45 protein-coding genes, 1 pseudogene and 1 riboswitch (1 of these 47 running past the window's edge) are annotated in these 57,671 nt (G+C 42.7%); of the genes and pseudogenes, 18 read left to right on the plus strand and 28 right to left on the minus strand.

The window, feature by feature from the left end; translation table 11 throughout:
• From N518_RS16685 to N518_RS0104075, 4 genes are all read left to right on the plus strand, one after another.
• A partial coding sequence (locus N518_RS16685) for an IS30 family transposase (RefSeq protein WP_000306469.1) occupies positions 1-323 on the plus strand: 323 nt, incomplete at its 5' end.
• A gap of 72 nt (positions 324-395) precedes the next feature.
• Positions 396-1,043 carry a hypothetical protein gene (locus N518_RS0104065; RefSeq protein ID WP_005024126.1) on the plus strand — a complete coding sequence of 216 codons (648 nt, stop codon included), beginning with the start codon at positions 396-398 and terminating at the stop codon, positions 1,041-1,043.
• 276 nt (positions 1,044-1,319) lie between these two features.
• Complete coding sequence (locus tag N518_RS0104070) at positions 1,320-1,646, plus strand: hypothetical protein (RefSeq protein WP_005024124.1); 327 nt, start codon at positions 1,320-1,322, stop codon at positions 1,644-1,646.
• A 75-nt stretch (positions 1,647-1,721) separates the two neighbouring features.
• A complete protein-coding gene (locus N518_RS0104075; protein WP_005024122.1) occupies positions 1,722-2,588 on the plus strand; it encodes an SDR family oxidoreductase in 867 nt (288 codons plus the stop codon).
• Positions 2,589-2,733: 145 nt separating this feature from the next.
• Here the strand turns inward: N518_RS0104075 and ssb are convergent, their stop codons facing one another.
• The 3 genes from ssb to N518_RS0104095 all read right to left on the minus strand — a co-directional run bounded on the left by ssb (position 2,734) and on the right by N518_RS0104095 (position 5,965).
• Positions 2,734-3,318 (minus strand): single-stranded DNA-binding protein, encoded by a 585-nt coding sequence (gene ssb, locus N518_RS0104080; protein WP_005024120.1) that lies wholly within the window; start codon positions 3,316-3,318, stop codon positions 2,734-2,736.
• A 51-nt stretch (positions 3,319-3,369) separates the two neighbouring features.
• Positions 3,370-4,734, minus strand: coding sequence for an MFS transporter (locus tag N518_RS0104085; protein WP_005024118.1), 1,365 nt, complete (start codon positions 4,732-4,734; stop codon positions 3,370-3,372).
• A 148-nt stretch (positions 4,735-4,882) separates the two neighbouring features.
• A complete protein-coding gene (locus N518_RS0104095; protein ID WP_005024117.1) occupies positions 4,883-5,965 on the minus strand; it encodes a DUF475 domain-containing protein in 1,083 nt (360 codons plus the stop codon).
• Between the two features lie 240 nt (positions 5,966-6,205).
• On the opposite strand from N518_RS0104095, the gene tenA reads away from it, so the two are divergent.
• Entirely contained in the window at positions 6,206-6,880 is a 675-nt protein-coding gene (gene tenA, locus N518_RS0104100) for a thiaminase II (protein WP_005017903.1), read from the plus strand.
• 107 nt (positions 6,881-6,987) lie between these two features.
• Entirely contained in the window at positions 6,988-9,819 is a 2,832-nt protein-coding gene (gene uvrA, locus N518_RS0104105) for an excinuclease ABC subunit UvrA (RefSeq protein ID WP_005024115.1), read from the plus strand.
• 270 nt (positions 9,820-10,089) lie between these two features.
• Here the strand turns inward: uvrA and N518_RS0104110 are convergent, their stop codons facing one another.
• Positions 10,090-11,787: a GGDEF domain-containing protein gene (locus N518_RS0104110; RefSeq protein WP_026444008.1), complete on the minus strand. Its 1,698-nt coding sequence runs from the start codon at positions 11,785-11,787 to the stop codon at positions 10,090-10,092.
• A 1,384-nt stretch (positions 11,788-13,171) separates the two neighbouring features.
• Between N518_RS0104110 and omp33-36 the strand changes: the two genes are divergently transcribed.
• Positions 13,172-14,101, plus strand: coding sequence for a porin Omp33-36 (omp33-36, locus tag N518_RS0104115; protein ID WP_262446913.1), 930 nt, complete (start codon positions 13,172-13,174; stop codon positions 14,099-14,101).
• A 60-nt stretch (positions 14,102-14,161) separates the two neighbouring features.
• Here omp33-36 and N518_RS0104120 read toward each other — a convergent pair whose 3' ends face one another.
• Together N518_RS0104120 and N518_RS0104125 are read right to left on the minus strand one after the other, a co-directional pair.
• Positions 14,162-16,129, minus strand: a complete 1,968-nt coding sequence (locus tag N518_RS0104120; protein ID WP_026444010.1) for a BCCT family transporter — start codon at positions 16,127-16,129, stop codon at positions 14,162-14,164.
• Positions 16,130-16,294: 165 nt separating this feature from the next.
• Positions 16,295-16,990 (minus strand): ion channel, encoded by a 696-nt coding sequence (locus N518_RS0104125; RefSeq protein WP_026056611.1) that lies wholly within the window; start codon positions 16,988-16,990, stop codon positions 16,295-16,297.
• A 346-nt stretch (positions 16,991-17,336) separates the two neighbouring features.
• Between N518_RS0104125 and N518_RS0104130 the strand changes: the two genes are divergently transcribed.
• Positions 17,337-18,377, plus strand: coding sequence for a hypothetical protein (locus tag N518_RS0104130; protein ID WP_005024105.1), 1,041 nt, complete (start codon positions 17,337-17,339; stop codon positions 18,375-18,377).
• Between the two features lie 48 nt (positions 18,378-18,425).
• On the opposite strand, the gene N518_RS0104135 is transcribed toward N518_RS0104130, so the two are convergent.
• Both N518_RS0104135 and N518_RS0104140 read right to left on the minus strand, forming a co-directional pair.
• Positions 18,426-20,141 (minus strand): cation acetate symporter, encoded by a 1,716-nt coding sequence (locus N518_RS0104135; protein ID WP_005017886.1) that lies wholly within the window; start codon positions 20,139-20,141, stop codon positions 18,426-18,428.
• 1 nt (position 20,142) lies between these two features.
• Positions 20,143-20,487, minus strand: a complete 345-nt coding sequence (locus N518_RS0104140; RefSeq protein WP_005017884.1) for a DUF485 domain-containing protein — start codon at positions 20,485-20,487, stop codon at positions 20,143-20,145.
• 192 nt (positions 20,488-20,679) lie between these two features.
• Here N518_RS0104140 and N518_RS0104145 point away from each other — a divergent pair, with 192 nt between their 5' ends.
• On the plus strand, positions 20,680-24,177 hold the full coding sequence (locus N518_RS0104145; protein WP_005024103.1) for a PAS domain-containing hybrid sensor histidine kinase/response regulator: 3,498 nt from the start codon (positions 20,680-20,682) through the stop codon (positions 24,175-24,177).
• Between the two features lie 396 nt (positions 24,178-24,573).
• On the plus strand, positions 24,574-25,341 hold the full coding sequence (locus tag N518_RS0104150; RefSeq protein WP_017400567.1) for a hypothetical protein: 768 nt from the start codon (positions 24,574-24,576) through the stop codon (positions 25,339-25,341).
• Between the two features lie 60 nt (positions 25,342-25,401).
• On the opposite strand, the gene N518_RS0104155 is transcribed toward N518_RS0104150, so the two are convergent.
• Entirely contained in the window at positions 25,402-26,052 is a 651-nt protein-coding gene (locus tag N518_RS0104155; RefSeq protein ID WP_005017881.1) for a response regulator, read from the minus strand.
• Positions 26,053-26,419: 367 nt separating this feature from the next.
• Between N518_RS0104155 and msuE the strand changes: the two genes are divergently transcribed.
• Positions 26,420-27,157: an FMN reductase gene (msuE, locus tag N518_RS0104160; RefSeq protein WP_017400568.1), complete on the plus strand. Its 738-nt coding sequence runs from the start codon at positions 26,420-26,422 to the stop codon at positions 27,155-27,157.
• A 20-nt stretch (positions 27,158-27,177) separates the two neighbouring features.
• Positions 27,178-28,287: pseudogene (gene sfnG, locus N518_RS16100) on the plus strand (dimethylsulfone monooxygenase SfnG).
• Positions 28,288-28,475: 188 nt separating this feature from the next.
• On the opposite strand, the gene N518_RS0104170 reads toward sfnG, so the two are convergent.
• Together N518_RS0104170 and acs are read right to left on the minus strand one after the other, a co-directional pair.
• The gene (locus N518_RS0104170; protein WP_017400571.1) at positions 28,476-29,660 is read right to left on the minus strand and encodes an acyl-CoA dehydrogenase family protein; all 1,185 of its coding nucleotides are present in this window, start codon (positions 29,658-29,660) and stop codon (positions 28,476-28,478) included.
• Positions 29,661-29,778: 118 nt separating this feature from the next.
• Positions 29,779-31,725, minus strand: coding sequence for an acetate--CoA ligase (gene acs / locus N518_RS0104175; protein ID WP_017400572.1), 1,947 nt, complete (start codon positions 31,723-31,725; stop codon positions 29,779-29,781).
• Positions 31,726-32,024: 299 nt separating this feature from the next.
• Here acs and N518_RS0104180 point away from each other — a divergent pair, with 299 nt between their 5' ends.
• Together N518_RS0104180 and N518_RS0104185 are read left to right on the plus strand one after the other, a co-directional pair.
• Positions 32,025-32,588 (plus strand): DUF805 domain-containing protein, encoded by a 564-nt coding sequence (locus N518_RS0104180; protein WP_005024080.1) that lies wholly within the window; start codon positions 32,025-32,027, stop codon positions 32,586-32,588.
• Between the two features lie 98 nt (positions 32,589-32,686).
• The gene (locus tag N518_RS0104185; RefSeq protein ID WP_005017875.1) at positions 32,687-33,679 is read left to right on the plus strand and encodes a mechanosensitive ion channel family protein; all 993 of its coding nucleotides are present in this window, start codon (positions 32,687-32,689) and stop codon (positions 33,677-33,679) included.
• On the opposite strand, the gene N518_RS0104190 is transcribed toward N518_RS0104185, so the two are convergent.
• From N518_RS0104190 to N518_RS0104205, 4 genes are all read right to left on the minus strand, one after another.
• Positions 33,653-34,366 (minus strand): 16S rRNA (uracil(1498)-N(3))-methyltransferase, encoded by a 714-nt coding sequence (locus tag N518_RS0104190; RefSeq protein ID WP_005024077.1) that lies wholly within the window; start codon positions 34,364-34,366, stop codon positions 33,653-33,655. The two genes, N518_RS0104185 and N518_RS0104190, sit on opposite strands and share 27 nt — an antisense overlap.
• A gap of 12 nt (positions 34,367-34,378) precedes the next feature.
• Complete coding sequence (locus N518_RS0104195; protein WP_005024075.1) at positions 34,379-35,656, minus strand: 3-deoxy-D-manno-octulosonic acid transferase; 1,278 nt, start codon at positions 35,654-35,656, stop codon at positions 34,379-34,381.
• 87 nt (positions 35,657-35,743) lie between these two features.
• Positions 35,744-36,799 (minus strand): alkene reductase, encoded by a 1,056-nt coding sequence (locus N518_RS0104200; RefSeq protein ID WP_005024073.1) that lies wholly within the window; start codon positions 36,797-36,799, stop codon positions 35,744-35,746.
• Between the two features lie 42 nt (positions 36,800-36,841).
• On the minus strand, positions 36,842-37,147 hold the full coding sequence (locus tag N518_RS0104205) for an ArsR/SmtB family transcription factor (protein WP_005024071.1): 306 nt from the start codon (positions 37,145-37,147) through the stop codon (positions 36,842-36,844).
• 289 nt (positions 37,148-37,436) lie between these two features.
• On the opposite strand from N518_RS0104205, the gene N518_RS0104210 reads away from it, so the two are divergent.
• Together N518_RS0104210 and N518_RS0104215 are read left to right on the plus strand one after the other, a co-directional pair.
• Positions 37,437-37,892: a GNAT family N-acetyltransferase gene (locus N518_RS0104210; protein WP_016801298.1), complete on the plus strand. Its 456-nt coding sequence runs from the start codon at positions 37,437-37,439 to the stop codon at positions 37,890-37,892.
• Between the two features lie 305 nt (positions 37,893-38,197).
• Entirely contained in the window at positions 38,198-38,743 is a 546-nt protein-coding gene (locus N518_RS0104215) for a VTT domain-containing protein (protein WP_017400573.1), read from the plus strand.
• A 72-nt stretch (positions 38,744-38,815) separates the two neighbouring features.
• Here N518_RS0104215 and prfB read toward each other — a convergent pair.
• Positions 38,816-39,911 (minus strand): peptide chain release factor 2 gene (prfB, locus tag N518_RS0104220; protein WP_100067877.1). Its coding sequence is split into 2 segments (ribosomal slippage): positions 38,816-39,838 and positions 39,840-39,911, totalling 1,095 coding nucleotides; the frame shifts between segments, so codons are not numbered across the junction.
• 561 nt (positions 39,912-40,472) lie between these two features.
• Between prfB and N518_RS0104230 the strand changes: the two genes are divergently transcribed.
• Entirely contained in the window at positions 40,473-41,258 is a 786-nt protein-coding gene (locus N518_RS0104230; RefSeq protein WP_005024063.1) for a putative porin, read from the plus strand.
• Positions 41,259-41,400: 142 nt separating this feature from the next.
• Here N518_RS0104230 and recJ read toward each other — a convergent pair whose 3' ends face one another.
• From recJ to N518_RS0104280, 10 genes are all read right to left on the minus strand, one after another.
• Complete coding sequence (gene recJ, locus N518_RS0104235; RefSeq protein ID WP_005024062.1) at positions 41,401-43,113, minus strand: single-stranded-DNA-specific exonuclease RecJ; 1,713 nt, start codon at positions 43,111-43,113, stop codon at positions 41,401-41,403.
• Entirely contained in the window at positions 43,114-43,767 is a 654-nt protein-coding gene (gene pdxH, locus N518_RS0104240) for a pyridoxamine 5'-phosphate oxidase (protein WP_005024060.1), read from the minus strand.
• Between the two features lie 3 nt (positions 43,768-43,770).
• Positions 43,771-45,117 (minus strand): phosphoglucosamine mutase, encoded by a 1,347-nt coding sequence (gene glmM / locus N518_RS0104245; RefSeq protein WP_026444011.1) that lies wholly within the window; start codon positions 45,115-45,117, stop codon positions 43,771-43,773.
• 140 nt (positions 45,118-45,257) lie between these two features.
• Positions 45,258-46,724, minus strand: a complete 1,467-nt coding sequence (gene guaB, locus N518_RS0104250; protein ID WP_026444012.1) for an IMP dehydrogenase — start codon at positions 46,722-46,724, stop codon at positions 45,258-45,260.
• Positions 46,725-46,897: 173 nt separating this feature from the next.
• Entirely contained in the window at positions 46,898-47,260 is a 363-nt protein-coding gene (locus N518_RS0104255; RefSeq protein WP_005405189.1) for a YkgJ family cysteine cluster protein, read from the minus strand.
• A 92-nt stretch (positions 47,261-47,352) separates the two neighbouring features.
• The gene (locus N518_RS0104260; protein ID WP_005405190.1) at positions 47,353-48,150 is read right to left on the minus strand and encodes an MBL fold metallo-hydrolase; all 798 of its coding nucleotides are present in this window, start codon (positions 48,148-48,150) and stop codon (positions 47,353-47,355) included.
• Positions 48,151-48,329: 179 nt separating this feature from the next.
• The gene (locus tag N518_RS0104265; protein ID WP_005405191.1) at positions 48,330-48,905 is read right to left on the minus strand and encodes a TMEM165/GDT1 family protein; all 576 of its coding nucleotides are present in this window, start codon (positions 48,903-48,905) and stop codon (positions 48,330-48,332) included.
• 90 nt (positions 48,906-48,995) lie between these two features.
• A riboswitch (yybP-ykoY riboswitch) is annotated at positions 48,996-49,153 on the minus strand.
• A gap of 128 nt (positions 49,154-49,281) precedes the next feature.
• Positions 49,282-51,321 (minus strand): 2-oxo acid dehydrogenase subunit E2, encoded by a 2,040-nt coding sequence (locus N518_RS0104270; RefSeq protein WP_026444013.1) that lies wholly within the window; start codon positions 51,319-51,321, stop codon positions 49,282-49,284.
• 5 nt (positions 51,322-51,326) lie between these two features.
• Positions 51,327-54,044 carry a pyruvate dehydrogenase (acetyl-transferring), homodimeric type gene (gene aceE, locus N518_RS0104275; protein WP_005024048.1) on the minus strand — a complete coding sequence of 906 codons (2,718 nt, stop codon included), beginning with the start codon at positions 54,042-54,044 and terminating at the stop codon, positions 51,327-51,329.
• A 207-nt stretch (positions 54,045-54,251) separates the two neighbouring features.
• Positions 54,252-54,938: a M23 family metallopeptidase gene (locus N518_RS0104280; RefSeq protein WP_026444014.1), complete on the minus strand. Its 687-nt coding sequence runs from the start codon at positions 54,936-54,938 to the stop codon at positions 54,252-54,254.
• Positions 54,939-55,044: 106 nt separating this feature from the next.
• On the opposite strand from N518_RS0104280, the gene N518_RS0104285 reads away from it, so the two are divergent.
• Positions 55,045-55,485, plus strand: a complete 441-nt coding sequence (locus N518_RS0104285) for a DciA family protein (protein WP_005017837.1) — start codon at positions 55,045-55,047, stop codon at positions 55,483-55,485.
• 98 nt (positions 55,486-55,583) lie between these two features.
• Here N518_RS0104285 and lpxC read toward each other — a convergent pair whose 3' ends face one another.
• Together lpxC and ftsZ are read right to left on the minus strand one after the other, a co-directional pair.
• Positions 55,584-56,486: a UDP-3-O-acyl-N-acetylglucosamine deacetylase gene (lpxC, locus tag N518_RS0104290; protein ID WP_005405195.1), complete on the minus strand. Its 903-nt coding sequence runs from the start codon at positions 56,484-56,486 to the stop codon at positions 55,584-55,586.
• Positions 56,487-56,616: 130 nt separating this feature from the next.
• Positions 56,617-57,671 carry the 3' portion of a cell division protein FtsZ gene (gene ftsZ, locus N518_RS0104295; protein WP_005404658.1) on the minus strand. 130 nt of this gene lie beyond the right edge of the window, so the window shows 1,055 of its 1,185 coding nt (coding positions 131-1,185); the start codon falls outside the window, past its right edge; the stop codon is at positions 56,617-56,619.

Here is a 57,671-nt window from a genome sequence, read left to right on the forward strand (position 1 = left end):
TGCGTAAAACGTTGACCTATGACCGTGGACGCGAGATGTCAGAACATAAAATACTCGAAGAAGATTTAGGCATAGATGTATATTTCTGTGACCCACATTCACCTTGGCAAAAAGGCACATGCGAAAATATGAATGGTTTAATTAGGCAATATTTACCTAAAGGGATTGATTTAAATCAGGCAGATCAGCATTATTTAAATCAAGTTGCCATGTCACTGAATACTCGTCCTAGAAAGGCGTTAGATTGGCTTACACCATTAGAGAAATTTGCTCAGCTTGTTGATTATCATATGGCTTTTGAAACTGTCGCACCTCATGTTTGAATTCGCCCCTAATTCTATGTTCTAATTATTTTCATGTGATGTATAGATTATTTTAAACACAAGAGGTGAGACATGAATAATATGAACAATCAAAATCAGGAAAATCAACAACATTTGCAAAACCAGCAAGGACAGACTGGCGAACAGAAACAACAGGAAAATAATACCCAGAGCAAACAGGATCAGGGTATTCACCACCAGAACCAACAACTTGGTGTCGGGCAGGAAGGCCAACAGAGTGTTGAGCAACAACAGCAGCAAAGCCAGCAACATACCCAGCAGTCAGACCAGAAAGGCCAAGGTTTAGGACAGCCAGATCAGCAGAATTATAACCCGCAGGGTCAACAGAATCAGTATAATCAACAAAGCCAGCAAGGTTCATCTCAGAGCCAGCAAGGTCAAAATATGGGCCAGCAGGGCATGAGCCAACAAGGCCAAAGTTTGAATCAGCAAGGTGGTGTTGATAATAACCAGCAAGGAACTAATCGTGGTCAGGAAGGCCAAGGGCTGACAGGTACAGGCATGGGTGCTACCAGTCAGCATAATCAGCAAAGTCATGGCGGCCAGCCACAGCAAGTTAGCCCTGAACAGCAACAGCAGCAACGCACCACTCAGTATGAACAGGGTCAGCAGCATCAGCAAAATAGTAATAATGCAATGCAGCATGAAACTGATGATCAATATCGCTCTCGTCAGGAAGGTCAAAATGAAGATTATTAATCTTAGAAAATTAAGATTATTTTCATCTTTGGCTATTTGTTAATATAGATAGATTTAAATATATTACTTCTTTCTTAAAAATAAAAAATTTAATATCGGATATTTATATAATATCCGATTTTTTATATTTAATTTATTAAATAATATTTCAATGTAAAATTAAAAAACATAAAGCAGCAATCCCTCTATGTTTTAATATATTTTCCCAACATCTTTTTTAGTAAATAACTTTTATATTTTAGCTATAGATTTTTACTATAAAGCAGGAGATGTACAATGGTTGACGTAAATGAAAACCTAACGGATACGACCAGCACTTATAAAGACGATACACATCGTCAATCTCAGGAATATTGGAAGGAAAATTATAATAAGACTCCATATTATAAAGATGCATTAACACACTATCCTGACTTGGAATATGATCGTGATTATTCAGGTGCTTATAACTTGGGTTATACCAGCCGCCGAGAAAATGAAGGCCGTCACTTTGATGAGATGGAAGGCAGCTTGCAGCAGAAATGGGAAGAAACTAAACGTGAATCACGTTTAAAGTGGGAACAGGCTAAACATGCTATTAAAGATGCCTGGGACCGTATGTAAGTATTTTAAGTCAAGGATTCAGAATTTCTCTGAATCCTTTTTATTTATTTTTTATAACAATCATCCGGAGATCTTATGAATCAGTACCCAGCTACACCACCTGCACAGATTCAAACCCATCAACCGGGTAAACAGACCAAAATGAATCCCGAGCCTGAAATTATCAAGGCTTCCCATAAAGGTAGTGATAAATTAAAAGATAAAGTTGCATTGATTACTGGTGGTGACAGTGGAATCGGTCGCTCAGTTGCGGTGTTATTTGCACGTGAAGGTGCAGATATTGTGATTGCTTATCTAGAAGAAAGTCAGGATGCTGAAGATACCAAAGCAATGGTTGAACAGGAAGGCCGGCGTTGCCTTCTGGTAAAATGTGATATCCAGAAAAAAGAAGACGTTGATCAGTTAGTTGAAAAAACTCTAAATGAATTCCAGAAAATTAATATTCTGGTGAATAATGCCGGGGTACAGTACCCACAGAAATATCTGACTGATATTCCTCAGCAGCAATTATTCAAGACTTTTGAAACCAATATTTTTTCAATGTTCTATCTGACCCAAGCAGTACTGCCTTATTTAAAAGAAGGGGACAGTATTATTAATACGACCAGCATCACCAGTTATCACGGACATGACCAGCTGATTGATTACTCCAGCACTAAGGGTGCCATTACCTCTTTTACACGTAGTTTATCGACCAATCTCCTTAAAAATAAAACAGGAATTCGTGTAAATGGTGTTGCGCCCGGACCAATCTGGACCCCGCTTATTCCAAGCAGCTTTGATGAAGAACAGGTTAAAGATTTTGGTAAGGAAACGCCAATGGAACGCATGGGCCAACCAAGCGAAGTGGCGCCTGCCTATCTATTTCTGGCTTCCGATGATGCCAGCTATATTTCAGGCCAGGTTATTCATGTAAACGGCGGTTCAATCGTTAATGGCTAATTAAAAATAGATTTGCAGTATTTTTACTTTTGATAGAACTTGCTCAACAACGACTCAGCTCTTTTTTTGAGTCGTTCTTTTTTATTTAAAAAATGAATGTAAAAAAGCAGACCCACAGGTCTGCTTTTTGTTTTATTGACACCTGTTAGAATGGCAGATCATCATCCAGGTCAGCCGGAACTTGAGAGGCTGGAGCTGACTGAGGAGCTTTAGGTGCGAAACCGCCCGGGTTATTATTGCCATAACCGCCACCTTGGTTGTTGTTATTATTAAAACCGCCACCCTGCTGGTTGCCATTACCATAACCGCCCTGGCTACCCTGATTATTATTGAAACGTGGTTGACCATAGCCTTGATCACCACCAAAACCTGCACCTGCCTGATCGCCCTGCTGTCGGCCTGAGTCTAGCATCTGCATCTGTTCACCACGAATCTCGGTAGTATAACGTTCCTGACCGTTCTGGTCGGTCCATTGACGGGTACGCAATGAACCTTCAATATAAACTTTTGAACCTTTACGTAAATATTGCTGGGCAATTTCACCTAGACGGTTGTGTAGCACAATACGGTGCCATTCTGTCTGTTCTTTACGTTCACCTGTGCTTTTATCTGTCCACGATTCACTCGTTGCGATAGAAAACTGTGTTAAAGAGCCGCCATTTGGGAAAGTTTTTGTCTCTGGATCGCGCCCTAAAGTCCCTACTAAAATAACCTTATTTACACCACGCATCAGCTGTTCTCTTCCTATTCATTTCTATGTTTTACTTTATAAGAGTTATGCTTAAATGGCTACCTCTTTACCCAACAACTGCGTCAAATTATGTCGAGCAGCTGCATCCACCTGCTGTTTATCGACTTTAATATAGGCCAGTTGCTGTTCAGGCATCACCACGACCTCTTCAATACCACGAATCGCCAATAACTTAGAAGTCCATTCATCTGTTTCCTGCATTTCTGGCAAGCTTAAAACCAGTGAAGTTAAATAGCGTGGCTGAGCCAGACCAAAACTGATGAATAACCAGATTATGGCAATTGCTGTCAGGATACTCCAGCCTAGAGAAGTATTATGCAAAGTCAGCAGGAAACCGCCCAGTGTTCCTCCGAAAAAGGCACCCAGAAACTGGCCACTGGCATTGACACCCATGGCGGTAGCCTTAGACTGCAAAGGTGCAGATTTGGACAGCCAGGACGGCAATAATGCTTCCATCACATTAAAAGCAATAAAGAAAAACCCGAGGCCGGTCAGCAGAATATATTTAGACTCAAAGCCAAAAATCATGATCAGCAGGCCTAAAATAACTCCAGTAATTGCCGTCAAAAAGATTCCACGCATTTTGCGATATTTTTCCGCCAGGATAATACTGGGAAAAGCAAAAAACAGGCTAACTACCAAAAGCGGTAAATAGACCATGCCATGACTGGCAAGCGGAATATGGGCAAACTCAATCAGCTGTGAAGGTATATATACAAACATTGCGGTAAGCAGCAAATGCAGACTGAATACTGAAAAATGCAGACGGTTCAGGTCACCCATTTTCAGGACCTGCTTAAGCTGTTGCAAATAGCCTTGGGAAAAATTCTTATGATGACGAGTGACCTTAGGCACCATGAATAACATCAGAATCGCCAGAAGGCCCATGACTGTGGTTACCCAGAACAGGCCGGAAATACCGACAATTCCTGTAAGCCAAGGACCCAGACTAAAAGCTACTACGAACGACAGGCCGATACTCATGCCCATCACAGCCATTGCTTTAGTACGCTGCTCTTCACGGGTTACATCGGCCAGTAAAGCCATCACCACTGCTGAAACTGCACCACCTCCAGCAATAGCACGGCCAATAATCACACCATAGATAGTCTCTGACATGGCAGCAATTGCACCGCCCAAAGCAAACAGCAACAAGCCAAACACTATAAGAGGTTTACGGCTAAATCGATCTGCCAGCAAGCTGAATGGAATTTGAAGAATCGCTTGGCTCAGACCATAAATACCCACAGCCAGACCCAACAATGCTGGTGTCGCATACTGATATGACTGCCCTGCTACAGAGAATACAGGAATAATCATGAACAGGCCCAACATGCGTAAAGCAAAGATACTGCTTAAGGCAAAAGTTGAACGGCGTTCTAAGGCATTCATCATAGCAACAGGCTTATTAGAAAATAAGATGAATTATAAGATAAAGCGGCTCAAAGCGCGTAGCTCTGTTATTCGAAATAACGATATTAATGACAATAAAAAAGGGTATATGACTATACCCTTCAACTTATTCTGAGTTTAAAAATATATTCTAACCAAGACGTTCTGTCCGTTTACGATACTGGATTGAAGCCAGTACTGCCCAGACAATAAATGCCACCCCGATCAGGCCGGTTACCACTTCAGGAATATGTACGCCTGTGCCACTTGCCAGCATGATGATGGCCAGTGCGCCAATTGCATAATGCGCACCATGTTCAAGATAGATGTAAGCATCCAGTGTGCCTTTTTCGACCAGATAAATAGTCATGGAACGGACGAAGATTGCACCAATTGCCAAGCCTAGCATAATAATAACTACATCACTGGTAATTGCGAAAGCTCCAATTACACCGTCAAAACTAAAAGATGCATCCAGCACTTCAAGATACAGGAAACCGCCGAAACCTGCTTTTACTACACCGGTTGCTGCGCCATTGCTGTCATGTGTAACAGCGTTGCCTTCTTCATCAATTTCCGGTTCGCCACCTAGCAGATGACTAAGTACCTGTACCCCGATATAAATTACAATTCCCCAGATACCGGCCATAGTTACGACCAGACGTTTTGTCTCGTCTACATTGGCAGCCACTACCAGCAAAGCAATCAGGGCAATAAATACAGACATGGCCGGTACGCTGGCCAAACTGGTTAAGCGTCGCTCCAGCCAGCGAAACCAGTGAGTATCTTTACCTTCATCCAGGAAGAAATTGAGAAAAACCAGAAGCAAGAAAGCTCCACCAAAAGCGGCAATTTCAGCATGATGGTCCATCAACCGCTGCGAATAGGTCGTTGGATCATTAAGTGCCAGTCTTACCACTTCCATTAATCCCATATCAGCAGTGACTGCAACAATCACCACAGGGAAAATCAGACGCATACCGAAAACCGCAATTAAGATACCAACTGTCAGGAAGATCATTTTCCAGAAGTGGTCCCAGTTACGCAGTACTGAGGCATTGACTACGGCATTGTCAAATGACAGGGATACCTCCATTACTGCCAGGATGGCTGTGATGGTCAGAGCCTTGAACATGGTTTCTATGCCTGCTTGAGGCCCATGGGTATAGCCCCAATAAGCTGACAGTGCAAGACACACCACCGTAAAAAAAATGGAAAATCGGAAATGCTTCATGGATAAACCTATTCGCAATGAATGTTTTAAAACCTGTTTGAACCGGAGAGATCTACGGCATCTTGTTCCAGTAATTATGACCTGTTTTTTTTGAAGCCGGTAAAAACTTTTTGATCAGTGAGCAACCTGATGTATTAAGAAGTTTAAGTTATATTCAAGAGCTCATGGTCTTATAGATAACATCCTATAGTGTTGGGATATTTTAAGTATTTTTTAACGCTTACCTTCAGGAGTATAAAATTGCATTTTTCACAATTACTGTGGCGGGATAATCTGGGTTTATATGAACGAATCCTCAAGATGCCTTTCAACCAGGAACTGATGCAGGGAACCTTATGCAAAAAAATCTTCACTCATTATATTATTCAGGATGCACATTATCTGCTTGCCTACGGCCGTGCCTTGGCAGTTTGTGCAGCCAAAGCTGCAAATGCCGAGGAAGTGATTCAGTTTTCTGAAGCTGCACGGGTAGCAATTGTATTTGAACGTAGCCTGCATAAGGATTTCATGCAGAAATTCGGTATTAGCCCAGCCCAATTTGCAGCTACACCATTGACTCAAGCCTGCCATCATTACACATCATTCCTGAGTGCAACTGCCTGGTCAGAAAGCTATCCGGTGGTTCTGGCTGCCCTGTTACCCTGTTTCTGGATATATGCTGAAGTCGGCAGATATATTGTTGAGCATTCAGCGCCCGACAATCCCTATCAGGCCTGGATTGATACCTATGCGGGTGAAGAGTTTCATCATGCGGTAAGGGAAGTGATCATGACATTGGACCAGGTGGCTCAGCAGTGTGATCACGAGACATTAAATAAAATGCAGCAAGTTTATAAACGTGGTGCTGAGCTGGAGTGGATTTTTTGGGACAGTGCCTACCGGCAGCGGGACTGGCCTGAAGGTTTAAGTGAATAGTAAAACAATGTGACATAAACTGACGCTTTAAAATCATAAAAACTACGCTTGAACATTTTTAAAGCGCTACCATATATAGAGTTTTAAACGCTTACTTAGGACGATTCATGAGTCAAAGTCATATCCGTATTCGAGGCGCACGTACCCATAACCTCAAAAATGTGTCACTCGATATTCCACGGGACAAGTTCGTGGTAATTACGGGACTTTCAGGCTCAGGTAAATCTTCTCTTGCTTTTGATACCCTGTATGCCGAAGGTCAGCGCCGTTATGTCGAGTCATTGTCGGCCTATGCGCGTCAGTTTTTATCCCAGATGGAAAAACCGGAAGTTGATGCAATTGAAGGCCTGTCTCCTGCAATCGCAATTGAACAGAAGTCAACCAGTCATAATCCACGTTCTACAGTGGGAACTATTACAGAAATTTATGACTATTTGCGACTGCTTTACGCACGTGTAGGTACACCGTACTGCCCGGAACATGACTTGCCAATGGTGGCGCAGACTGTGTCAGAAATGGTAGATGCTGTAAAAGCCCTGCCTGAAGGGACGGCCTTGATGCTGCTGGCACCGGTAGTACGTGAACGTAAAGGTGAATACTCTACCCTCTTTGAACAGTTGCAAAGTCAGGGTTTTGTCCGTGCACGTGTAGATGGCGAAATTATTGAAATTGATACGCCACCCGAACTGGACAAGAAAAAGAAACATACTATTGAAGTAATTGTGGACCGTTTCAAAGTACGTGATGACCTGGGTAATCGTATCGCTGAATCTTTTGAAACTGCACTACGGCTCGGCGGAGATCTGGCAGTTTTATCCTGGATGAAAGATGAACATCCAGACCGGGTATTTTCGGCCAAACATTCATGTCCGGACTGTGACCGTGCGGTAGGTGATCTGGAACCACGGTTATTTTCATTTAATAATCCGTTTGGTGCCTGTCCAGCTTGTGATGGTCTGGGTACCCGTAGCCACTTCAGTGCCGATAAACTGATCCATAACCCGGAGCTGAGTATTAGCCAAGGTGCAATCCGTGGCTGGGACCGTCAGCGCCCTTATTATTATTCAATGCTACAAAAAGTAGCTGCCCATTATGATTATTCTCTGGAAACCCCGTGGAAAGACTTGGGTAAAGATATTCAGAAGAAGTTTTTATATGGTACAGGGCGTGAGAAAATTGATCTCAGCTATGTGGACGAACGTGGCCGCCGTCATAACCGGGTTATGCCTTTTGAGGGTGTATTGCCACATCTAGAACGGCGCTACCGTGAGACTGAAAGTAATTATGTACGAGATGACCTGTCACAATACTTGTCGAATGCTGCTTGTGATGTTTGCGACGGTTCTCGGCTGAATGAGATTTCACGTAATGTAAAAATTCTGGACCATACCATCAGCCAGATTACCCGCATGTCGATCGGTGATGCCGCACATTATTATGAGCATCTGCATCTGGAAGGCGCCAAAGGTGAAATTGGTGACAAAATCTTCAAAGAGATTCGTGAGCGTCTTCACTTTCTGGTCAGTGTCGGGCTGAATTATCTGAGTCTTGCGCGTTCAGCAGAAACCTTGTCTGGTGGTGAAGCACAGCGTATTCGTCTGGCTTCACAAATTGGTGCCGGTCTGATGGGTGTAATGTATGTACTGGATGAGCCTTCGATTGGCTTGCACCAGCGTGATAACGACCGCCTACTGCAAACCCTGATTCGTCTGCGTGATCTGGGCAATACTGTACTGGTGGTTGAACATGATGAAGATGCTATTCGTGCTGCTGACCATATCATTGATATTGGCCCAGGTGCAGGAGTGCATGGTGGTTATGTAATTGCTGAGGGTACAGCCGATGAACTTTGCCAGCACAAAGATTCACTGACTGGCAAATATCTTTCTGGTGAGTTAAGAATCGTGGTACCACAGCAGCGTGTTCAGCCGCCAAAACCGGAAGAACAGATTAAGCTGTTAGGGGCGTCAGGACATAACCTGAAAAATGTTGACCTTACCATTCCCCTAGGTGTAATGACCTGTGTTACCGGCGTGTCTGGTTCTGGAAAATCCACCCTGATTAACCGGACCTTGTTACCTCTGGCAGCTACTCAGCTCAATGGAGCAACAACCTTAACACCAGAGAAATTTGACAGTATAGATGGTCTGCAATTTCTAGATAAAGTTGTAGATATTGACCAGAGTCCGATTGGACGTACCCCACGCTCCAACCCGGCAACCTACACAGGCGTATTTACACCTATCCGGGAACTGTTTGCCCAAACACAAGAAGCCAAAGCACGCGGCTATAGTGCTGGCCGGTTCTCCTTTAATGTAAAAGGTGGCCGCTGTGAGGCCTGTGAAGGTGACGGCATGATTAAGGTAGCAATGCACTTCCTGCCGGATATGTATGTACCCTGTGATGCCTGTCATGGCAAGCGATATAATCGTGAGACTCTGGAAGTTGGCTATAAAGGTAAAAATATTTCCGATGTACTGGAAATGACGGTAGAAGATGCAGCTGCATTCTTCGAGGCTATTCCGGTAATTCATCGCCGTCTGGAAACACTGACTCAGGTAGGTCTCGGTTATATCCGTCTGGGCCAGTCGGCAACCACCCTGTCGGGAGGTGAAGCTCAACGGGTAAAACTGGCCCGTGAATTAGCTAAACGTGATACCGGGAAGACTCTGTATGTACTGGACGAACCTACCACAGGCCTGCATTTCCATGATATTGCCAAGTTATTAGATATCCTGCATGAGCTACGCAACAAGGGTAATACCATTGTAGTGATTGAGCACAATCTGGATGTTATTAAGACTGCAGACTGGGTGGTCGATCTTGGACCGGAAGGAGGTTCTGGTGGTGGCCAGATTATTGCTACCGGCACACCAGAGGAGGTTGCTGAAGTAGCTATTTCACATACAGGCCGTTTCTTGAAACCTTTATTGAAATAAACTCCTCAGCTGTTAAAGCCCTATTGAAAACGGTGATATATTCACCGTTTTTTTATTTTTAAACTTTATAATTTTTTACTGAGACGTTTTATGCAGACAGATACTTATAAATACTTTTTTTAGCAATACCCTGTTGTTTCTATCAATAGCTTTAATAGCCGCTTTATTTATAAAAATATTCATCAAAATATAAAAAGTTAAAATTTTTAATAGTTTAAATAAAAATTCCAAGTTAGCGTATTCTAGACATTCGAGAATTTAAATCTCTTACTACGCAACACTATTTCGTCCCGCTGCCTTTGCCCGGAATAACGCCTGATCCGCCTTTTCCAGCAGTTCTAACCAGTTTTCTGCGCCTGTCGCGACGCCTATACTCACTGAAACAGAAATTGAATTACCATTTTCAAGCTTAAGATGGGCCTGCTGGACTTCAGCACGAATTTTTTCTGCCACTTTCAAAGCTGCACCGAACTCGACATATTCCAAGAATATGATAAATTCGTCTCCGCCATAACGAATAATCAGATCCGAAGAACGTACACTTTTTTTAAGCTGACTGGCAACAAGCTGAATAATTTGATCACCAATAATGTGGCCGTACTGATCATTCACCTGTTTAAAATAATCAATATCTACCAGAATCAGACAAGTCTGGCTTAATTGTTTAACATGCTTTTCCAGATACTGTATATGCTCATCCAATGCTAGGCGATTCGATACTCCAGTTAAAATATCGGTATTGGCGATATTACGCAGTTGTAATTCAAGTACATCACGCTCGGCCAGCTGTGCCTGTAGTTTTTGTATGGCTTCAAATAGCGAAAGTGGATAAAGAATATCTGAGGACTGGATACGAGCATCTTGATGACCGGCAAGCTTTAAAATCAGATTGCGTGCCCGGATTAAGGGGGTAAATACTTTATAGCGTGCATAAACCATAGTAAAAATGGCGGTAAACACAGAAATAACAGAAACAGAAAGAGTCAGAATAAATTTTTTCCATGCCTTACTGCGTACCTCTTCAGCTGTTTTAACGCTATGATCCAGCAGAAAATCCTGTAAATTAACCACTGTCAAAAATTTATCAACGATTTGTTCAGTTAACTGGGTTCCTGTCATAGAGTACGGCTGATTTTTTATACTTTCATTGATCAGCGTTTTTACCATTGGAATCGCTTTTTCCAGAAACTCTGTTTTAACTTCACCATGTAGTCTTAAATATTGGGGTGTTCTATATTTATCCTGTTGAATAGAATTAATCAGATCCCATAAGTAATAAGCCTGATACTGGGTCTGCAAAGAGCGTGCAAGATTTTCCTCTGGAATTTTCTCCTGAAAAGTGACCGCTGCAATAATATTGGAGGCCAAACGTCCAGCCTGATCACGCAGGTCAGTCAAAATTAAAATCAGGGTATAATAATCAGAGATAACGGTATTTTTCCCCACTGAATGTGAAATGACATTTTTTAAGACCTGATGAGCGCTATCCCAAGCAGCAAACATTTTCTGAATCGACCGATCAAGCTGTATAGAGGTTCTTTTAGAGCGAGGAATAGCAATATAGCCATCTATAGCCTGTCTACCCTGCTCTAGCGAATGCACCACATTCTTAGATACATTTTCAGCATCTGCCGACAAGCCGGCCTTGTTTAAAATATCTACTGTTTCAGCAATATGTTTATCTACTGATTTTCGAAACTCAATTAGTTCCCTGAGATTCTGTGCAAACTCTTCTGTGGTACTCGACATGACTTTATTTGATGGGCCACGTTCTCGTGAAATCATATTTGTCAGCTCGGCCATATTACGTAGTGCAGAAATTTCTGTTAGAGCCAGGTCTGTTTTCTTGTAAGTACGATAACTGTCTATAGTCAGAGGAATACAAATAAAAAGAAGTGAAAAAATAATAACCAACATGGACCAGAATAAACGCCGGGTAATATATTCTGAACGTAGCTGGTTCTTCATCAAACATATCCCATTACAAATTCTAGTATTCAAAAATATATTTTATAAAAACTTAAGATCATAAAAGTTTCGGGCAGAGATGGCTTCTTTAGAATACTTAAACTTTACTGATGTTTTTTTAATGGAAAGTTAGTAATAACCTGTTCCCCAAGAGGGGCTATTTTACCTTTTACTCTATTTTTTTCAATAGTTTAAAAATTTATCACTCTAGTTTTAAAGTCTAAGAGCTCTACAGAATACATAGAACTGTGAGTAAAAATATGAATATTTTTAAATACACTATATTTTTCTTTAAACAAAATTTATAAAATTTTATTAAAAAATCAGAACCATAATTTTAATAACTTTTCTGAAAGATAAAAGATAAATATTTTCTGCAACTATCTAATGTTTCATTTAGCTTAAATCCCTTTTCAAGTTAAAGATTAATATTTTTTCTAACTCTATAATTTTTCTATTAATTGGTTTTACCGTTTTTTAAAATATTAATTATCAATTTAACACATTTAAAAAACTGTTGCATACTACATTTAAGAACAATAAGTGAGATTTTCATCACACTTATTTGAATTCCTCAGGATGTATCTCCCAAATATTATGCATCCTTTCTGGCCCAGTTATCTCTTTTAAGCTGGGCCTTTTTTTACTTAAAATTTACTTATTTTTAGTTAAAACTTTTTTAAAATTACGCAAGTCATTTTTTGGTTTTGCATGTACAGCTCAAATTTCTTATTTGAACTGTAATTTAAAATAGCACACTGTCTAAGTATAAAACTCAGGTTAAAAAAAAGCCCAACCTTGGGGAAAGCTGGGCGGATAAACCAGAAATACGGTTTTAAAAATTCTGTGGTGCAGATATAAGTTGTATATATCTGATATAAATATTATGTGATTTTTCATGTATAAAGTAAAGTTGATTAATTTAATAAGGATTAGAAAATCTATCGCTTTTTACAATTTTGTAGAGCTAAGTCTTATCTTAATCTAACTACTAAGATAAATTCTAGTTTAAAGTTTTTAGCTTATAGAGTGCTTAAAAAAGCATCTGTCCTACCAAAAATTAAATGTAAAATACTTCAATTTGATTCTTCTCTTATTTCTAGAATTATTGATTAATTCCTCTATATTAATCAGTTAAAACAATCATAAAATTCTTATTCAAGACTTATTTTTTCCCAAAATTTATTCATTAATTAAGTATTACTTAACTGTTATATCGAAACTTTTTAAAAGGTTGACAAACTTTATTCCAAATGAGTAAAAAATGTCCTTTATCATATTTAGTATAATTACTCTGTAAAATAATATCTTTTTACTTCATTGACTTAATAAATTGTTACAATACAATGCAGGGGTTTAATCCATTTTTAATAAACTGGTAAATATCATGAAAAAACTCGGTTTAGCCACTGCTTTACTATTAGCCATGACCGGTGCGCAAGCATATCAATTTGAGGTTCAGGGACAATCTGAATATATCGATGCCACACTCAATGATAAAGATTTTACTGGTTCAGTAGCCGGAACTTACTACTATAAAAATGTAGATTCAAGCAAAGGGCCATTAGCTGAAGCCGCATTTTTAAACCAAGCTTCTAACATTTCTCTTGCTTACACCTATGGTAATCTTGACTTGGGTGCAGATCGTACCTTGAGTCTAGATACTGAAGCACACACTTACGGTGTAAAAGGTGAAGCATATATTCCGACTTCAGTTGTTCCGTTATATACCAGTGCAGCTTATAGCCACACTAAAACAGATACAGATATATCTGAGTTTGGTACAAAATTAGGTTCTATTGAAAATAATGGCGATCGTTATGCATTAGAGCTTGGTGCACTTCTGGCACCTAATTTCCTGGTAGCAGTAGGCTATGCAAATATTGCTGATCCTTTTGCTCTAGACGCCAACAATATTATGTCTAATGGTATTCTAAAAACTGTAGGTGAAGCTGCAACTGCTGGTTTTACTAATCAGCGTCTTTCTCAAGATATCGTAACTGCCCGCACTAAATATGTAGGCCCAGTTGATGGTACAAATGCATCAGTTGGTTTTGAAGCCGCAATGATGCATGCAGACAGCAACAATGCATATCAGTTAAAAACTGATGTCTACTTTACACCAAAATTTAGTGTAGGCGCTTCTTATGCTGAATCTAATTTTACTGATGTAATGGATTCAGCTTGGGGAGCAAACATTAACTACTTTATTACTCCAGCAGTTGCAGTAGGCGCAAGCTATGTTAATGCAAACGCAGTAGGTATAGATGCAGATACTCAAACTGTAGGGGTTAACGCCAAATTCCGTTTCTAATCTGTTAACAGATTAAGGAACTAAAAAAGGACTCCATTGGAGTCCTTTTTATTATTGCATTTAACTGCGTATGACGTTCAGGAAGTAAAGATGACGTTCATACTGGTCCAGAATATCCTGAAGCAGATCTTCTTGCGTCCATTCCATAACATCATAATTTTGTCCTCCCTCTCTTAAAAACACTTCAGCCTGATAATATTCATGGTCGGTAGCTGATTGGGCTCCAGTCATAAAGCTCGGAGGGGTAGTTTCACGTGAAACCACTTTATAGATAAAATTAATCTCATTCCGATGATCCACCCTTAATAGCAATCCGTCCTCAAGAGTTTCTATGCTCACCTCAAGATTACGACGTTTAAACTCATGCTGAATATGCTGAAATGCCTGAGCAACTGTAGACTTTATATAATGCTCTACTTCATCACGACTATGTGGATAATGCATAATTAGGCCCAAACGCTGTTGCCAGCTGCGCGGGTTATGAATAGCACGCGGTGTAATACGTGCCTCCTGAATAGCCTGCATTTTCAAACTGTCTAATCTTAGTGCCTTGAGCAACCCCCAGCAGATGAGCAGCATAATAAAGGTAAATGGCAAAGCACTCATAATGGTGGCGGACTGTAATGCACCTAAACCACCAGCCATGAGCAGAATAATAGCCAGTAGCGCCATAAGTACTGTCCAGAACAGCCGCTGCCAGGCAGGAGACTGATCTGTTTTAGAGGTGAGATAATCGGTAACCAGGGCGCCTGAATCGGCAGAGGTCACAAAAAACAGCATGACCAGAACAGTTGCTAAAATACTGCTCACTCCAGACCAAGGTAACTGGGTCAAGAATTCAAACAGCGCTACAGAAGAATCAGTTTTTACAGCTTCTAGCAGGCTATTATTTCCTTCAAACATCACATTATATAGCGCTGCATTACCTATGAATCCCATCCAGATAATGGTGAAACCTGTAGGAATCAGCAATACGCCTGCAATAAACTCACGGACAGTACGTCCTCGTGAGACTCGGGCAATAAACATACCCACAAATGGTGACCACGAAATCCACCAAGCCCAGTACATGATAGTCCAGCCACCAATCCAGCCATTAGGCTGATAGGCATATAAGTTAAAAGTCATGCTGAACAGGTTAGATACATATTGTCCTGCTGTCTGGATGGTGGTCTGCAATAAATAAATGCTGGCGCCAGTTAAAAATATGAAAGCCAGCAATAGCAATGCCAGAATGAGGTTGAGTTCAGATAAACGCTTAACGCCCTTATCCAGACCTAAAAAAACCGAGAGTGAAGCAATACTGCTTACCACAACAATTAAAATAATCTGAGTCAGAATACTCTGCTCCCAGCCAAACAGGTAATTTAATCCCGAGTTAATCTGTGTTACACCAAAACCCAGAGAAGTGGCAACCCCGAATATGGTCCCAATTGTGGCGAAAGTATCGACTCCATCACCAATTGGTCCATAAATACGCTTACCAATTAAAGGATATAAGGCTGAGCGGACTTTTAATGGAAGCTGATGACGGTATGCAAAATAAGCCAGTGACAACCCAACAACTGCATAAATAGCCCAGGCATGTAAACCCCAATGGAAGAAAGTAACACGCATGGCCTGTTGTGCTGCCAGTACGGTCTCCGGCTGGCCACTTGGTGGACTGACATAATGCATAATGGGCTCAGCAACACCAAAGAACATTAAGCCAATCCCCATACCTGCAGTAAACAGCATGGCAAACCAGGAAGGATAGGTATAATCAGGTTGACTATGATCTGGCCCAAGTTTGATCCGGCCCATGGAAGACACAGCAATACCTGTTAGCAGGATTAAAAATAAGGCAACCGATAAAACATAAAACCAGCTGAAAGAATCAGTAATCCACTGATTTAATTTTTTGGTCAGAAGTTCAAATGCATCAGGAGCAAAAATAACAATAGCTAAAAAGATCAGGATAATCACAACCGTGCTAATAAACACATTAGGATTAACATTGGAAAACCAAGCTTTGGACTTGGAAGACATAGGTGATTTACCCCCATATATTTTTTTAATAAAATGACAGACTCTGCGGTCAAAATGCATTCTGCTAAGACATTGTAAAAACAAAGAATACTGAACCAGTATTCAGAGTGATATATTAAATTAACTTACAAATGAAAGCCGTTAACTTCCTGTAAAGGAAAATTTTCAAGATTTGTCTTTATTCGTACGGGGTGAATGTGAAATATATTGCAGTACAATAAGTCTTGAAACGATAAGTGCCAGATACATTACTCCGCCAAACATCTGTAACATTGCCAGAACACGTGCCGCCGGACTGACTGGCATCAGGTCTGCAAGACCCGTAGCTGACTGGAGACTAAAGCTTAAAAACAGAAGATCCAGCCAGGTTTGCAATGGCCCTGTCCGATTTGGATTTTGAAAGCTATAAGGAACTACCAGTTGGCAGATGTTATAAAGAAAGGCAAAACCCCAAGCGATCAAGGTAAAGACTGCGGCAGCTGCAAAAAGCTCATCCTTAGTAAGATAACGGTCAGCAAACATATAGCGGATCAGTCCATAAGCCGCACAGAAATAGGCACTTGCTTCAAAAGCATGGGTAGTAATGATCAGACCCACATGTTCATAACCAAAAAGTATGGGCACAGAAAAAATAAAAGCACCGCCGACAAAAATGAGACCGAGTGCGGTGTAGGCTGGAGTCTGGCGTATCATTTTTGCCACCAGTAATAGTGCAATCACGCCCAGTAACCAGGTGACAGAACGAGACGGTGTACTATCATTGCTGAGCAAAGATAAAATCAGTATAAAAAATTGTAATAAAACTAACTGGGCGGAAGGTAATAAACGAAGACCTTTCCAGAATCCAAGAAGTACACGCAAGCCTGCTTTTAACCCAGCCATTTTCTAATGTAGCCATTATTATTTATTAATTAAATGAAGTGTGGCGAGACCTTATAAAAAGAAAGTATAAATTTATAAAAGCTTATATTAAGAAATGTAACATTAACTCTATACCTGTAAACTCTATATCTATAGGTTTTCTTTCAATTAATCTTTTAAAAACAATAATTTTAAAATTTTATCTAAAAAATATCTCTAAAGCCTATGCCTACTCAATTTTTACAAAATAATGACATTAAAAGGACCTATATCCAAGATTTTAGAGTAAAAATTCTAATTCGTTTTTAAGTCTAAAAAAACAAATAAAATTAAGGAAGTACATTTTATGAAAAAGCAGATCAGCTTACTTGGCTTGGCTTTAAGCTCAACTTTACTGGTAGCCTGTGGAGGAGGCGGAAGTTCCAATGACGCTACTATCACTACGCCACCAAATGTGCCTAATGAAACAATTTCGCCAGAATTATCAGAAGAATTCGTGCCTTTTGAAGACCAGAGTATTCTGGACAAGGTTCGCGATAAAATCACTGGTGATCGCAGCAATGAGACAGACTATAACGTTGCATTAGGCCACATGGTTGGAGAGGTTTTTGCAGACTATCCTTATGGTCGGACTGGCAGACTGGTACAGATTTATAATCTGGGTCTAAATAGCATCAAGTTTCCAAACCGACTTTGTGCAGAAGTAATTACGAATGGCTCAGTAAAGACTTTAAGCCTAAAACAGGATAAGGAAAACTGTATTATTCTCGATAAAACTTATCGTCAGGGCTCAAGTATTACCCAAACCGTAAATGGTGATACCACTACTTTGAAATTTACCAATGTGCGCTATGGTTCAAATGTAGATTTTAGCCTGAAAGATGATTACCTGATTTCAGGCAGTATTTCCTATCGGGAAACAACAACTACAGCAGGTAAAGAAAAGGCTTATCAGGTTGATCAGTTGGAATTTCAGCGGGTCAGCAAGGATGCTAATGCACCAGCTGGCGGAACAAACTATAATGAAACCAGTAAAGAGTACCTGCAAGTCAGAAACTATAACTACCGTTTAGCCGATGAATATGGCAGCGGAAGTAATGGAATACGCACTCTTACCACCAGCGGGACAATTATTGGCCAGCCTTACCAGGCAGATTTCCGTTATAGCTTTAATTTTGAGACCACTACACCCTTTAAAATGGCTGAAACCATATCTAACAATTATAAGCATTTACCTACTGAGGGTAATTTAAAAATACGTGACACCTACAACCAGATGATTGATGTGCGCCAGAACCAGCCTGAATCATTAAAAGCTACTGTTTATTTTAATGGTAGTGAAATTGCTGACCTGTACTGGTCAACTATTATTGGTGACAAGAAATAATGAATTAATAAAAAGCCCCGCAATTGCGGGGCTTTTTATTTAAATCAATTAATGATCTTGAGCACCGGAAGCTCCGATACCAGTCATGGAACGTACAAACTGGGCATCGAATTCTTTACGTTCACGCTGTGCACGCGCTGATTTATCAGTTACAGAGAACAACCAGCAGCAGAAGAATGAAAGTGGCATAGCAAAGATTGCAGGGCCATTAAAAGGGTTAATTGGCGTATCAGAAATACCGAGTGTATCCACCCAGACTGCTTTAGACAGCACAATCAGAATTACAGCAAGTGACAGACCCACAACACCACCGGCTACTGCACCACGTGTCGTCAGGCCTTTCCAGAACATAGACAGAACAAGTACCGGGAAGTTAGCACACGCAGCAACCGAGAATGCCAGACCTACCATGAAGGCCACGTTCTGTTTCTCAAACAGGATACCTAAAATCATTGCAAAGATCGCAAGGCCCAGAGTGGCAATTTTAGACATGCGAAGTTCAGATTCAGGCGTAGTCTGTCCTTTTTTAAATACGTTTGCATACAGGTCATGCGAGATTGCAGAAGCACCTGACAGGGTTAAACCAGCCACTACGGCAAGAATTGTGGCAAATGCTACCGCTGAAATGAAGCCCATAAACAGGTCGCCACCCACAGCATCAGCCAGATGGACCGCAGCCATATTGTTACCGCCTACAAGCTCTAACTTGCCTGTAACCGCCATTTTCGCTACATCAATGAATTGTGGATTATTCGATACATACAAGATTGCACCGAAACCAATGATGAAGGTCAGCAGATAGAAGTAACCAATGAAACCTGTTGCTACAACCACTGATTTACGTGCTTCTTTTGCATCTTTTACTGTAAAGAAACGCATGAGGATATGTGGAAGACCAGCAGTACCAAACATCAATGCAAGTCCGAGGGAAATCGCATCAATTGGGTTCTCTGCCAGTTTGCCTGGTCCCATGATTTTGCCTGCTTCTGCCAGTGTAATATCATGGACTTTAGCGAAAATCTGGATAGATTGGTCAAACATTGCAGTAAAGCTGAAGCCAACACCTTTCATTACCATAAATGCCATGAAAGTTGCGCCAGAAAGCAGCATTACAGCCTTGATGATCTGTACCCAAGTGGTAGCCAACATGCCGCCGAACATTACGTAAGCCATCATCAGCAGGCCAACAATTACAACCGCGATATTATAGTTCAAGCCAAATAGCAGTTTGATCAGCTGTCCCGCACCGACCATCTGTGCAATGAGGTAAAACGCGACCACGACCAATGAGCTGATTGCTGCCAAGGTACGAACCGGCTTTTCTTCCAGACGGAATGACACCACGTCTGACAGGTTATATTTACCCAAGTTACGCAGACGCTCTGCAATCAGGAACAGAACAATTGGCCAGCCAACCATGAAGCCTAATGAGTACAGCAGACCATCGAATCCTGAACTGAACACCATGGCAGAAATACCCAAGAACGATGCAGCAGACATGAAGTCACCAGCAATCGCCAAACCGTTCTGGAAACCCGAAATACCACCACCTGCAGTGTAGAAGTCTTGAGTTGACTGAGTCTGTTTGGCTGCCCATTTGGTAATGAACAATGTAAGGCCGACAAAAATCACGAACATGATAATTGCGTGCCAATTCGTAGCCTGCTGCTCAGCCGCACCCAGATCAGGGCCAGCCATAGCCAGACCAGAAGTTAAAAATGTGGACGCAGCAAATACTTTTGCTTTACATGAATTCCATTTCATATTAGTGCATTCCTTTAGTAGTCGTAGACTCTTGCGCGATTGCCTCGACTTCTTTCAAAGCTTCTCTGTTAAGTTCATCAAGTGTGTTATTGGCGATATATGAATACACTGCACATAATACAAATGACAGGACGATAATGCCGAGGCCTAAAGGAATTCCCCAAGTTGTTACCCCGCCACTAAAAGAACTCATCAGGAATTCTTTGTTATAACCTACCAACAGCATGAAACCAACATAGACAAACAGCATAATTGCAGTTAATGTCCAGCTGAGATTTCTTTTCTTGGCCACCATCTCTTTAAATTTTGGATTTTGTAGAATTCGTTCTACCTTAAGCTCATCCATAACCTTGCTCCTTAATCAGCGGCCAAGCTATTGGTCGCTTTTGTCCAATCTTTAATCTTTTTTTTACGTATACAAAATTAACAATATTGTAGGGTTCCCGTAACTTAGACTTTGGTCTTTAAATACTGATCAGGCATCTGTTTATCCTGCGCTTGAGGTATCATAGAAGCAGCAATAAAGACCGTGAGCAATATGAACAGCTGGCTGATCATCGGGGTACTGGCCCTTTATATTTTTATACTTTTTGTCTGTGCATTTTTTGGTGAAAAGCATGCCAGCCGTTTAAGTACTCGTGGCCGTATGTTGTTATTCAGCCTGACGCTCGGAGTATATTGTTCATCCTGGACATTTTATGGCGCAACTGGTGCTGCAGTACGTGAAGGTATTATTTTTCTGCCGATCTATCTGGGGCCATTGCTATTCGTCGGATTAGGCTATGATATCTGGCGGCGTCTGGGTCGGGTACGCCAGCATCATGCTATTTCTTCTATTGCTGACTTTGTAGCTGCCCGCTATGGTAAAAGCGGTAGTCTTGCCTCTTTAGTGACTATTTTGGCTGTTATTGCCATCATTCCTTACTTGGCTTTACAACTCAGGGCCATTGCACTGAGTGCGTCGGTCATACTAACGCAGAATGAATCCTTACATACCACTACCAACAGTGTGCTTTTACTTACCGGTGTTCTGGCTATACTCGCAATGATGTTCGGTACACGGCAGATCGCCAATACTGAGCAACATGGTGGTCTGATGCTGGCTGTCGCTTTTGAGTCTTTTGTTAAGCTGTTTGCCCTACTTTGTGTAGCACTCTTTTTTCTTTTTGATGCTCCTGAAAATATTGTGCAGGTCTCTGGTGATGTTGCCAAGACATTTTATGAAGTACAGCTATTTGGTGTGCCGGAAACTTTCTGGGTACAGACCTTGCTGGCTGCACTGGCAATCATCTGCCTGCCACGACAGTTCCATGTGGCCGTGGTTGAGCTGCGCGACGAAAAACATATTCGCGGGGCACGCCGCTGGTTTGCCGCTTATCTGATTTTAACGACACTGGCAATTATTCCTATTGCCAGCTGGGCATTGCATGCTGCACCAAACTTTCTTACCGTACCTGATGTGGCAGTACTTTCCCTTCCGCTCAGTTATAATCAGGAATGGCTAACTTTATTAGCATTTTTAGGAGGCTTTTCTGCCTCGACCGGTATGCTATTGGTCTCATCGGTTGCACTTTCCATTATGCTCAGTAATGATCTGATCATGCCGGCATTATGGCGTTTTAATATTATTTCCCGGCATGACAAACGCTTACCACAAGTTCTTAAATTTACCCGGCGGGTCTGCATTTTGGGTGTCATGCTCCTGGGCTTCCTGTTCTTTCATTTTTTTAACGATATTGACCAGTTATCTGTATTTGGCCTGCTGGCCTTTAGTGCAGTAGCCCAGTTCTCCCCTGCCCTAATTGGTGGACTCTATTGGCGGGGTGGTAGCCGTCAGGGGGTGTATGCCGGACTGATTGTTGGTTTCTTTATGTGGACCTATACCCTGCTGCTACCTACCATCTTGCGCAGTCTGCCAGAAAGCTATACTGAATTTGCCCAACAGTTCCTCACGGCTGGACCGCTTGGCCTGCATTGGTTACGCCCGGAGGCCCTGTTAGGCTTTGAATCCTTTGCGCCATTAACGCATGGCGTCATCTGGGCATTAGGTCTCAATATTATTTTATATATCTGGGTATCACGAATTTACCGCCCAAGTATTGCTGAGCAGATTCAGGCTGAAAGTTTCTTTTATTATGAAACTAAACCCTTACCAGCACACAGTGCTTCTACTGACATGAGTTATTTGCACCAGGATGCGGTCCGTTTAAAAGTAGGTGACCTCATGACTCTGGCGCGGCGTATTACTGGAGAAGGGCCAGCGACGCATGCCTTTCAGCAATTTTGTGCCCAGAACAATCTGGTTCTTAATGAAAATAGTGTTGCTAACGGTATGTGGTGGCGCTTTACCGAGCAGTATCTGGCCGGTACTATTGGTGCCGCTTCAGCCCGTACCCTGCTTACTACGGCCATGGTTAATAATGGCCTGGCATTAGGCCAGGTGGCCAATATTCTGGATCAAGCTTCGCAATGGCAGCGTTTCAACCAGAATCTGCTGATGACCATGATTGACCACATGACCCAAGGTGTAAGTGTAGTCGATGAAAATATGTGTCTGGTGGCGTGGAACAACCAATACCTGAAGCTGTTTGACTATCCTAAGGATCTGGTTTATGTCGGCTGTCCGATTTCTGATCTGATCCGTTATAATGCCGAGCGTGGCGAATGTGGTCCCGGGTCTATTGAAGAACATGTCCGTAAGCGGATTCACTGGATGCAGGTCGGCAGCGCACATGAGTTTGAGCGTATCCGTAAGGATGGTAGAGTGATCCAGATGCGCGGCAACCCAATTGAAGGAGGCGGTTTCGTGACTACCTTTGCCGACATTACTGCATTTCGGGAAAATGAAGCCATACTGGAAGCACGCGTTATTGACCGCACCCGCCAGCTGGCAGATGCCCTAGCAGAGCAGCAACTTGCCCGCGAACAGGCAGATAAGGCGAACATGTCGAAAAGCCGTTTTATTGCAGCTGCCAGTCATGATCTATTACAGCCAATGCATGCTGCCCGGCTGTTTAGTACCGCTTTGGAGCAGAGCGTTAACAATGATGAAGATCGTACTACTTTGCAGCAACTGGACCGGGCCCTGCATGGGGCTGAAAGTATGCTTTCAGCTCTTCTGGATATTGCCCGACTAGAAGGGGGCAATATGCAGCCAAACCGGCAGTCTTATCCTCTACATGACCTGCTACGCGATCTGGAGTTGCAGTTCAAGTCGATTGCTTCACAGCGCAATATTCAGTTTCACGTCCACGATGCACCCTTCTGGATAGACACAGATCCGCAGTGGATACGCCGGATTGTACAGAATTTTGTCAGTAATGCCTTACGTTATACCGCTAAAGGCCGGGTGCTTTTAGGTGTATTACGTTCCAGTGAACGACCGGGCCATATACGAATTGGCGTCTGGGATACCGGGCCTGGGATTGCTGAAGAACAGCGTATTAAGCTTTTTCAGGAATTTGAACGGTGTGGACATACCTCGCCTTGGGGTGAGCAAGGTCTGGGCCTAGGTCTGGCCATTGTTCAGCGAATGACCAGCCTGCTAGATTATCCGGTTCATGTATACTCTACCCAAGGTAAGGGCTCCTGCTTTATTCTGGAAGTTCCAATTGTAGCGCCACCCAAAACAGTAACTGCCCCAGTACAAGTGGCACCACTGAAAACCAAGGCTTATCGCATTCTTTGTCTGGACAATGACGAAACTATCCTTGAAGGTATGTCAACCTTACTAACGAAATGGGGGTATCAGGTCTTTAAAGCCCGTGAACCTCAACAGGCACTTGCTCTTATCGAACAGGAAAATATTCAAGTCTGGCTGATTGACCAACATCTGAATCAGGGGCAATTAGGATTAGACTTTATTCTTGAGCATCGTTATCATCCTGTACCCGTAGCGTTGATTACCGCAGATTCAGATCCTGAATTACCTCACCGTTTAAAACAGCACAATATTGTCTTATTGAAAAAACCATTAAAACCAGCGGCATTACGCGCCTGGTTATCGGGTTTAAAAATCATAGGTGATCAGTCTTGATCTATAAATAATTGAACAGTCTTTTTTGCCAGCATAAAGCTGGCAAAAAAGACTGTGAAAAACTATTTTCAGCCTTAACTGACAAAATATAAGGGCAAGACAGGCAGAATAAATCAAAAAACAGCTAATTTAATGATGAAAAACTGGCCAAAAATTTCAACTGTGAATTTTCTATGGCAAAGCTGCTCAATTTTAAAGTGAACACTTGTATACTTAGTTACAATTAAACAAGTTATTGATTTTATAAAAATAAAAAACTCATTTTTAACCTTATACAACTTTAGTCTTATTTCTATTTACCCCCCTCCACCCTCATAAAATAGATATATACATCAGGTTTTCTCATTGTCTGCATTATGAAAAAACCGGTCAGAGAAAAAACCTAAGGATACTATTATGAATATGTCAGAAATTGTCGGACACGGTGCCCAGCCTTCACAACAGTTTTATCGGGATTATAGTGCCAATGCGCTATTACCTGAAATCCAGTGGCAGCAATTGTTTAAACATAGCAAGCTTGCCCAACCCCAATTACAGGCTCTCGATACCCTTTACCACAGCGCAGTTCCTCTGGCACTTCAGGTATTTGAAGCATTAAGATTTGATGTTTTTGCTCCCGCTGCCTATCAGCCCCAAGGTCTGGGTTTATTTGACAAGCTAGCCCAGCAGGAAGAAAAGCTGATTCAGGTTCTACAGTCAGAGTCTGAGTGTCTAGACGATGCTGCACGTCATCAGCTTTGGAGTATGCTGCTGCGTGGTGGAGCGGTACTGGTCTTTAAAGCATGGCTGGGTAAGGTAAAAACCGGACAGGACCAATTGGATATGACTCAATTTGATGAATTATCCAATCTGCTCTTTATTAAGACTTCACCTTATGATTTGGCCGAGTATTTAAAGGTAGACCCTCAGGCTGATTCGGATCATATTTTCTTAATGTATGAAGGTGATATTTTTCTGGACCGTTTTAACAGTCTGGAAACTGCGGCTTTATTTGTCGAGCTTGGTGTATATGATGCAGCATTCTTGAGCCTGCGTGATGATCGTGTGGCAAATTATTTAAAGGAAAAAGGACAGGTATCACAAGATCAGATTGATGATTTAGAATTTGCCTTGAATCCGCTGTTTTGCACTGATCTGATTGCCAAACAGGACTGCTTGGCTTAAAACATTCGGTACAAAAAATAAGGCCTTATTCATGGGCCTTATTTTTATAGCTATTTTAAATCAGACTCTCTTTTCATCAATATTAAGTGCCTTGATAGCCAATACTGCCTGAGTACGGTTTTGTACTCCCAGCTTACGGAAAATAGCTGTTACATGTGCCTTGATGGTAGCCTCTGAAACATCCAGTTCATAAGCAATCTGCTTGTTGAGCAGACCTTCAGCAACCATCATCAGTACACGGAACTGCTGTGGTGTAAGTGACTGAATCCGCTCTGCAAGTTCTGTCTCATCAGTTGCTCTCGGATCAAAACTCACGTTGGTAGGCAAGTTCGGTGGTAACCAGATTTCCCCTTCTAATACCTGACGAATTGCCTCACCAATATGACTTGGATGGGCAGATTTAGGAATATAGCCCATTGCCCCGTGCGCAATTGCACGCTGAATAATTGACAGCTCTTCATGAGCAGAGACTACAATAATCGGAATAGAAGGATATTGGGCACGGACATGAACCAGTGCTGAAAAACCTGAAGCACCGGGCAAGTTTAAATCCAGTAAAACCAAATCTGGTTCTGAACCCTTTTCCAGACGTTCATAAAATTCATTTACTGCAGCTGTCTCAGAGATTTGTGCCTGTGGCAGGCTATAACGCACGGCTTGAATTAGGGCATGCCGGAACAGTGGATGATCATCAACAATTAATATGTTCATAAGCGAAACAGGAGATCTCTTTGCACAGTACAGCTTTATTCTAACTGCACTCATGACATTAAGGATATGCAATTCTTCACTAATTTAGTGTGCAAGCTAGTAAGAACTGATCAATAATAAAGCGCTCTTAATGTATTTGATATTTTTATTCAATTCAAATCAGAATTTCATATAAATTACTATTTTTAGAGCCGCCTAAATCTCAGTTTATATTAAATTTTTATAAAACAATAACTTAAATTTTAATTTTTTTTGATCTAAAAGATATCTTGAAAAACGATAACTTATTTTAATTTCCTTATTTTACAGGCTGGCTGCTTCTGACCGTTAATAAATAGTAACTAGCGAGCTATTTAGGTTTATTTACATGACACATCATTTTTCATCTTCTGTTCAGCCTCTTAATATTGTTGCAGTTTCAGGTGGTCTCAATACACCGTCTAAAACTGAAGCTCTGGTTCAGGCGGTATTAAATGAACTCAGCGAGGCAACACCTATTAATATCCACTTTATTAAATTTAGTGAAATTGGGCCTTTACTGGGAGGCGCAATTTACCGTAACCAGCTTCCACAGCGCGTACAGGATGATCTGGCTGCTGTGGAAGCAGCAGACGCTTTAATTGTCGGGACCCCGGTTTACCGTGCCTCTTTTACTGGCCTATTCAAACATTTTTTTGACTTTGTCGAACAGACAGCCTTAGTGGATGTACCTGTATTATTGGCTGCCTCTGGTGGTAGCGACCGCCATGCATTGGTATTGGAACACCAATTACGCCCATTGTTTAGCTTTTTTCAGGCACAGACTTTACCAATTGGTGTTTATGCCACAGATCGTGATTTTACTCCAGAATATACCATCCAGAGTCAACAGCTGGCAGACCGCATTACACTAGCTGTTGCCCGCGCACTTCCAATTCTAGAGTGGGCGCCAGCCAAAGGGCAACGTGCAGAACTGGTTAAAGTCAAAACTGAGCAGGCTAACCAGAATTTGGGGATCAATAAACAGATTGAGCAGGAAGAGGTCTTGCCATCTGTCGCTGTACCCAGCCTAGATGCAGCAGAGTCGCGTTTGCATCCAAAAAACCTGAAGACTCATGTAGCCTAACAGTTTGTGAGGAAATCACTATGAAGGATGATCAAGCACAGCAGCTGAAGTTTGCTTACTGGGTTCCAAATGTCAGTGGCGGCTTAGTGGTGAGTAAGATTGAGCAGCGCACCGACTGGAGTTATTAATATAACGTCCGTTTAGCGCAGACTGCCGAGCAAAATGGCTTTGAATATGCATTAACCCAGATTCGTTTTACAGCAGGCTATGGCGCCGAAAACCAGCATGAGTCTGTCAGCTTTAGCCATGCTCTTCTCGCAAAAACTGAAAAGCTGAAAGTCATTGCTGCCATTTTACCAGGTCCCTGGAAACCGGCTCTGGCTGCCAAACAGCTCGCTACTATTGATCATCTGACTCAAGGTCGCATAGCAGTTAATATTGTGAGTGGATGGTTTCGTGGAGAATTTGATGCCATTGGAGAGATCTGGCCTGAACATGATGAACGTTATGTACGTTCTGAAGAATTTATTCGAGCTTTAAAAGGAATCTGGACTACGGATCAGTATAGTTTTAAAGGTAAATATTATCAGTTTGAGAATTATACCCTTAAACCCAAACCTCTACAGCAGCCTCATATTGAGGTATTTCAGGGTGGAAGTTCCCGAGCCGCACGTGATATGGCTGCACGTGTGTCTGACTGGTATTTTACCAACGGTAATAGCGTTGACGAACTGGTCAAACAGATTAGTGATTTGCGTACCAAAGCGGCTTTAAATGGTCATCAAATTAAGGTTGGGGTAAATGCCTTTATTATTGCCCGTGATACAGAAGAAGAAGCGCAGGCAGTATTACAAGAGATTATCGAGCAGGCCGATATTCAGGCAGTACAGGCTTTTGGGAAGGCTACTCGTGAGGCAGGAGCTGCCAGTCGTGAAGGCGAAGGAAACTGGGCAAAATCCACTTTTGTGGATCTGGTGCAATATAATGATGGTTTTAAGACCAATCTAATTGGTACTCCCCAACAAATTGCTGAACGGATTATTGAGCTTAAAAATGCCGGGGTTGATTTGATCCTCTCAGGCTTTTTACATTTTATAGAAGAAATAGAGTATTTCGGCGAGAAGGTTTTGCCATTGGTTCGTGAGTTAGAAGTAGAGCAGCAGCATGTTGTATCTGCCAAGTCTGCCTGATTAATCAGCTAAACCTGGTTGCTCATGAACCAAATAATAATAACACCCCATGGCAGTTCTCCTCCCTCAAGACTCGGCTTGAGGGTTTTTTATAGCCTGCACTTTTTCTATAAGCTGTCTCTGAAGATAGTTGTATATTAAATTCTGGATATAAAGATTGACCTGAAAATTATTTCTCTCATACCCGTTCAAGAATAAAAGCTGGGTTCAGGTAGTTTACCGGTTAATATCCATTCCCCAATTTCCTGATATTTATAGTCAACCGGATCATGCAGGGTTTGGGTTCGAACATTGCGCCAGAAGCGGTCCAGATTCAGTTTGGCAGCTGTGGCACGTGCCCCCATGACCTGAAATATATTTTGCGTGATATAAAGTGAGGTATTGGTCGCAGCAATCTTAGCAGTTGCGATTGCAATAGAAACCTCCCCGCGTTGCACTGAACTTAAGTGTTCACCCTGTAACCATGCTGCCTGCAGTTTCTTCACAGCGTCTGCTGCAAGTAGCCTTACCCCTTCAAGCTGCACATAAAACTCGGCAAAATGTTTCTGGATATAAGGGTCATCTACAGCTTGTTCAGCCAGAGACTTTGACCAGGCTTTTTGGCCCTGTACAATAGCTTTAGCAGTCTCAAATGCTCCTTCTGCTACACCTAAAAATAAATAGACAAAAATCAGCTGTGCAATAAGCGGACGAAGACTTGAATAGGGGGTACTCAGTGGGCCCGGGTTAAGTAGTAGCTCTTTTTTATAGACATGCACCTGTTCAAAATGGCTGGTGCCACTGTCGGTCTGGCGCTGTCCCATATTGTCCCAGTCCCCCAAAAAACTAACGCCGTTGCGCTGCGATGGAATCACACCTATCAGCAATTTGCCCTGTTCATCATAGCCCGAGCACAGCAACAGGTCTGAGTCTATTGAACCGGAGCAGAAGCTTTTATCCCCCTGAAAAATATATTCATGATCTGTAATTCGGGTTACTGTAGTACGACGGTCGAGGGGGTTGAGCGTATTGCCCCAAAACAGGTTATCTTGAGCAGTCTGCCTGAACCAGCTGGTGTATTGTTGTGGTTGTGCAAACAGTTGTACCGTGGCAATCAACAGATGATGAAATCCGTAGACATGCGCCAGTGAACTGTCTGCCTGCGCTATAATTCGAATAGTTTCAAAAATTGTCGTCCAGTTTGCTCCTGAACCGCCATATTCAGTAGGAATTGACAGTTTAAGTAGCCCACTTTCCCGAATCAGGTCACGTTCTTTTTTAGGGTTACCGCCCTGCTTATCACGTAAGGCAGCGGTATGTGAAAATAGCCGGGTGAGTTGTTGTGCTGTCTGTATCGCCTGCTCGGCAGAGTAAGAATTTTCTGTTGTATTCATTAAGCTTTTATCTAGGGTACTCATTAAAATTTTATGGCTTGTACAGCTGTGTGTATTCTTCAGTTTATTCTTATAGTTAAAAATACCGCCTTAAAGCAAGGCGGTATTCAGAAATATTTTACTTGTGGTCCGGATAGACCGTAACAATCAATTGCTCGACTACAGCTGGTTCTGCCAAGGTCGAAGTATCTCCCAGACTGTCCAGTTCATTGGCAGCAATTTTTCTTAAAATACGGCGCATAATTTTACCGGAACGTGTCTTGGGCAGTGCGGGTGCCCAGTGCAGCGCATCTGGTGTTGCCACTGGGCCAAGTTGCTTGCGTACCCAGCTGACCAGTTCCTGCCTTAACTCTTCAGACTCATTAACGCCTGCCTGCAAGGTTACAAAAGTACAGATCCCCTGTCCTTTAATCTCATGAGGCATTCCCACTACAGCGGCTTCAGCAACATGGTCATGTGCCACCAAGGCACTTTCAATTTCTGCAGTTCCCAGCCGGTGACCTGAAACATTTAACACATCATCAACACGACCCGTGATCCAGTAGTAACCGTCTTCATCACGACGAGCACCGTCACCAGTAAAATAGTTACCCGGGAATGTCGAGAAATAGGCTTCAATAAAACGCTGTGGATCTCCCCATATGGTTCGCATCTGGCCCGGCCAGGAATCTTTAATAATCAGATTACCCTCTGCTGCACCGTCTAGCACCTTGCCCTCGCCATCGACAATAGCAGGTTGCACTCCAAAATAAGGCCGCGTAGCCGAACCGGGTTTAAGGTCAGTCGCACCGGGGAGTGGTGAAATCAGTATGCCGCCCGTTTCAGTCTGCCACCAGGTATCAACAACTGGACAGCGTCCTTCTCCAACTACGTTGTAGTACCATGACCATGCTTCAGGGTTAATCGGTTCACCAACAGAGCCCAGCAAACGCAGGCTACTGCGGTCACTTTCACGCACGTAGGCATCACCTTCACGCATCATGGCCCGAATTGCAGTGGGTGCGGTATATAAGATAGTTATATTATGTTTGTCGACAATATGGCCTACACGCGCCCAACTTGGATATTGCGGCACACCTTCAAACATTACCGTCGTGGTACCATTAGATAATGGCCCATAAATAATATAGCTGTGACCAGTAATCCAGCCCACATCGGCAGTACACCAGTATATGTCGTCCTGTTTTATATCAAATACTTCTCGAAAGGTGCTGTTGACATAAACTAGATATCCGCCAGTAGTATGCAGTACGCCTTTAGGTTTACCGGTAGAGCCAGAGGTATAAAGAATAAAAAGTGGATCTTCAGCATTCATCGGCTCCGGCGGGCAGATTTCATTCACTTCAGTTATTACTTCGTGATACCACAGATCGCGCTCTGGTTTCATTTCTACCGGATTACCGGTACGGTGTACTACTACTACATGTTCAACTGAGTCTGTTTCTGCATGCTCTAAGGCCTGATCGACACTTTCTTTAAGAGGAATCAGCTTGCCGCCCCGCATACCGGCATCAGCGGTAATTACCATTTTTGCTTGGCTGTCTTCAATACGGCTGGCCAGCGAATCAGGAGAGAATCCCCCAAAGACTACACAATGCACTGCTCCAATACGGGCACATGCCAGCATGGCAATGGCAGCTTCACTGACCATCGGCATGTATAGGACTACCCGGTCGCCTTTAGCAATCCCGTATTTTTTCAGGGCATTGGCAAAACGGCATACTTCATCATGCAGTTCTTTAAAAGAAATAATCTTGTGACGTGAAGGATGGTCTCCCTCCCAGATAATTGCAGGCTTGTGCGGATGCTCTTTTAAATGTCGGTCCAGACAGTTGGCACTGACATTAAGCTGGCCATCAGCAAACCATTCGATCTTGAAATTATCAGCAGCAAAACTGCTATTTTTAACTTGTGTAAATGGCTTGATCCAGTCAATCCTTTTTGCCTCTTCAGCCCAGAATTCTTCAGGTTGTTCAATCGAATGCTGGTAACGTTTCAGATAATCTTCTTCGACAGTGCGGGCAGTTTTTTTAAATTCTTCAGGTACAGGATAGATCTCACTCATAGTATCACTTCCTTGATATTGTACGTCTCCTCACGAGACTTTTAGCACGGGGTATTATTTATTTTATTGATTGCCTTTCAACCAGTAATAGGACTGTTCAGTACAACTGACAATCATGCTTTGGTCGTAGATAAAGCGCTTAACTTTTATTCAACAGAATAACTGCTTTTTAACAAATATGATTGATTTATCAGAAACTAATTTAATCTTTATCTTATAATTTTAAACCGGTAAAACTTTAATAATTGCATAAAAGCAACATTTTCTTACCCAATCCAGCCATTAACTGATGAGCGATCATGACTGCTGAATATAATTTTTACCCCACTGAAACCGATCATCCTCTTTCGATGAGAGGGCGCTTTAGCCGTTTAAGCTATATTGGCTGGAATGGCCTTTTAAATTGTATCGCTTTCTTCATACTGGTTATATTCAGTCTGCTCATGGGCAGCTTTAATATGCAAAGCACTCCTCAGAGCTATAATATTACAGGGATGTGGGATCAGCTGGCCAGTATAGGTTTATTAATACTTACCTTGCTTTATGCCTATTTTAACCTGGTCCTGATAGTACGACGTTTGCATGACCGTAATCATAGCGGCTGGTGGGCGCTGCTGCTGTTCTTACCTCTGGTTAATTTCCTGTTCATGATTTACCTGCTTTTTGCCGCGGGTGATGCAGGGATTAACCGTTTTGGGCATCCACGTCGAACCTTGCTCTGGGAAAAAACTGTAGCTTGGCTGTTAATTGCTTTAGTCATTTTAAGTTTCTTTGTCAGCCGCAGTACCTGGATTTACCTGAGTGAAAGTCAGCCTATTGAAATACCACGGGAAGTCTTGCAAAAAGCGACGCCGTATTTTTAACTCAGGTACAGCCTATGTATAATTTTGGCAAGTAGCCGATTAAATTCAATATGGTTTTCAGGCAGAATATGGTCTTTGTTTAAGGTGCGGATGAAGCTGTGGCTGAAGAAGCAAAGAAATTGAGTGATGTAACTGAGGGAACTACTCAGTTACTGCACGAAGCAGGTGAAAAAACTGCACAAAAGGTGATTGAACACACCAGCAAATATAATGATGCCTATAGTACCATTGATAAGATCATTGAAGGTTTCTGGGAACGTGTGCCCTACTTCTGTATTGCTCTAGCAGTTTTCCTGATTTTCTGGCTCTTATCAGCCCTGTTTAAATTTTTTATTCGTAAGACCCTGCATAATAAAACCTATACCCGACAGAATTTGGTTCTGGTACTAAACCGGGTAGGAAGTACCTTTATTGTATCTTTTGGTTTGCTGATTGCATTGGTAATCTCAGTGCCCGGCTTTACACCGGGACAACTGATGAGCGCGTTAGGAATCGGCTCGGTCGCAATCGGTTTTGCATTTAAGGATATTTTTCAGAACCTGCTTTCAGGTATCCTGATTTTACTGAGTGAACCTTTCCGGATTGGTGACGATATTATTGTAAATGGACTGGAAGGTACGGTCGAAGATATCCAGATTCGGGCAACTTATTTACGCTCGCCGGATGGTCGCCGTATTCTGATCCCAAATGCGACAGTCTATACCAGCTCAATAACTGTCAACACTGCCTACCCGCGCCGCCGCTGTAACTTTGATGTCGGGATCAGCTATGAAGATGATGCACAAAAAGCCAAAGAACTGATTCTGAATATACTTAATAACCAGCGTACAATTTTAAGCCAGCCGGCTTTTAGTGTGAATGTTTCTGCTTTATCTGACTTTTCTGTCAGGCTCAGCGTGTTCTGGTGGATTGATACAAAAGAAACCAATATTGGTGCTTCAGTCAGTGAAGTTCAGGAACAGGTGATCAAAGCCTTTGATGAGCATGGCATCTCTATTCCTTATCCGGTACAGGAAGTTAAAGTTTACCGCGGCGACAACAGTCTAGTACAGGAAGATAAACCATCAGATGCCACTAAACAGCCGACCTAACACATATGGAATCACGGTTTCAGTACGGATAATACGTTGGCCTAGATGCACGGCCTGACAGCCATTTTGAGTGAGCAATTCTATTTCATAAGGAATAAAGCCACCTTCTGGTCCAATAATTACAGTGCAGGGATGCACTATACTGGACGGCATAGCCTGCTCGCTATAGGGATGTGCCACATAAGCAGGTTGCTGCGCTGAGATTAACCCGGGCAATATATCTTCAACAAAAGGCTTAAAACGCTTATGGATTTCTACAGCCGGTGCAATTGTATCTCCTGCCTGCTCCAGTCCCAGCGTTACATAACTTTCAATCTGTTGTAAAAATGGGGTTTGCCAGTAGCTTTTATCGACCCGGTAGCTGTGCAATAAAATAATCTTTTCAACACCGAGTGTTACACTGTCCATAATCAGGCGGCGTAATACTTTTGGCCGTGGCATAGCCACAATGAGGGTGACAGGAAGTTTATCTGGTAGCTGTTCCTGTTTTAATGGCCGTACCTGTACTGTATTGTCATTCAGAGCAACGATTTCTGTCAGGTAACGCTCTCCATTACGGATACCCACTTTTAAAGTATCACCTGTCTTTATATTCAGATGCTGAAGTAAATGCTGGACTTGACGTCTGGAACAGATAGTCCATGGTTCGGTCGCTGCTGCCTGCGGCTCAAGTAAAACAATATTCATTTTTATGCTGACTTATAAATACTGATCAATAGCATGGATGTGCCGATTTAAAGAACCCTGATTTTTTTGGAGAACATTATAGGCTTGCTGGCTTAAATGACCTGCGGCCTCCGGGTCATCTATACAGGCGAGCAGCTGGTTTACAGCCTCGTTTGCATCGTGTGCAATCAGAATTCCTTGAGCTTCTACGAACTCATCAACAATACTCTGGAAATTAAAGTAACGTATACCGATAACCGTGGGAACATGAAGTGCAATCGGTTCAAGAATATTATGTCCGCCCCCTGGCTCATTTAAAGAACCACCAACGAAACAGGCCTGACTCAAGGCATACCATAACCATAATTCACCCATACTATCGGCCAGATAGACTTGTGTATCTGGCTGAATCGTCTGGTCAAGGCTACGGCGTCGGGTAAGCAGTGCCAGTTTCTGGCACTGCTCGAATACTTCATTAAAACGTTCAGGATGTCGTGGTACTACAATGCATAAGAGTTCTGGCTGCTTTTGTAAAAAGGGCCGAAGAGCAGTTAACAGCTCTAGTTCTTCAGGCGCATGAGTACTGGCCAGTAGAATAATCTTGCGTGGCTCTAACTGCCAGTCTCTCTTTAATTGGGCAGCCCGTTCAGTAAATTTAGGCGGTGCAGAAATATCAAACTTGATATTTCCTACAACCTGAACAGCTTCAGGTGGCATACCCAATTCGATATAACGCTGTCTGGTGGGCTGATCTTGAGCCAGCATTGAATCCAGGCATTCGACCATGGAACGGCTAAGGCCTTTTACTCTGGCATAACCTTTGGCGGACTTTTCAGATAAGCGTGCATTTAACAATAAGACAGGAATATGCCGAAATCGGGTTATCTGCAACAGGTTCGGCCAAAGTTCAGTTTCAACCAGTGCCAACAGTTTGGGCTGGTATTTGCTCAGAAACTCTTCAATTAAGTAACGCTGGTCTACCGGCAGAAATACTGCCTGAAACAGTTTCGGATAACGCTGTGAGAATAAGGATTTGGCACGTGCCTGTCCAGTACGGGTCGTATTGGTCAATAGTACCGGCTGACCTAAACTTAAATAATGTTCAATCAGAGGTTGTGCTGCATTGGTTTCACCGACAGAAACAGCATGGAACCAGAGCGCTTGCGTATGTAAAGGAGGCTGAAAAGGCCCAAAGCGTTCCAGCAGCTCATCCTGAAAATCAGGCAAGTGTCCCGAACGTTTATATAAACGCTTCCGATAAAGCGGCTTTACTAACGCCAGTAAGGCGTTATACCAAAATGGTGTTCCCAAGCAGAACTCTCAGTCAAGAAACAATCGGCAAATATAGCATGACCCAGTCCTCTGGATCATGCCCCTTAAGAATTTTAATCCTGGTGTTTATATAGCCATTGTCGGGTAGTCAGTATAGCCTTCCGGTCCAAAACCATACATGGTAGTGGTATTAAGCTCATTAAGTGGCGCATTGCTCATCAGGCGTTGATATAAGTCCGGATTGGCAATATAAGCCTTGCCAAACGATACGGCGTCTGCCTTACCACTGGCCAGCAGCTCTTTAGCTGTTTGCGCATCTAGGCGCATATTCGCGATATAGGGTACACCTGAACGTTCTTTCAGATAGGCACTAATACTGTCTTCGGCAAGATATTCACGGGTAAATATAAAGGCAATCTGACGTTTACCCAGCTCTTCAGCCACATAGCCAAAGGTTTCTTTCGGGTTATCATCGCCCATATCATGCTCATCACCACGTGGTGCCAGATGTACGCCAACACGTCCTGCTCCCCATACCTCAATCAGAACATCGACAACTTCAAGTAAGAAGCGGGCACGATTTTCAACAGAACCACCATATTCATCTTCACGCTGATTCGTACTGCTTTGCAGGAACTGGTCCAGCAGATAGCCATTTGCAGCATGAACTTCTACCCCATCAAAACCGGCAGCTTTGGCATATATGGCTGCCTGCTTATACTGCGCTACAATGGCTTTAATTTCAGAAATTTCGAGCGGGCGTGGGGTCACATATTCACGTTTTGGTCGTAGCAGACTAACGGTACCTTTCGGTTTGATGGCACTTGATGAAACTGGTATTTCACCCTTGAGTAAATCTGGATGTGAAATACGGCCTACATGCCACAGTTGTGAAACAATCAGGCTTCCCTCAGCATGCACTGCATCTGTAATCTTTTTCCATGCAGCAACTTGTTTATCATTATATAAACCTGGGCTACGTTCATATCCGTTTGCTTCTTCTGCAATCACAGTTGCTTCCGCAATAATCAGGCCAGCATTCGCACGTTGCGTATAGTATTCCACCATCAGATCAGTGGGTATACGATCTTCAGTAGCACGGGTTCGAGTTAATGGGGCCATAACCAGACGGTTCTTGAGCTGAAGTTCGCCAAACTGTGCGGGAGTAGACAGATCAGTCATATTTCATATCCTTGGGAGATCTTTTCTTCACCTGAAAAAGATTTAGAGAGATTGTTGTAGAGTATCTACAAATTTCTGGATCAGTGCTTCATTGCGCGAAAAATAAGACCATTGACCATATTTGGTTGCCTGGATCAGTCCTGCCTGTTGCAACACTGACAGATGGTTGGACATAGTCGACTGAGAGACATTGGCAATTTTTTCAATCTGCCCTGCACATACTCCCCGGCTAAAATCATATTCACATTCATTTAGCTTAGGAATAAACTGCTCAGGATCTTTCAGGCACTGTAAAATCTGCCTGCGGATCGGATTTGCCAAAGCTTTATAAATCGCTTCTGTGTCCATCACTTTTTCTCGCACTGATGTAAAACACGTCACCCTTGAAATACAGTATATCGTTTTTTATCGATATTAATATCGAATTTTTACGATATTTGTTATTCAATTTAGAAATAAACGTGATCTGTTGAACGGGGGATTTTATTTTAACACTCTCAGAAGACTTTCCCCATAACCTTCACTGTACTCATTGATGAGTCAATATTAAAACTCTCTATATTCAAAAAGTTTTATAAAAATAGTGTAGCAGTACCGGGTTGCTGCATTAAAATCAGGCTAATTCATTTATATCGATATGCTACAGGAGCAAGTTTTGTCTTTATTCCAGATTAGACATGGCAGCTGGAACGAACTCCAGTCAGCAGCAAAGTTTATTCGTACTGAAGTATTTATTCAGGAGCAAAAGATTGCAGCAGAAGATGAATGGGATCAGGACGATAAACATGCTGTTCATTTTATTCTATATGATCAGACACGTGCCATTGCAACTGCACGGTTACTACCAAATCACTGGATTGGCCGAGTAGCCGTTCTTAAAACTGATCGTGGACGTGGTTTAGGTAAAGCTCTAATGCAGGCTATCATTAAATATGCACAGGAGCAGCAGCTTGATCAGCTGTGTCTATCTTCTCAAGTCCATGCAACATCATTTTATCAGGAACTCGGTTTTGCATGTTTTGGGGAAGTATATGAAGATTGTGGTATACCCCATATTAATATGCATTTAACCCTTTCCTCAACTATGCCTTAAATCCTATTCAGAGCACTTATAAAGCTACTGATCAGACCAGAAAAGCAGTTTTATCGATAAACACCTGAGGTTTACTTTAAGCTAAACCGGGTTATACTGCTGTCAGTTTTGAGAATGAATAAAAGTCATAAATTTTATATCATATTGAATATATTAATTTTTTATTTATATATTGAAATATGGATTTTTGACTGTGACCAGATCAGGCCAAAGCTGAATGAGTATAACGTTGTATACAGCCTGCTGTATGGAAGTGCCTGTAACTTCTCGTTTTCTATATAAACACGACAAATGGGTAGACGGAATTGATTGATTTTTTGCTTGGTTTCGAACAGCATTTGCCCGGCTTTATTGAAGCCTATGGTATGTGGGTATATGCGCTCCTGTTTATGATTATTTTTGCTGAAACTGCATTTATTGCCATGTTTTTCCTGCCAGGAGACAGCTTGCTCCTGAGTGTAGGAGCATTATGTGCTTCAGTAGATTTTATGCACCTTGACTTTATGATCATGCTGCTTTTTGCAGCGGCCACTCTAGGTTATATTGTTAACTACCATACCGGTAAATTCTTTGGGCCACAGATTACCAGTGTAAAATCACGTTTTATCAAACCGGAACATTTAACCCGTACAAATCGCTATTTTGTGCGTCATGGTGGTAAAACTATCCTGATGGCTCGTTTTATTCCTTTTGTACGTTCAGTGGCTCCATTTGCTGCAGGTGCCAATCAGATGAATTATCCGATGTTTCTGCTTTATAACCTGCTAGGCGGCCTGTTCTGGATTGGGCTATTGCTGGGCTTGGGATATTTTGCTGGCAGTACGATTTTTTTAATTAATGAAATTACCTAATTAATTATTTTATTAATAAAATTAAAAAAAACAGGAGACCAGCTCCTGTTTTTATATGAGCTATAATTAAAATTAAAGCCCTTGTTTCAGACTTGCTTCAATAAACTTGTCCAGATCGCCATCAAGTACTGCTCCGGTATTTGAATTCTCAACGCCAGTACGCAAATCTTTAATCCGTGAGTCATCAAGTACGTAAGAGCGAATCTGGCTACCCCAGCCAATATCCGACTTGGAATCTTCCAAAGCTTGTGCAGCTTCATTACGCTTACTCATTTCAAGTTCATAAAGCTTGGCACGTAGCTGTTTCCAGGCATGATCACGGTTGGCATGCTGTGATCGCTGATTCTGGCATGCAACCACGATACCTGTTGGCATATGGGTCAAACGTACTGCAGAGTCAGTTTTATTAATATGCTGTCCACCCGCACCTGATGCACGGTAAGTATCTGTACGTACATCAGATGGATTGATATCGATTTCGATATTATCATCTACTTCAGGTGAAACAAATACAGCAGAAAATGACGTATGACGACGGTTACCCGAGTCGAATGGCGACTTACGTACTAAACGGTGTACACCGGATTCTGTCCGTAGCCAGCCATATGCATACTCGCCTTCTACCCGGATAGTGGCTGATTTGATTCCCGCGACATCACCATCAGACTCTTCCATCAACTCAGCTTTAAAGCCATGACGTTCAATCCAGCGCATATACATCCGCAGTAACATAGAGGCCCAATCTTGTGCCTCTGTACCGCCCGAACCAGCCTGAATTTCGACATAGCAGGGATTTGGATCCATGGGGTTACTGAACATGCGGCGGAACTCAAGTTTTGCCAATGCTTCTTCCGCAGAGCTCAGTTCAGCCTGTACATCCGCAAGCAGGCTTTCATCATCCGCTTCGACTGCAAGGTCTAGCATTGCCTGTGCATCTTCCAGCTGGGTACTTAAACCTTCCAGCACATTAATAACATTTTCAAGCTCACCTTTTTCCTTAGCCATCGCCTGAGCACGACTCTGGTCATTCCAGATACTCGGATCTTCTAACTCACGTAAAACTTCTTCTAACCGTTCTTTTTTAAGATCGTAGTCAAAGATACCCCCGTAGAGTCTGACTACGTTCACTTAAATCTTTCAACTGGTTTAGATACGGATTAATTTCCACGTGATTTACTCTCAAAAAAACCTTTTAATCCTTAAATTGTAGCATAGAGCATCTGTCTCGTTGAGATCATTTCAAATAACAGTAGCGTGATAAAAAATTTGAAAATTGATATTGGGCAGGGATCATTTATGAGTTTATTAAAATTAAAAATTTATATTGAAAATGAAATAAATGAGAGTGAATTACAAGTTGTCCGAATGTATGCAACAGATCAACATCATATTTCAAAGCTAACAAAATATGTAAATTCAACTTGAAAATAAAAAGATAAAAATGAGTAAATCTTGCTCACATTTAAATAAGTTGTAATCAAAATTGAATAATCTATAATCAAACACCTGTACTATTCACAAAATCTCCATGCTTTTAATAAAACTAAACATTTAAGTTTTAATATTATATATCAAATACTTATATCAAAAAAATTACATATTATTACGCGAACAACATTCTCGTTACTTTCCTGTGATTGACCCGAATTTAAAAACACATAAACTGAAGTTGTAACAAAACATTATGTATGCAACTTAGCTAACAAGATTTTAAGAGGGGTGAATAACCATGAAAAAACTAGCAATTGCGTCAGCGCTTTTATCAGCTCTAGCAGTAACGGGCACAGCCAATGCTTATCAAGCCGAAGTAGGTGCATCTGCAAGTTATGTAGACCCCGACAATGGCGATTCAGGTAGTGCTTTTGGTGTAAACGGTACTTATTATTTTAATCCGGTTCAAACACGTAATGCACCGCTTGCAGAAGCTGCTTTCCTTGACCGTGCCAGCAATGTAAGCGCAGCTATTAACTATGCTGACCGTGGTGATGTAGATAGTACTCGTTATGGTATCGGTGCAGAATACTTTGTACCTAACTCAGACTTTTACCTAAGTGGTAATGTTAGCCGTCACGACAGTGAGCGTGATACACCATTTGGTACTATTGATAATGATACAACTTACTATGGTGCAGAAGTAGGTTACTTACCAGCTCCAGGTCTCTTAATTGCAGCCGGTCTAAAAGGTTATGACAATGACAATGACGACGGTGTAGACCCAACACTTCGTGCAAAATATGTTACAACTCTTAGCAATGGTAAAGATATCAACCTTGAAGCGGGTGCAGCATTCGGTGACCTTGATGAATACAATCTGGCAGCAGATTACTTCATTGACAAAACTTTCAGTATCGGTGCCGACTATTACAATAATGATTTAACAGATACTAATGAGTTTGGCGTAAATGCACGTAAATTCATTAACCAGCAAGTAAGTCTGGAAGGCCGTGTTGGCTTCGGTGAAGAAGGTAATAATGACTACAATAGCTTTGGTGTAGCTGCAAAATACCGCTTCTAATCTGAAGTAATATTTAGACTAATAAAAAACCCATCTCCGGATGGGTTTTTTATTATATTTTACAAGTCATAAAGCAATATATCTATTACAGTCAGTACCTATCAATTCGATCTACTATACTTAAACTGGTTCAAGCGGCCTATTATAAAATTTTCTGTTTAAGATGGATAATACGTAATTGCAGGCCTGTATTACCATTGAACTCGTTACGTTCCAGTTCATAGACCAGATCGACTTGATCATTTTCCGGATCATACTCAAATCTGTCTTTTGCGTTAAAGGCAATTGCATCTACTACCTGACCGTTATTTAATGCCAGACGTAATTTGAGATGAGTCTCTTTAAGCCATCTGAAGTCTACAACCTTAAAAGTTCCTTCAAACACAGGTGACGGAAATTTTTGTCCCCATGGTCCTAACTTTTCAATCAGATCCACTGTGTCAAGAACCAACGCTTCTGCAGGCAGCTCCCCATCTGTCCAAAGTGTAGCAGAGAGCAGCGTTTCATCCATTTCTGCAATTAGCTGGGTAAAAACCTGTTTAAATTCTAAAAAATGCTCTTTACGGATCGTGAGTCCGGCAGCGGCAGCGTGACCGCCAAAATAACGTACCAGATAGGGATACTGTTCAGCGATCTGCTCAATACAATCACGAATATGAATTCCCTCAACCGAACGGGCCGATCCCTTGATATGAATACCGTCTTCATCTGCTGCGAATACAATGCTTGGCCGGTGAAACTGCTCTTTTAAGCGTCCAGCGACAATTCCAATCACGCCCTGATGCCAGTGTTCTTCAAACATAATCAGCGCGGGAGGTATATTCTCTTTTGATAACTGTAGTTGCTCCAGATAGCGCAAGGCTTCCTGCTTCATCTGTGCTTCAATCTGACGGCGTTCAATATTTAGCTGATTAAGTTGCCGGGCCAGAGGATAAGCATTTTCCAGATCAGGGGCTAACAGACACTCAATTCCGATTTCCATAGTTTCCATACGGCCTGCTGCATTAATACGCGGCCCAAGTACGAAACCTAAATCTTGTGCTTTAAGAGCTGCCGGTTCGCGTCCGGCAATATCAAGTAATGCCAGAATTCCTGGACGGCACTGCTGTTGGTGTATGCGTTTCAAACCAGCATCGACCAGAATACGGTTATTGTAATCAAGGCTCGCAACGTCGGCGTAGGTACCTAAGGCAACCAGGTCCAGATATTGGGTTATATTGCTGACAGATTTGTCTGCCCTTTTGCGAAAACTGCACAGATTGGCAAGTACATAAAAGGCAACGCCTACTCCAGCCAAGGCTTTACTCGGAAAATTACAGCCCAGTTGGTTCGGATTAACTACTGCCTCAGCGGCTGGCGTTTCTTTGGTAGTCAGATGGTGATCTGTAATAATAACCTGCATACCATGGTCTTGCGCCTGTTTTACCCCTTCATGACTAGAAATACCATTATCTACAGTAATCAACAGGTCGGGAGTAAAACGGGTAAAAGCCAGATCCGCAATTGCAGGCGTAAGTCCATAACCATATTTAAACCGGTCAGGAACCAGATAGGCTACATCTGCGCCCATATCTCTTAAAGCAAGAATCATCAGAGCAGTGCTGGTTGCACCATCTGCATCATAATCTCCGACAATAACAATTTTTTTCTGCTGGTCAATGGCCTGATTTATAATCTCAACTGCCTGTTCCAGTCCTTTAAGGCAAGGAGAAAGCAGATATTTTAATCTGAGTTCAAGTTCTTGTTCAGAAGCGACTCCACGTCTGGCCAGAATATGGGCAAGAAAGGGTGACACGTGTTGAAAACTTTCTACACGTGTCAGTAAAGGGCGTTGCTTAACTTGAATATTCGGCATCTATGGCATTAATCGTTGTAATTTCCAATGACCATCGATTCTTTCATAACTGAGGCGGTCGTGTAAACGGTTAGGCCGTCCCTGCCAGAATTCATAATATTCAGGGTGTAGACGATAGCCTCCCCAGAATACAGGTTTTTCAAGAGGCTGGTTCTCTACTTGCTGTTGTAGAGTCTGAAAGCGCTGCTGTAATTCTTCACGGCTAGAAATTACGCCACTCTGTGGCTGACTGATATGGGCAGCAACCTGACTGTCATGTGGCCGCTTATGATAATACTCCGTTGACTCCTGTTCTGAAATTTTCTCAACCCGCCCATGGACACGGATCTGCCGTTCCAATACAGGCCAGTAAAATAGCAGCTCGGCATAAGGATTAACTGCCAGATCCAAGCCTTTTTGACTGTCATAATTGGTATAGAAGTCATAACCTGTTTCAGTGGCGCCGCGCAGCAACACGGTACGCACATGTGGTCGCCCCTGAGCATTTGCGGTAGCTAAGGACATGGCATAAGGTTCATGCAATCCTGCTTGAAGAGCATAATTAAACCAGCTCAAGAACTGCTCATGTGGCTGGGTATCTACTTCTGCTTCATGCAGCTCATCTTTCTGATAAGTCAGGCGTAACTCACTTAAATCTTTAATCACATCACTCATGCTTTAGCTCTCCACAAGTACATCTGCCTGATTTTTTACGGCATTGGCCAGATGTTGAGCCAGTGCTTTTACTTCCTGCTCATTTTCACCCTCTACCATGACACGGATGACTGGTTCAGTACCTGATTTTCTTATTAAAAGCCGTCCTCTTCCTTCAAGCTGTGCTTCAGCTTTTTCAAATTCAGCAACCAGTGCAGGAATCGAATAAGGATCAATCATTTTTTCTAAACGAATATTAATAAGCTCTTGTGGAAAAAGCTCAAAGTCTGCAATCAGTTTATCCAGAGCCTTACCCTGCTCAACCATAACAGTTAATACCTGAAGTGCAGCAATAATAGCGTCTCCTGTTGTACTCTTATCCAAGGTAAGAATATGTCCAGAAGGTTCACCGCCAATCATCCAGCCATTCTCTTCCAGTGCCTGCAATACATAGCGATCACCGACTTTGGCCCGAACAAAATCGACACCGGCTTTTTTTAATGCCAGTTCCAGTGACAGGTTACTCATCAGGGTACCGGCAATACCCGCAGGTTTCTGGCTGGTTTGTGTCGCAAGAATATACAGAATATGGTCACCATCAATCAGGTTACCGGCTTTATCTACCATAACGACGCGATCAGCATCGCCATCAAATGCAATACCGAGGTCGGCATGTGACTGTATTACTGCTTTTTGCAAGTTTTCCGGATGAGTTGAACCACATTGCTCGTTAATGTTTAGGCCGTCTGGTTCATTATATAGAGCAATAACTTTTGCCCCTAATTCGCGAAAAACAGCAGGACCTACGTTATAGGCTGCTCCATTGGCACAATCTACTACAATTTTCAGGCCACGGAGATCATGATGGTAAGGAAAGGTGGATTTACAGAATTCAATATAACGGCCAGCTGCATCTTTTACCCGGACACTCTTACCCAGATTAGCCGTATCCTCAATACGAATTTCTTTTTCCAGTTCCGCATTAATTGCTTCTTGAAGCTCGTCTGGCAATTTTTTACCCTGACTGGAAAAGAATTTAATACCATTATCAAAATAAGGATTATGCGAAGCAGAAATGACGATCCCGGCATGGGCATGTAAAGCTCGTGTCAAATGGGCAATTGCGGGAGTTGGTAAAGGCCCAAGTAAATGTACATAAACGCCAGCAGCGTTAAGACCAGCCTGTAAGGCTGACTCTAAAATATACCCGGACAAACGGGTATCTTTACCTAGTACAACTAATGTTTTATCAGAAGGATTGATTCTTTTGAGTACCTTACCTGCAGCGAAACCAAGTTTTAAGGCAAATTCAGGGGTGATTGGGAGTTCACCGAATTTACCACGGATACCATCGGTTCCAAAATAGCTCATATTTTACTCACTTCTTATAGTTTATGGTTATTTAACCAAGCTGTTGCAAATTGGATTTACTTTACACCAAAACAAAAAAGCCGTCATAAAACTGACGGCTTTTTCTATAAGGATCAGGTCAAAAATAGCCCAATCATGATTTAACCCACACGGTAGTTAGGTGCTTCTTTAGTAATCGTGACATCATGTACATGAGACTCAGACATACCTGCTGCCGTAATTTTTACAAATTTAGCATTTTGGCGAAGATCATCAATTGTCACAGATCCGGTATAACCCATAGATGAACGTAAACCACCCATCATCTGGTGCACAATATTACCCATCGGGCCTTTATATGGTACACGGCCTTCTATACCTTCTGGAACCAATTTCTCGGCACCCGCTTTAGAGTCCTGGAAGTAACGGTCTGCGGACCCGGTCGCTCCAGCCATTGCTCCTAATGAACCCATACCACGATAGGCCTTATAGTAACGTCCCTGAAAGAATTCAACCTCACCTGGCGCTTCTTCAGTTCCTGCTAGCAATGAACCGACCATAATCGTACTGGCACCTGCACCAATTGCTTTGGCCATGTCACCCGAGAAACGGATACCACCATCTGCAATCAGTGGAATCTGTTCTTTAAGTGCACTGGCCACACTGTCAATTGCAGAGATCTGCGGCATACCAATACCGGCAACAATACGGGTGGTACAAATTGAACCTGGTCCAATACCTACTTTAACTGCATCTGCACCGGCATCAAGTAACGCCAGCGCAGCATCACCTGTGGCAATATTTCCACCAATGACTTGAACCTGCGGGTAGTTATTCTTGACCCAGCGGACGCGTTCAATTACACCGGCTGAGTGACCATGAGCAGTATCGACCACAATGACATCTACACCTGCCTCAACCAAGGCTTCAACACGGCTTGGTGTTTCGGCACCAGTTCCTACTGCTGCACCAACACGCAATCGGCCAAGGTCATCTTTACAGCTATTTGGATAAAGTTCAGCTTTACGGAAATCCGTTACCGTAATCAGTCCCTTAAGCGCATGCTGCTCGTCCACGACCAGTACTTTTTCAATACGGTGCTGTTGTAGTAAGGCCTGAATATTTTCTTTAGACTCGCCTTCCCGCACAGTCACCAAGCGCTCTTGTGGTGTCATAATATTACTGACAGGCTGTTCAAGATTAGTTTCAAAACGGGTATCACGGCCAGTAACAATGCCGACCACCTGGCCATCTTTAACCACAGGTACACCACTGATATTATTGGCTTGCGTAATCGCAATCAGTTCACGTACAGTGGTTTCAGGGGTAACTGTAATCGGGTCTTTAACCATACCGGCTTCAAATTTTTTGACACGGCGGACTTCTGCAGCCTGAAGTGCAATATCCATATTCTTATGCAGAATACCGATACCACCGTTCTGAGCCATGGCAATTGCCATACGTGACTCGGTTACAGTATCCATAGCTGCTGAAACAAGAGGAATATTAAGTTGAATACCGCGGGTCAAACGTGTCTTTAAGGAGACATCTTTTGGGAGAACAGTAGAGTAGGCAGGGAGTAACAAGACATCATCGAAGGTTAACGCTTCTTGAACGATGGTCAGCATAACAGTCTCACTGGTAATTTCCGTGAGCTATTATAAACAAATTTCTCCTCAAATTTCATTTTTCTCCCAGAGAATTTTTATTTCAGCGATTTCAGACTAGAGAAATCAGTATCTTCGCAGAAGCATTTTTGCCCATAGTTTTATCTATCTACTCGTTTTATTTTTATTTATGCTTAGCTAACCTGATCGTAGCTTTCATCATTGATTACCTGAGGTTCAATATTAATCAGCGGAATCATCCCATGCGCGCTTCGCGCTTTATTACACTGACTGTCACCAGCCTGAACTTCCTGGCAGCTTGAACTTCGCATACTGTAAATACTACAGCTAACCTGTTCTCCTGGCGTTCCTTCTAGTGCCTGACAACGTGGCTGGGTCTGGTTAGTCCCTCTCATGCATGAGTAAACTGGCGTAATTGGCTCTACCAGATGTTCAGGAATCTGTTCGCCTTCTGCCCAATAAAATGATACCCGGTAATAGGCACAGCAGGCACCACAGCTTAAACAGGCATTTTCATAAGTTACTTGAGACAACATTTTCTTATATTCTCGTTAGTCTAGATATTGGCTATTTCCAATAGCAGAATCTTAGAAAATGTTGTTTTTCTACTCAAGTATTTTTTAATATTTTAAGCCGGGCAGTGAAAAATACGCTCATCCATCAGATCAACGCCACACTGGAGTGTCTCAATCCAGTCCAGAAACTGTTTCACTTTTTCTTTGCCAATAAATGCACTGCCATGCTGTGGCACAATCATTTCAATATCCATTTTACGAACCATATTCACCCATAAACGGATAACCTTATTTGCACACATATAGCGCTGGTGAAAAGCTTTCATTTTAGGAATATGAGCTTCAAAGTCTTCAAGTGGCTGACTGGCATTCTCTACCATAGAAGCGCCCATATCACCTGAAAATAAAATTTTAGAAACCGGATCGTAGAACTGAAAATTACCCACTGAATGTAAAAAGTGAGCCGGAATAGCCAGTATCGCAGCATGTCCCAGCGCAATACTCTGCCCCTGATCTGGGAGCTCAACCAGACGGTCCAGCCAGTTACCTTTCATGCGGTCACTCATGAAGGCTGAGTTCAGATGGGGTAAGAAGCGTGCCCAGAGTTTTGATGCAACCACCTTGGCATCGGTATAAACCAGCCAGCGTGGCATGGAAGTAATAATATCCGGATCTTGGTGTGAAGCCATTACATAATCAAGATTGGCCAGCCGGGTGTAACGGTTTAATTCCATGGTCAGGGGAATATATGTTAAGTCGCCACCAGGGTCGAGAACCGCCGCCCGCTCATGATCAATAATCAGAAACTGATTGGCCTGTACACCTTCACCTTTAACCAGACTGGTAAAACTGATGCATTTATGTGTGCCGTTATCAAACAGCACCTGTGATGTGGTGCGATCTAAACTCATCCCCTACCCCAAATTGACTTCACAAGTTAAATTTTTAATTCCTTATTAAAATAATGGGATTCATTAAAACTTACAATAAAATAAAAAATTTAGTTTGTACTGCTCAGGCAGTTTTTTAAGCAGGCTCAAAATATAAAATACAGCCCGACCGGTATCTGCCGGGCTGTCATAAAGTTGGCTTAGAAAAAGTAATGCTGCACAATAGTAAAGATACCAATCGCCAAGAAGATAAAGGCACTAATCTTGTGAATTAGAGCTATGGGCAGCTTGTGTGCCAGCTTATCGCCAATAAACACTGCAGGTACATTAGCCAGAAGCATACCTAGCGTGGTGCCGGCTGTTACCCAGAAAATACTGTCAAAACGAGCTGCCAAGGCAACTGTAGCGATCTGGGTTTTATCACCAATTTCTGCCAAGAAGAATAATACAAATGTGGCACCAAATACTCCGTAGCGCTGCCATTTATTAATATTTTCAGTTTCATCATCCAGCTCGTCAGGAATCAGCATCCAGATTGCCATGCCAATAAAACCTGCTGCCAGAATCCACATCATTACAGTCGGGTCAACCATACGGGTAATAAATTGCCCTAATACTGCGGAAAGCCCGTGATTAATCAGCGTAGCAGCGAGAATGGCCAAAATAATAGGTAAAGGCTTACGGAAACGCGCAGCCAACAAAAGGGCCAAAAGCTGAGTTTTATCGCCCATTTCAGCCAAAGCAACAATCGCTGTTGATACAGAAAAAGCCGCCATACTACTTGGCATATTAGAGATTAAGGAGGTGAAAAAATCTGGCATGATTATTCTCTGGCTAGCGTAGTCCCATGACTTATCTCTCCCGCCAGCCATAATCAAGCAGAAAGATAAATCAAAGGTCTTGCCAACAAAAGAATTAAAGCTCGGGTTCTTTGGCTATGATGACCATGTTCTGTTGAACAATTATGTTGACCATCACCTATTTACTGGAACGTAAATAGCGGCTACTCCCCAATGAAGTAGGCCTAGTGTAAAACGAGCCAGCCAAATTTTCAAACCCCTTTTATTTTAAACCCGGATTTATACATTAATATTTTTTAATCGGGCTGATAAAAAGCCCCGCAATCGCAGGGCTTTTATCAAGATAAAGAGATTACAGCAATAAACTGCGAATATCCTTTAACAGTTTGGTCAGCTTATTGGTAAAACGTGCTGCATCAGCACCATTGATCACCCGATGATCATAAGACAATGATAATGGCAACATTAGGCGCGGATCAAAAGACTCACCATTCCACACTGGTTGCATGGTTGCCGGAGAAATTCCCAGAATTGCCACTTGTGGCCAGTTAACCAGCGGCGTAAATGCCGTACCACCGATTGAACCCAGACTGGTAATGGTAAAGTTGGCACCTTGCAGGTCTTTTGGAGACAGCTTTTTATCACGCGCCTTCTGGCTCAGCTCCCCCAGCTCCTGTGCAATCTGACGGATAGATTTCTGATCAGGATTACGTAGTACCGGTACAGTCAACCCATCTGGCGTAGCTACTGCAATACCCATATGAATTTCATGACGCAGCATTACTGCTTTCTGGTCATCAGCCAGATGACCTGCAAAATAAGGCTCTTCTTTTAACAGGTGAGCAACCGCCTTGGCGATAAAGGCCAAGATAGTCAGACTGATGCCTTCTTTTTTAAAGTTAGCTTTCAATTCACCACGCCATGCCTCAAGTTCGGTAATATCAGCCAGATCAAACTGGGTTACCTGAGGAATATAATTGTTGAGTGAAAGCTGTGGAACAGACACCTGCTGCAAACGTGTCATGGTTTGCAGTTCACCACCACCAAAAGCAGTAAAATCTGGCAAAGCTGGCAAACCTGAAACTACAGGTGCTGGAGTTGAGCTTGCAGGTTTTTGCACTTCAGTCAGACGAGTTTTGACATATGCAAAAACGTCTTCCTTCATTACACGTTCATGCGGACCCGATGCCTTAACTTGTGCTAATACTACGCCCAGTTCACGAGCCAGCTTCCGTACTGCAGGCCCAGCATAAACCTTGGCATTTTCAAGTTGCTGTTCTTTACTTAACTTATCAGTGCCCTGCTGTGGAGCTGACAAAGTACCAGTATCATTTTGCGGCTTAGCTACAGTCTGTTGCGTTGCAGCATCCTGCTCTTTAACCGCTGCAGCCTGTTTAGTTTTAACCGGTTCAGATGATTTCTCTATCTCTACTACAGCCAGTAATAGTCCCTGTTTAACGACCTGGTTTAACTCTACATGTAACGCCTTAATGATGCCGGCAGCAGAACTTGGAATCTCAACTGAAGCCTTGTCTGACTCAACCACACACAAGCTTTGCTGAGCCTCTACACGGTCACCGACTTTAACTAAAATTTCAGTGACTGTGGCTTTGTCTACCCCAAGGTCCGGTACAGTGACTTCAATTTTTGTACTTTCAGCACTACTACTATTTTCAACTGATGTAGCAGCCTGCCGTTGAGATGCAAATTTTTCTGTAGCAGACTGGACGGAAGGCTTCTCTGGTACAGGCTCGGCCGAACCTTCAGCGGTCCGTACAGTAATCAGCACCACACCTTCTTTAACGCTATCACCTTCTTTGACGGTAATACTTTGTACTTTGCCTGCTACAGTACTTGGTACTTCTACGGTGGCTTTGTCTGACTCAACTACTGCAATACTCTGGTCAACCTGAATATCATCACCTACCTGAACCAGCAGCTCACCCACCAGTGCTTTCTCTACCCCAATATCAGGCAACTTAACTTCAACCGTAGCAGCTGAAGATGAGCCAGATTCAGACGGTTGAGCAGCCTGGGTCGGAGAGTTTGGCTGATGGGATGAAATTTCCTGCTGAATTTCCCGGTCAGGTAATTCAGTTGGAGTATTTTCTGAAGTTTTCTGTGCTGCATCGGCTTCTTGAGCTTCAGTAACGCCACCAGATGTACCTTCTGCTTCAAGTTCAATCAATGCTGTGCCTTCAGTCACGTCATCGCCCTGATTGACCAGGATACTTTTAACTACTCCGGCTGAAGTGGCAGGCACTTCAACCGTTGCTTTATCGGATTCCAACACGACAATGCTGTCATCTACTTCAATATGGTCGCCTACTTTGACCAGAATTTCTGCAACATTCGCTTGATCTACGCCGATATCAGGTGTCTTGATTTGCATAGGGCTTAGTTCTCCTCACCTGATACTGGTTCTTGATATTCTGCAACTGTCTGGACTTCCGGATGAGCTTGAGGTGCCCAAGCTACCGGACGGTCTGTTTCCAGCTCAAAACTGGAAATAGCATCTTTAACCAGACGGTTTTCAACTTCACCTTCATCTGCCAGTTTTTTCAGAGTGGCAACCACGATATGAGCTGCATCTACACCAAAATAACTGCGAAGATTGGCGCGGGTATCAGAACGGCCGTAGCCATCTGTACCTAATGTAACGTAAGGCCGGTTATCTGGCAGATAAGCGCGGATCTGTTCACTATAAGTACGCATGTGATCCGTTGCTGCAACCACGATACCATCTGTACCACGCAGCTGCTGAGAAACCCAAGATTCTCGGGTTTGTTCATTTAACGGATGCAGGCGGTTATATTCTTCACATGCCATTCCATCACGTGCCAGTTCATTGAAGCTGGTGACGCTCCAGACGTTGGCATGAACCTGATATTCCTCACGCAGAATTTTAGCAGCCTTGATCACTTCACGCAGAATAACGCCTGAACCCAGCAACTGGACAGTGGCTTTATCATCTTCTTCAAGCAGGTACATCCCGCGTTTGATGCCCTCTTCTACACCCTGTGGCATTGGTGGATGTTCATAGTTTTCATTCATGAGTGTCAGGTAATAGAACACACGTTCCTGATTTACATACATGCGTTGCAAACCATCATGTACCACAACAGCCAGCTCATAACCAAAGCAAGGGTCATATGAAACACAGTTTGGAATGGTACTGGCCAGAATATGTGAATGACCATCCTGATGCTGCAAACCTTCACCATTTAGGGTAGTACGGCCTGCAGTTGCACCCAGCAAGAAACCTTGAGCCTGCGCATCTCCTGCAGCCCAGGCAATATCACCGATACGCTGGAAACCGAACATGGAGTAATACATGTACATCGGAATCATCGGCAAATTATTGGTTGAATAGCTACTTCCCAGTGCAGCCCAAGCACTCATGGCCCCGGCTTCGTTAATACCTTCCTGAAGCATATGCCCATCTTTGGCTTCACGGTAATTCATGAGCTGTTCATTATCTTCTGGCGTATACTGCTGACCATGTGCCGCATAGATACCTAACTGCCGGAACATGCCTTCCAGGCCAAAAGTACGTGCCTCATCCGGTACGATCGGAACAACATGATCTTTAATTGCTTTTTCTTTAAGCAATGCTGAGATCAGGCGTACCATTACCATGGTGGTAGATTGCTGTTTACCATTACTGCCACGTAGAACGCCATCAAAAACTGACAGTTCTGGAATATCCAGAGCATAGCTTTCTTTGCGTCGTGCCGGTAGATAACCTCCTAGAGCTTCGCGCCGTGCCTTAAGATATTTTAGCTCGGGAGAATTTTCGCTCGGACGATAGAATGGCAATTCTTCAAGCTGTTCATCATTAAATGGTAGATTGAAGCGGTTACGAACATATTTCAGTGACTCAAGCTGCATTTTCTTGATCTGATGCGTCTTGTTTACCGCTTCAATTTCTTCAGACAGTCCATAACCTTTTACCGTTTTAGCTAAAATAACTGTCGGCTGACCTTTGGCTTTGGTGGCCTCAGCATAGGCAGCAAAGACCTTGTACGGGTCATGACCGCCACGATTCAGATTATCAATATCTTCATCGCTTAAATTCTTTACCAGCTCTTCAGCTTCCGGGTACTTACCGAAGAAGTGAGCACGCGTATAGGCTCCACCTTTAACCTGATAGCGCTGATAGTCACCATCTACTGCTTCTTCCATTGCAGCTTTTAATGCACCAGAGGTATCTTTGGCCAGTAACGGATCCCAGTGGCGACCCCACACTACCTTAATTACTCGCCAGCCTGCCCCACGGAACAGTGATTCTAGTTCTTGGATAATTTTACCATTACCACGCACCGGGCCATCCAGACGCTGCAGGTTACAGTTCACCACCCAAATCAGGTTATCGAGCTTTTCGCGACCTGCCAATGAAATCGCACCCAGACTCTCTGGCTCGTCCATCTCGCCATCACCCAAGTACGCCCAGATTTTCCGGTCTTCTTCTTTAATCAGGCCACGGTTCATCAGATATTTCTGAATATGGGCCTGATAAATTGACATGATTGGTCCCAAGCCCATAGATACTGTCGGGAATTGCCAGTAATCTGGCATCAGATAAGGATGTGGATAGCTTGGTAAACCATTTCCGCCTACTTCACGGCGAAAATTGCCGAGCTGCTCTTCAGTGAGTCGGCCTTCCAGAAATGAACGTGCGTAAATGCCCGGTGCACAATGACCTTGATAATAGATCATATCACCGCCGAAATTATCACTAGCAGCACGGAAAAAATGGTTAAAACCTACATCATACAGGGTGGCACTAGATGCAAAACTTGCCAAGTGACCACCAAGATCATCACCAGTCTTGTTAGCACGTAACACCATTGCTAAGGCATTCCAGCGAATCAGAGCGCGAATTCTTCGCTCCATATCCTGATCACCCGGCATAGCAGGCTGTTCATCTACTGAAATTGTATTGAGATATGGCGTATTGAGACGCTGAATAGGAACATGTTTAGCTATCGCGCGCTGATACAATTTTTCAAGCAGAAATGCTGCCCGCTCTGTACCCATATGCTGTAGTACTGAATCAAAAGCATCTTGCCATTCTTGTGTTTCCTGTGCGTCGGTATCACCGTAAAACGCCATAACTCACCTTTCTCTTAATCTTCCTGTCTTATCCCCTATATGTATCATGTTTTCGTATAGAGCAGGTATCGCCGCAGGTGAATGCCATCATGGAGAATTATTCATAAGATAAATACCAAGTGACGTTTTATTACTCAGAATAACAAAAAATCGCCAATATAGGCGATTTTTCATACAATTCATATTAAAAGTGGTGATACTATAATTTTATGGCAGCATAGCAAGGTAAGTTGAAGGATTCTTGCGCTGGCCATCTTTGACTACTTCATAATGAAGGTGAGGGCCGGTACAGCGGCCGGTACAGCCAACATTTGCAATATGTTCACCCGCTTCAACACGGTCATCTACGCGGGCGACCAAACGTGAAGCATGGGCATAGCGAGTTAAATAACCATTACCATGATTAATTTCTACATACTGGCCATAGCCTGTACCCCAGCCTGATTTGGTCACAATACCTGGGCCAGTTGCATAGATTGGAGTACCACTAGGTGCAGATAGATCCAGACCTGAATGATTTTCAGCCCGGCCACCCATAACACGGCCACCGTAATTAGAACTGACACGTTTCATATCAGGTAGGGGATGGCTGACTAGCCACGAATAAGGATTACTGGAGTTATAAGATGGGGTCGCTTTAGTTCCGTACTTTTTTGCTAAAGATTCATTATTCAACTCAACAGTCTTCTCACGAAGAGTAATGCTGACATTCGTGTTTGCTGGAATATTAATATCATCCGGCTGAGAATATGAACCTTGAGCCAAAGTGCGGGTAAGTTCTTCAAGACGATCTGGTGATGATGTGGTACCGTTTAATTCAACCAGATCTGCAAATGCAACTGATGCAGCTGATGCGGCGAGTGAAAACGCTAGTAAAATACGACGCGTGTGCATAAAAACCTCATTTAACTGTTCTTACTCAAGGTTCCTTGTGATCTCTTCCTTGATATCAGCTGAAACAAGCGCATAAGATTAAGACATTACTATGTGGAAAATATGTATGTCAGAACCTTTCAACGTCTTTCAACAGACAAGAAAACACCTAAAAACAGGAAACTTAACGTTTCTTAAAGCGCAAGTTGCTGAATGGCAGAAACTTACGAAACTAATTCAACCGCTATTACCCCAACCGGAACAATGGCAAGTCGTGTGTTATGAATACGGCATTTTGACGGTAACTGGTGAAAATCAAGCCTTGATTAGTCAGCTCGGCTACCTGCAAAAGCAATATATTTCTAAGTTAGCTCAACATGCTGAACTGAAAGATCTGAAACAGATCCGGCCTTATCTCAGGTCTAGACAACCTGATACTCCTGTCAGAACTGCATCTTCTCAATCACTTGCACCAGAAACACAGGAAATGTTACGAAATGCTGCTGGCTTTGTGAGCGACCCCAAGCTTAGCCAAGCCTTGCTACGTTTGGCAAGCAATAAAAAGTAACATGGCCGCAATATACAATTACTTTAGAGAAGATATTTAGAGAATTATTTCACATTTTTACATGTTACGTTATAACATAACCATATAAAGACAATGACTTATGAAAGACTTACATAAGAAATTGGGCAGTCCTCAATGTCATTAAATGTTACAATTTCATAATTACTGGGATCACTCTGCACATTGCGTAGCAGCTGATTATTTAAAGCATGGCCAGACTTATAGCCATCGAATTTGGCAATGATCTGGTGTCCGAGCAGATATAGGTCACCTACTGCATCCAAGATTTTATGGCGTACAAACTCATCTGAAAAACGTAGCCCCTCTTCGTTCACTACGCCGGTATCATCTACACCAATTGCATTTTCAAGACTGGCTCCTAGCGCCAGATTATTTGCTTTCAGATAATCCAGATCTTTCATAAACCCAAAAGTTCGGGCTTCACTAACTTCATATACGAAAGTTTCAGTAGAGAAGTCAATCGTGGCAGATTGGTATTCTTTAGCAAATGCAGGATGATCAAAATCAATTGTAAAATTTAACTGAAAGCCATGATGGGGAGTAAAAATAGCCTGTTTGTCATCAATCAAGGCTTCAACCGGCTTTAAAATTTTAATAAACTTCTTGGGTGCATTTTGTTCAACCAGCTCACCTTGCATGAGTAAATAAATAAATGGACCTGCACTACCATCCATAATCGGCACTTCAGAGGCTGAAACCTCCACAATCAGGTTATCAATTCCCAAGCCGGCAATTGCACTCATGACATGCTCAATGGTTCCAACCTTGGCATTTTCCTGCACCAGGTTAGAACACATAAATGCTTCCTGGATGAGTAAGGCATCAGCAGGAATATCAACAGGAGGGTTTAGATCAATACGACGAAATATGATGCCGCCATCAATTGTATGCGGAACAAAGTTAATCATGACTTTCTGACCGCTATGCAGTCCAATGCCACTGGCTTTGACCATACGTTTGAGGGTACGCTGTTTCAACATTCGCTTTTTGTCTTCCACCTAAAAAACCGCTATACGTTAGCATATTTAGCCATTGATAAAAAACAAAAAGGTAGTGTTTGACCACTACCTTTTGTAAAGACATCAGCTTTTGTTCAAACTAGCTGCATTTTTACTTGCGTTGCTGGTTTTTCAGGTAATCCTGAATACTCATTGGTGAGGAACGCGGCGTAGAGCTTGGTGTAGAGGCTGCTGGAGCTTCTACAGCCTGACGCTTGCTGATAGCAGGCACATCATCTTCTTCAACAGAAACATGGGTGGTAGCCTGAGTGCGTGCTTGAGCTGACTGGGCCTGGCGTTTTGGCTCAACGGCATCAGCAGCATTACGGGTCAAACCGGTGGCAATGACTGTAACACGAATTTCATCACGCGCATCTGGATCAAATACCGTACCAAAGAATACCTCACCATCATCCAGATCCACGATCTGGTTAACGACATCCGTAATAATCTCGGTTTCACGTAAAGTTACGTCAGCACCACCTGTAATATTAATTAGAACACCTTTGGCATTCATGATATTAACATTATCAAGTAACGGACTACGAATAGCCAGACGGGCTGCGTTCTCGGCACGATCCTGTCCACTGCTACGCCCTTCACCCATCATGGCATAGCCACGGGTACTCATTGCAGTTTTCAAGTCAGCAAAGTCAAGGTTAATATGCCCTGGACGTACAACCAGATCAAAGATTGAACGTACTGCATTAAGCAGTACATCGTCTGCTTTTTTGTATGCATCCTGCATGGAAATATCACCAAACACACTGAGCAGGCGCTGGTTTGGAATGATAATCAGGGAATCGACATGAGCTTCAAGCGCATCAATACCCTTTTCTGCAGAACGCTGACGACGACGGCCTTCAAAGTTAAAAGGCGTGGTCACTACACCGACGGTTAAAATCCCCATCTCTTTAGCAATTTCAGCAACCACAGGTGCGGCACCTGTACCTGTTCCCCCGCCCATTCCAGCAGTCACAAAAACCATATCAGCACCTTCAAGATGCTGACGGATTACTTCGCGACTTTCTTCAGCGGCAATCTGTCCTACTTCCGGATTAGCACCTGCGCCAAGACCACGTGTACTTTGTTCGCCAAGCTGGATTTTAAATGGAGCGTTCATCCGGTCGAGAGCTTGTTTGTCGGTATTAGCACAGACAAACTTTA

It is taken from the genome of Acinetobacter sp. UNC436CL71CviS28 (assembly GCF_000620525.1).
Lineage (GTDB): Bacteria > Pseudomonadota > Gammaproteobacteria > Pseudomonadales > Moraxellaceae > Acinetobacter > Acinetobacter radioresistens.

Bases quoted from the DNA above. Each gene is read 5' to 3' on its own strand.
- guaB (WP_026444012.1), bottom strand. From the start codon at position 46,724: ATGCTGACCATCGTTCAAGAAGCGTTAACCTTCGATGATGTCTTGTTA.
- N518_RS0104145 (WP_005024103.1), top strand. From the start codon at position 20,680: ATGAACAGCTGGCTGATCATCGGGGTACTGGCCCTTTATATTTTTATA.
- aceE (WP_005024048.1), bottom strand. From the start codon at position 54,044: ATGGCGTTTTACGGTGATACCGACGCACAGGAAACACAAGAATGGCAA.
- glmM (WP_026444011.1), bottom strand. From the start codon at position 45,117: ATGAGCTATTTTGGAACCGATGGTATCCGTGGTAAATTCGGTGAACTC.
- N518_RS0104170 (WP_017400571.1), bottom strand. From the start codon at position 29,660: ATGAATACAACAGAAAATTCTTACTCTGCCGAGCAGGCGATACAGACA.
- N518_RS0104140 (WP_005017884.1), bottom strand. From the start codon at position 20,487: ATGGATGAGCTTAAGGTAGAACGAATTCTACAAAATCCAAAATTTAAA.
- acs (WP_017400572.1), bottom strand. From the start codon at position 31,725: ATGAGTGAGATCTATCCTGTACCTGAAGAATTTAAAAAAACTGCCCGC.
- N518_RS0104230 (WP_005024063.1), top strand. From the start codon at position 40,473: ATGAAAAAACTAGCAATTGCGTCAGCGCTTTTATCAGCTCTAGCAGTA.
- N518_RS0104210 (WP_016801298.1), top strand. From the start codon at position 37,437: ATGCTACAGGAGCAAGTTTTGTCTTTATTCCAGATTAGACATGGCAGC.
- N518_RS0104085 (WP_005024118.1), bottom strand. From the start codon at position 4,734: ATGATGAATGCCTTAGAACGCCGTTCAACTTTTGCCTTAAGCAGTATC.
- N518_RS0104255 (WP_005405189.1), bottom strand. From the start codon at position 47,260: ATGTTGTCTCAAGTAACTTATGAAAATGCCTGTTTAAGCTGTGGTGCC.
- ssb (WP_005024120.1), bottom strand. From the start codon at position 3,318: ATGCGTGGTGTAAATAAGGTTATTTTAGTAGGGACTTTAGGGCGCGAT.
- N518_RS0104190 (WP_005024077.1), bottom strand. From the start codon at position 34,366: ATGAATATTGTTTTACTTGAGCCGCAGGCAGCAGCGACCGAACCATGG.
- N518_RS0104155 (WP_005017881.1), bottom strand. From the start codon at position 26,052: ATGAACATATTAATTGTTGATGATCATCCACTGTTCCGGCATGCCCTA.
- N518_RS0104260 (WP_005405190.1), bottom strand. From the start codon at position 48,150: ATGAGTTTAGATCGCACCACATCACAGGTGCTGTTTGATAACGGCACA.
- uvrA (WP_005024115.1), top strand. From the start codon at position 6,988: ATGAGTCAAAGTCATATCCGTATTCGAGGCGCACGTACCCATAACCTC.
- N518_RS0104135 (WP_005017886.1), bottom strand. From the start codon at position 20,141: ATGAAATGGAATTCATGTAAAGCAAAAGTATTTGCTGCGTCCACATTT.
- N518_RS0104205 (WP_005024071.1), bottom strand. From the start codon at position 37,147: ATGGACACAGAAGCGATTTATAAAGCTTTGGCAAATCCGATCCGCAGG.
- N518_RS0104065 (WP_005024126.1), top strand. From the start codon at position 396: ATGAATAATATGAACAATCAAAATCAGGAAAATCAACAACATTTGCAA.
- N518_RS0104075 (WP_005024122.1), top strand. From the start codon at position 1,722: ATGAATCAGTACCCAGCTACACCACCTGCACAGATTCAAACCCATCAA.
- N518_RS0104280 (WP_026444014.1), bottom strand. From the start codon at position 54,938: ATGCACACGCGTCGTATTTTACTAGCGTTTTCACTCGCCGCATCAGCT.
- pdxH (WP_005024060.1), bottom strand. From the start codon at position 43,767: ATGAGTGATGTGATTAAAGATTTAAGTGAGTTACGCCTGACTTATCAG.
- N518_RS0104070 (WP_005024124.1), top strand. From the start codon at position 1,320: ATGGTTGACGTAAATGAAAACCTAACGGATACGACCAGCACTTATAAA.
- msuE (WP_017400568.1), top strand. From the start codon at position 26,420: ATGACACATCATTTTTCATCTTCTGTTCAGCCTCTTAATATTGTTGCA.
- N518_RS0104180 (WP_005024080.1), top strand. From the start codon at position 32,025: ATGACTGCTGAATATAATTTTTACCCCACTGAAACCGATCATCCTCTT.
- N518_RS0104265 (WP_005405191.1), bottom strand. From the start codon at position 48,905: ATGGCGGCTTTTTCTGTATCAACAGCGATTGTTGCTTTGGCTGAAATG.
- lpxC (WP_005405195.1), bottom strand. From the start codon at position 56,486: ATGTTGAAACAGCGTACCCTCAAACGTATGGTCAAAGCCAGTGGCATT.
- N518_RS0104200 (WP_005024073.1), bottom strand. From the start codon at position 36,799: ATGACTGATCTGTCTACTCCCGCACAGTTTGGCGAACTTCAGCTCAAG.
- N518_RS0104110 (WP_026444008.1), bottom strand. From the start codon at position 11,787: ATGAAGAACCAGCTACGTTCAGAATATATTACCCGGCGTTTATTCTGG.
- N518_RS0104095 (WP_005024117.1), bottom strand. From the start codon at position 5,965: ATGAAGCATTTCCGATTTTCCATTTTTTTTACGGTGGTGTGTCTTGCA.
- N518_RS0104270 (WP_026444013.1), bottom strand. From the start codon at position 51,321: ATGCAAATCAAGACACCTGATATCGGCGTAGATCAAGCGAATGTTGCA.
- N518_RS0104150 (WP_017400567.1), top strand. From the start codon at position 24,574: ATGAATATGTCAGAAATTGTCGGACACGGTGCCCAGCCTTCACAACAG.
- N518_RS0104285 (WP_005017837.1), top strand. From the start codon at position 55,045: ATGTCAGAACCTTTCAACGTCTTTCAACAGACAAGAAAACACCTAAAA.
- N518_RS0104130 (WP_005024105.1), top strand. From the start codon at position 17,337: ATGAAAAAGCAGATCAGCTTACTTGGCTTGGCTTTAAGCTCAACTTTA.
- N518_RS0104120 (WP_026444010.1), bottom strand. From the start codon at position 16,129: ATGTCTTCCAAGTCCAAAGCTTGGTTTTCCAATGTTAATCCTAATGTG.
- recJ (WP_005024062.1), bottom strand. From the start codon at position 43,113: ATGCCGAATATTCAAGTTAAGCAACGCCCTTTACTGACACGTGTAGAA.